This is a genomic window from Pseudomonas sp. TWP3-1 (assembly GCF_049896625.1).
Classification (GTDB): domain Bacteria; phylum Pseudomonadota; class Gammaproteobacteria; order Pseudomonadales; family Pseudomonadaceae; genus Aquipseudomonas.
The window spans coordinates 57,350-113,945 of record NZ_JAFCUQ010000019.1 but is presented as its reverse complement, the minus strand read 5'-3'; the positions used below and the strand labels follow the sequence as shown (position 1 = coordinate 113,945).

Annotated in this window: 57 protein-coding genes (1 of these 57 only partly in view); 5 read left to right on the top strand and 52 right to left on the bottom strand. The window is 58.9% G+C overall.

Features of this window, described 5'->3' with window-relative positions; all coding sequences use genetic code 11:
- The 23 genes from ACP7BN_RS22900 to ACP7BN_RS22790 form a co-directional block, all read right to left on the bottom strand.
- Positions 1-1,457 carry the 5' portion of a phage tail protein gene (locus ACP7BN_RS22900; RefSeq protein WP_426206209.1) on the bottom strand. Its footprint begins 319 nt before the window's first position, so the window shows 1,457 of its 1,776 coding nt (coding positions 1-1,457); it begins with the start codon at positions 1,455-1,457; the stop codon falls past the left edge of the window.
- Between the two features lie 130 nt (positions 1,458-1,587).
- Complete coding sequence (locus ACP7BN_RS22895; protein ID WP_426206208.1) at positions 1,588-1,884, bottom strand: phage tail assembly protein; 297 nt, start codon at positions 1,882-1,884, stop codon at positions 1,588-1,590.
- Entirely contained in the window at positions 1,881-2,228 is a 348-nt protein-coding gene (locus ACP7BN_RS22890) for a phage tail tube protein (protein ID WP_420648287.1), read from the bottom strand. The genes ACP7BN_RS22895 and ACP7BN_RS22890 overlap by 4 nt, the downstream gene beginning before the upstream one ends.
- 67 nt (positions 2,229-2,295) lie before the next feature.
- Positions 2,296-3,792: a phage tail sheath subtilisin-like domain-containing protein gene (locus tag ACP7BN_RS22885; protein WP_426206207.1), complete on the bottom strand. Its 1,497-nt coding sequence runs from the start codon at positions 3,790-3,792 to the stop codon at positions 2,296-2,298.
- The gene (locus ACP7BN_RS22880) at positions 3,792-3,971 is read right to left on the bottom strand and encodes a DUF2635 domain-containing protein (protein ID WP_420648289.1); all 180 of its coding nucleotides are present in this window, start codon (positions 3,969-3,971) and stop codon (positions 3,792-3,794) included. Before ACP7BN_RS22880 ends, ACP7BN_RS22885 begins: the two co-directional genes overlap by 1 nt.
- On the bottom strand, positions 3,968-4,552 hold the full coding sequence (locus ACP7BN_RS22875) for a phage tail terminator protein (RefSeq protein ID WP_426206206.1): 585 nt from the start codon (positions 4,550-4,552) through the stop codon (positions 3,968-3,970). The genes ACP7BN_RS22880 and ACP7BN_RS22875 overlap by 4 nt, the downstream gene beginning before the upstream one ends.
- A gap of 42 nt (positions 4,553-4,594) precedes the next feature.
- A complete protein-coding gene (locus tag ACP7BN_RS22870) occupies positions 4,595-5,611 on the bottom strand; it encodes a phage late control D family protein (protein WP_426206205.1) in 1,017 nt (338 codons plus the stop codon).
- Between the two features lie 9 nt (positions 5,612-5,620).
- Positions 5,621-5,833, bottom strand: coding sequence for a tail protein X (locus ACP7BN_RS22865; protein ID WP_426206203.1), 213 nt, complete (start codon positions 5,831-5,833; stop codon positions 5,621-5,623).
- Positions 5,826-6,209 carry a phage tail protein gene (locus tag ACP7BN_RS22860; RefSeq protein ID WP_426206202.1) on the bottom strand — a complete coding sequence of 128 codons (384 nt, stop codon included), beginning with the start codon at positions 6,207-6,209 and terminating at the stop codon, positions 5,826-5,828. The genes ACP7BN_RS22865 and ACP7BN_RS22860 overlap by 8 nt, the downstream gene beginning before the upstream one ends.
- Complete coding sequence (locus ACP7BN_RS22855; protein WP_426206201.1) at positions 6,209-8,236, bottom strand: phage tail tape measure protein; 2,028 nt, start codon at positions 8,234-8,236, stop codon at positions 6,209-6,211. The genes ACP7BN_RS22860 and ACP7BN_RS22855 overlap by 1 nt, the downstream gene beginning before the upstream one ends.
- A gap of 129 nt (positions 8,237-8,365) precedes the next feature.
- Positions 8,366-8,947 carry a phage tail assembly protein gene (locus ACP7BN_RS22850; protein ID WP_426206200.1) on the bottom strand — a complete coding sequence of 194 codons (582 nt, stop codon included), beginning with the start codon at positions 8,945-8,947 and terminating at the stop codon, positions 8,366-8,368.
- Between the two features lie 77 nt (positions 8,948-9,024).
- Positions 9,025-9,531 (bottom strand): phage major tail tube protein, encoded by a 507-nt coding sequence (locus ACP7BN_RS22845; RefSeq protein WP_426206199.1) that lies wholly within the window; start codon positions 9,529-9,531, stop codon positions 9,025-9,027.
- Positions 9,531-10,697: a phage tail protein gene (locus ACP7BN_RS22840; RefSeq protein WP_426206198.1), complete on the bottom strand. Its 1,167-nt coding sequence runs from the start codon at positions 10,695-10,697 to the stop codon at positions 9,531-9,533. The genes ACP7BN_RS22845 and ACP7BN_RS22840 overlap by 1 nt, the downstream gene beginning before the upstream one ends.
- Positions 10,698-10,699: 2 nt before the next feature.
- The gene (locus ACP7BN_RS22835; protein ID WP_426206197.1) at positions 10,700-10,885 is read right to left on the bottom strand and encodes a hypothetical protein; all 186 of its coding nucleotides are present in this window, start codon (positions 10,883-10,885) and stop codon (positions 10,700-10,702) included.
- A gap of 99 nt (positions 10,886-10,984) precedes the next feature.
- Positions 10,985-11,407, bottom strand: a complete 423-nt coding sequence (locus ACP7BN_RS22830) for a phage tail protein (RefSeq protein ID WP_426206195.1) — start codon at positions 11,405-11,407, stop codon at positions 10,985-10,987.
- Positions 11,408-11,703: 296 nt separating this feature from the next.
- Positions 11,704-14,451, bottom strand: coding sequence for a phage tail protein (locus ACP7BN_RS22825; protein ID WP_426206193.1), 2,748 nt, complete (start codon positions 14,449-14,451; stop codon positions 11,704-11,706).
- Positions 14,452-15,087, bottom strand: coding sequence for a phage tail protein I (locus ACP7BN_RS22820; protein WP_426206192.1), 636 nt, complete (start codon positions 15,085-15,087; stop codon positions 14,452-14,454). It lies immediately after the preceding gene.
- Positions 15,084-16,079 (bottom strand): baseplate J/gp47 family protein, encoded by a 996-nt coding sequence (locus tag ACP7BN_RS22815; RefSeq protein WP_426206191.1) that lies wholly within the window; start codon positions 16,077-16,079, stop codon positions 15,084-15,086. Before ACP7BN_RS22815 ends, ACP7BN_RS22820 begins: the two co-directional genes overlap by 4 nt.
- Positions 16,076-16,408, bottom strand: a complete 333-nt coding sequence (locus ACP7BN_RS22810; protein WP_426206190.1) for a phage baseplate protein — start codon at positions 16,406-16,408, stop codon at positions 16,076-16,078. The genes ACP7BN_RS22815 and ACP7BN_RS22810 overlap by 4 nt, the downstream gene beginning before the upstream one ends.
- A gap of 9 nt (positions 16,409-16,417) precedes the next feature.
- Positions 16,418-17,029, bottom strand: a complete 612-nt coding sequence (locus ACP7BN_RS22805) for a phage baseplate assembly protein V (protein WP_426206189.1) — start codon at positions 17,027-17,029, stop codon at positions 16,418-16,420.
- A 3-nt stretch (positions 17,030-17,032) separates the two neighbouring features.
- Positions 17,033-17,554: a hypothetical protein gene (locus tag ACP7BN_RS22800; RefSeq protein WP_426206188.1), complete on the bottom strand. Its 522-nt coding sequence runs from the start codon at positions 17,552-17,554 to the stop codon at positions 17,033-17,035.
- 71 nt (positions 17,555-17,625) lie between these two features.
- Positions 17,626-17,964, bottom strand: coding sequence for a phage holin family protein (locus ACP7BN_RS22795; RefSeq protein ID WP_426206186.1), 339 nt, complete (start codon positions 17,962-17,964; stop codon positions 17,626-17,628).
- 526 nt (positions 17,965-18,490) lie between these two features.
- Positions 18,491-19,225 carry an XRE family transcriptional regulator gene (locus ACP7BN_RS22790; RefSeq protein ID WP_420648307.1) on the bottom strand — a complete coding sequence of 245 codons (735 nt, stop codon included), beginning with the start codon at positions 19,223-19,225 and terminating at the stop codon, positions 18,491-18,493.
- A gap of 199 nt (positions 19,226-19,424) precedes the next feature.
- Here ACP7BN_RS22790 and ACP7BN_RS22785 point away from each other — a divergent pair, with 199 nt between their 5' ends.
- The 4 genes from ACP7BN_RS22785 to fdxA all read left to right on the top strand — a co-directional run bounded on the left by ACP7BN_RS22785 (position 19,425) and on the right by fdxA (position 23,600).
- Positions 19,425-20,150 (top strand): zeta toxin family protein, encoded by a 726-nt coding sequence (locus ACP7BN_RS22785; protein WP_426206223.1) that lies wholly within the window; start codon positions 19,425-19,427, stop codon positions 20,148-20,150.
- Entirely contained in the window at positions 20,147-20,314 is a 168-nt protein-coding gene (locus ACP7BN_RS22780) for a hypothetical protein (protein WP_426206185.1), read from the top strand. The genes ACP7BN_RS22785 and ACP7BN_RS22780 overlap by 4 nt, the downstream gene beginning before the upstream one ends.
- A 225-nt stretch (positions 20,315-20,539) precedes the next feature.
- On the top strand, positions 20,540-23,119 hold the full coding sequence (mutS, locus tag ACP7BN_RS22775) for a DNA mismatch repair protein MutS (protein WP_426206183.1): 2,580 nt from the start codon (positions 20,540-20,542) through the stop codon (positions 23,117-23,119).
- 142 nt (positions 23,120-23,261) lie between these two features.
- A complete protein-coding gene (gene fdxA / locus ACP7BN_RS22770; RefSeq protein WP_420648309.1) occupies positions 23,262-23,600 on the top strand; it encodes a ferredoxin FdxA in 339 nt (112 codons plus the stop codon).
- A 473-nt stretch (positions 23,601-24,073) separates the two neighbouring features.
- On the opposite strand, the gene rpoS is transcribed toward fdxA, so the two are convergent.
- From rpoS to ACP7BN_RS22730, 8 genes are all read right to left on the bottom strand, one after another.
- A complete protein-coding gene (gene rpoS / locus ACP7BN_RS22765) occupies positions 24,074-25,081 on the bottom strand; it encodes an RNA polymerase sigma factor RpoS (RefSeq protein ID WP_093214972.1) in 1,008 nt (335 codons plus the stop codon).
- A gap of 106 nt (positions 25,082-25,187) precedes the next feature.
- On the bottom strand, positions 25,188-26,069 hold the full coding sequence (locus ACP7BN_RS22760; RefSeq protein ID WP_426206182.1) for a peptidoglycan DD-metalloendopeptidase family protein: 882 nt from the start codon (positions 26,067-26,069) through the stop codon (positions 25,188-25,190).
- 212 nt (positions 26,070-26,281) lie between these two features.
- The gene (locus ACP7BN_RS22755; protein ID WP_420648384.1) at positions 26,282-26,917 is read right to left on the bottom strand and encodes a protein-L-isoaspartate(D-aspartate) O-methyltransferase; all 636 of its coding nucleotides are present in this window, start codon (positions 26,915-26,917) and stop codon (positions 26,282-26,284) included.
- Between the two features lie 41 nt (positions 26,918-26,958).
- Positions 26,959-27,708 carry a 5'/3'-nucleotidase SurE gene (gene surE / locus ACP7BN_RS22750; RefSeq protein ID WP_426206181.1) on the bottom strand — a complete coding sequence of 250 codons (750 nt, stop codon included), beginning with the start codon at positions 27,706-27,708 and terminating at the stop codon, positions 26,959-26,961.
- A complete protein-coding gene (truD, locus tag ACP7BN_RS22745) occupies positions 27,696-28,754 on the bottom strand; it encodes a tRNA pseudouridine(13) synthase TruD (protein WP_426206179.1) in 1,059 nt (352 codons plus the stop codon). Before truD ends, surE begins: the two co-directional genes overlap by 13 nt.
- On the bottom strand, positions 28,751-29,224 hold the full coding sequence (gene ispF, locus ACP7BN_RS22740) for a 2-C-methyl-D-erythritol 2,4-cyclodiphosphate synthase (RefSeq protein WP_426206178.1): 474 nt from the start codon (positions 29,222-29,224) through the stop codon (positions 28,751-28,753). The genes truD and ispF overlap by 4 nt, the downstream gene beginning before the upstream one ends.
- A 44-nt stretch (positions 29,225-29,268) precedes the next feature.
- Entirely contained in the window at positions 29,269-30,114 is an 846-nt protein-coding gene (gene fghA / locus ACP7BN_RS22735) for an S-formylglutathione hydrolase (protein ID WP_426206176.1), read from the bottom strand.
- Positions 30,115-30,173: 59 nt separating this feature from the next.
- The gene (locus ACP7BN_RS22730; RefSeq protein WP_420648315.1) at positions 30,174-31,286 is read right to left on the bottom strand and encodes an S-(hydroxymethyl)glutathione dehydrogenase/class III alcohol dehydrogenase; all 1,113 of its coding nucleotides are present in this window, start codon (positions 31,284-31,286) and stop codon (positions 30,174-30,176) included.
- A 116-nt stretch (positions 31,287-31,402) separates the two neighbouring features.
- On the opposite strand from ACP7BN_RS22730, the gene ACP7BN_RS22725 reads away from it, so the two are divergent.
- A complete protein-coding gene (locus ACP7BN_RS22725; protein ID WP_426206175.1) occupies positions 31,403-32,299 on the top strand; it encodes a LysR substrate-binding domain-containing protein in 897 nt (298 codons plus the stop codon).
- On the opposite strand, the gene ispD is transcribed toward ACP7BN_RS22725, so the two are convergent.
- The 21 genes from ispD to pyrH all read right to left on the bottom strand — a co-directional run bounded on the left by ispD (position 32,296) and on the right by pyrH (position 56,405).
- Complete coding sequence (gene ispD / locus ACP7BN_RS22720) at positions 32,296-33,003, bottom strand: 2-C-methyl-D-erythritol 4-phosphate cytidylyltransferase (RefSeq protein ID WP_426206173.1); 708 nt, start codon at positions 33,001-33,003, stop codon at positions 32,296-32,298. The two genes, ACP7BN_RS22725 and ispD, sit on opposite strands and share 4 nt — an antisense overlap.
- Positions 33,000-33,278 (bottom strand): cell division protein FtsB, encoded by a 279-nt coding sequence (ftsB, locus tag ACP7BN_RS22715; RefSeq protein ID WP_007908838.1) that lies wholly within the window; start codon positions 33,276-33,278, stop codon positions 33,000-33,002. The genes ispD and ftsB overlap by 4 nt, the downstream gene beginning before the upstream one ends.
- Positions 33,279-33,447: 169 nt before the next feature.
- Positions 33,448-34,737: a phosphopyruvate hydratase gene (eno, locus tag ACP7BN_RS22710; RefSeq protein ID WP_042557893.1), complete on the bottom strand. Its 1,290-nt coding sequence runs from the start codon at positions 34,735-34,737 to the stop codon at positions 33,448-33,450.
- A 156-nt stretch (positions 34,738-34,893) separates the two neighbouring features.
- A complete protein-coding gene (gene kdsA, locus ACP7BN_RS22705; RefSeq protein ID WP_420648318.1) occupies positions 34,894-35,739 on the bottom strand; it encodes a 3-deoxy-8-phosphooctulonate synthase in 846 nt (281 codons plus the stop codon).
- 5 nt (positions 35,740-35,744) lie between these two features.
- A complete protein-coding gene (locus tag ACP7BN_RS22700; RefSeq protein ID WP_420648319.1) occupies positions 35,745-37,376 on the bottom strand; it encodes a CTP synthase in 1,632 nt (543 codons plus the stop codon).
- 274 nt (positions 37,377-37,650) lie between these two features.
- Positions 37,651-38,979, bottom strand: coding sequence for a tRNA lysidine(34) synthetase TilS (gene tilS / locus ACP7BN_RS22695; RefSeq protein WP_426206171.1), 1,329 nt, complete (start codon positions 38,977-38,979; stop codon positions 37,651-37,653).
- A 125-nt stretch (positions 38,980-39,104) separates the two neighbouring features.
- Positions 39,105-40,052: an acetyl-CoA carboxylase carboxyltransferase subunit alpha gene (locus ACP7BN_RS22690; RefSeq protein WP_420648321.1), complete on the bottom strand. Its 948-nt coding sequence runs from the start codon at positions 40,050-40,052 to the stop codon at positions 39,105-39,107.
- A gap of 140 nt (positions 40,053-40,192) precedes the next feature.
- Entirely contained in the window at positions 40,193-43,714 is a 3,522-nt protein-coding gene (gene dnaE / locus ACP7BN_RS22685) for a DNA polymerase III subunit alpha (RefSeq protein ID WP_426206170.1), read from the bottom strand.
- A 76-nt stretch (positions 43,715-43,790) separates the two neighbouring features.
- Positions 43,791-44,417, bottom strand: coding sequence for a ribonuclease HII (gene rnhB, locus ACP7BN_RS22680; RefSeq protein WP_426206222.1), 627 nt, complete (start codon positions 44,415-44,417; stop codon positions 43,791-43,793).
- Positions 44,418-44,428: 11 nt separating this feature from the next.
- Complete coding sequence (lpxB, locus tag ACP7BN_RS22675) at positions 44,429-45,559, bottom strand: lipid-A-disaccharide synthase (RefSeq protein ID WP_426206168.1); 1,131 nt, start codon at positions 45,557-45,559, stop codon at positions 44,429-44,431.
- Between the two features lie 2 nt (positions 45,560-45,561).
- Positions 45,562-46,338, bottom strand: a complete 777-nt coding sequence (lpxA, locus tag ACP7BN_RS22670; protein WP_420648324.1) for an acyl-ACP--UDP-N-acetylglucosamine O-acyltransferase — start codon at positions 46,336-46,338, stop codon at positions 45,562-45,564.
- Positions 46,335-46,775, bottom strand: a complete 441-nt coding sequence (gene fabZ, locus ACP7BN_RS22665; protein WP_008028982.1) for a 3-hydroxyacyl-ACP dehydratase FabZ — start codon at positions 46,773-46,775, stop codon at positions 46,335-46,337. The genes lpxA and fabZ overlap by 4 nt, the downstream gene beginning before the upstream one ends.
- 108 nt (positions 46,776-46,883) lie before the next feature.
- A complete protein-coding gene (gene lpxD / locus ACP7BN_RS22660) occupies positions 46,884-47,939 on the bottom strand; it encodes a UDP-3-O-(3-hydroxymyristoyl)glucosamine N-acyltransferase (RefSeq protein ID WP_426206166.1) in 1,056 nt (351 codons plus the stop codon).
- Between the two features lie 3 nt (positions 47,940-47,942).
- The gene (locus ACP7BN_RS22655) at positions 47,943-48,446 is read right to left on the bottom strand and encodes an OmpH family outer membrane protein (RefSeq protein ID WP_420648326.1); all 504 of its coding nucleotides are present in this window, start codon (positions 48,444-48,446) and stop codon (positions 47,943-47,945) included.
- Between the two features lie 45 nt (positions 48,447-48,491).
- Entirely contained in the window at positions 48,492-50,864 is a 2,373-nt protein-coding gene (gene bamA, locus ACP7BN_RS22650; protein WP_420648327.1) for an outer membrane protein assembly factor BamA, read from the bottom strand.
- Positions 50,865-50,938: 74 nt separating this feature from the next.
- Positions 50,939-52,291 carry a sigma E protease regulator RseP gene (gene rseP / locus ACP7BN_RS22645; RefSeq protein ID WP_426206164.1) on the bottom strand — a complete coding sequence of 451 codons (1,353 nt, stop codon included), beginning with the start codon at positions 52,289-52,291 and terminating at the stop codon, positions 50,939-50,941.
- A gap of 53 nt (positions 52,292-52,344) precedes the next feature.
- Positions 52,345-53,535 carry a 1-deoxy-D-xylulose-5-phosphate reductoisomerase gene (gene ispC / locus ACP7BN_RS22640; RefSeq protein WP_420648329.1) on the bottom strand — a complete coding sequence of 397 codons (1,191 nt, stop codon included), beginning with the start codon at positions 53,533-53,535 and terminating at the stop codon, positions 52,345-52,347.
- Positions 53,532-54,338, bottom strand: coding sequence for a phosphatidate cytidylyltransferase (locus ACP7BN_RS22635; RefSeq protein ID WP_426206163.1), 807 nt, complete (start codon positions 54,336-54,338; stop codon positions 53,532-53,534). The genes ispC and ACP7BN_RS22635 overlap by 4 nt, the downstream gene beginning before the upstream one ends.
- Entirely contained in the window at positions 54,338-55,093 is a 756-nt protein-coding gene (gene uppS, locus ACP7BN_RS22630) for a polyprenyl diphosphate synthase (protein ID WP_426206162.1), read from the bottom strand. The genes ACP7BN_RS22635 and uppS overlap by 1 nt, the downstream gene beginning before the upstream one ends.
- A gap of 14 nt (positions 55,094-55,107) precedes the next feature.
- Positions 55,108-55,665 carry a ribosome recycling factor gene (gene frr / locus ACP7BN_RS22625; protein WP_042557876.1) on the bottom strand — a complete coding sequence of 186 codons (558 nt, stop codon included), beginning with the start codon at positions 55,663-55,665 and terminating at the stop codon, positions 55,108-55,110.
- Positions 55,662-56,405, bottom strand: coding sequence for a UMP kinase (pyrH, locus tag ACP7BN_RS22620; protein WP_003172271.1), 744 nt, complete (start codon positions 56,403-56,405; stop codon positions 55,662-55,664). The genes frr and pyrH overlap by 4 nt, the downstream gene beginning before the upstream one ends.
- Positions 56,406-56,596 lie beyond the last annotated feature (191 nt).

Below are 56,596 nucleotides of genomic sequence, written 5' to 3'. Positions count from 1 at the left end.
TCGACCTTGCCGGTGACTTTCGCCACCAGTCCGGCGAAGCCACCGTCGAACAGTTCCTTGATTGGCGCGATCACGGTTTGCAGCTTTTGCCACAACTCGCCGAACCACTCGGTAATCGGCGCCCAGTTCTTGATGATCTGCCCCAACGGTGTCCACTCGAACATGTTGTGCAGAAACTCCAGCACCGGCGTGGCCAATGCTTGCACCACACCCCACAGCGCCGAAAACACTTCGCTGATCGGTTGCCAGTACGTCGCAATCTGCTCCAGCGGCGACCATTCGAACAGCCCGGCGAAGAAGCTCTTCACCTGCTGCGCCGAGACTTGCAGCGCCGCCCAGATCGGCTCGAAAAAACTGACGATGCTGCCCCAGTTATTGACGATCATCCCCAGCGGGGAATAGTCGAACAGCGTGGCGAAGAAGTCCTTGATGACTTGCGCCGCCGGTTGCAAGGCCGTCCAGATCGATGCAAAAAATCCGCTGATCGCGCCCCAGTTGTTGATGATCATGCCCAACGGTGTCCAGTCGAACAGACCTTTGAGGAACGCCATGACTGGCACACTCAAGGCCTTGAGCAATTCCCAGATCGCCGAGAACAGGCCGGTCAACGGCCCCCAGTTTTCCACGATCATGCCCGCTGGCGACCACGAGAAAACCGACTTGAAGAAGTCGATTACCGGCGCAGTCAGCGCTTTGACCTTGTCCCAGATTGCCGAGAAGAAACCCGTAATCGGTTCCCACAGCGCCGCCAATGCAGCCATCGGTCGCCAGTTGAGGATCGAGCGCAGCGTCGCCATGGCATTCGCCCCGGCGTTTTTCACCCCGTCCCACAATCCAGTGAAGAAAGCCGAAATCGGCGTCCAGTTGGCCACAATCAACCCGGCCGCCACCGCAATGCCCATCGCAATCAGCATGATCGGATTGGTCTTGAGCACCATGCTCATCACGTCGAACACCTGAGTCGCGCCGGTCACCGCGGTTTGCATCGCCGAGAACGCGATGGCGCCCGCCGCGAGGCCTTCGACCAGTTTCGGATTGTCGGCGAGCAAACTGCTAAAACCGGTCAACATTGGCTCAAGCCCGACCACCACGGCACCGACCGCCGGCACCAGTGCGGCATTCACAGCCGTCGAAACCTTCTCCATCGACGCACTGAACACATCCATGTTCTGCGTTGCGGCTTTCGGCGCCGCAGGCATGTCCACGGTTTTCGCCGTCTCGCTGACTTCGGCCAACTTGCCCTGAAACGCCGCTGCCGACTTTATGCCGTCCACGAACGGCGTGATCACGCTGCCACCCTTGAACAGACCACTGATGTCCAGTTTGCCGAGGCCGGTCTGTTCGAGGTTTTTCTTGAAACCCTCGACTTTTGCCCGCAGGGCGCCGAGTTTGGGTGACAGCTCATCGATGCCCGTGAGCAGCACCGAGGTTTTCGCTTTGGTATCTGTGTCTGCCATCACTGCACCTGCTGCATCGCATTGATCCGTTGCGCGTGCTCCAGCGATTCGCGGAGCACATCCAGTGGCCTGGCCATCATCTGTTCGGGGTCAACCTTCCAGAACCAGGCCAGGTCATAGGCGACTGCGATCAGGTCGGTGATGGCGCCGACGCCGCACTCATGAAAAAACTTGCGACGGCCCAGCTCAACGCGTTGAGGTCAGCCAGATCCAACTGGTTGACCGACGACGGTGGAATGCCGGCGCACACCGCGATGTATTTCGCGGCGACGTCCATGTCGAGGCTGACCTCTTCGTTCTTGTCGATCTTGTACGGCAGCGCCTTGATCGCTCGCACTTCCTGCACCGTCGGACGGCGCAGGACGAGTTCGGTCAAAGGCTCGCCGTGCGCTTCGATCGCAACCTGAAGCTGCACGGCGCCACTCATTGCCAGGTCCCCTTGATGCCTTCGAACTTCAGTTCGATGGTAGCGTCATCACCTTTGGAAACCGGCTCTTCAACCAGGTAAGCGCCGGCCAGTACATAGACTTTGCCGTTGCTGAATTCGCAGGTGACGGTGATATCAGTGCCTTCGATCAGCTTCTTCAGCGGGAAGTCGGCGGTGTGCAGCGCGGTCACTTTGAACGACGGCGCGATGTCGGTTTCCTTGTAGAAACCCGGCACTACGGTTTCCCGTTTGACCGCCAGCAACGGCGCTTCGCAGCCGCCATTGATAGTCAGTTGTGCGCCGTCGACCTTGACGTAGCAGGTGCCTGCAATCAGTTGACCCATGGTGTTACTCCCTTCAAATAAAAAGCCCACGCGAGGTGGGCTGAATTCACAGATTCAAACGTGCCGATCAGGCAGCGTCGTCGTACTGCAGACGGAACTGGTTGAGCAGTGCGAACACGCGCAGACCGTTGATGTAATCCGGCGGGAACAATACGTTCACGCGGCTCGGATCCTGCACGTCGCGCTCGACCACCAGGTGCTCGGCGAACAGCTCGGCGTTTTCCACGTGGCCTTCCAGTTCGAGCTTGGCGTACTGCGCGATCAGCTCACCGCGAATGGTGCTCGGGGTGACGATGGGCTGGCCGGCGCCGAAACGCGTGCCGTCGGAAGCCAGTTTGTGGCGACCGTATTTGCTGGTAATCACGCTTTGCAGACGACGCACGATGTACGCCGACTGGTGCATGGTTTCGCTGTCCAGATACGAGTTGTCAGCCTGGCCGTAAGCGTTTTTCTGGTAGGTGGTGATCGAACGCTGGATGCGCACGTAGCCGCCTTCGTAGTACGCAGTGGCGATGCCGTAGTTGAGCAGCGACTGACGCTCGGTCAGGGTGAAACGCTCGCTGGCCGGGGCAGGATCAACGCCCGGCAGACTGCCGCTTTGCGTCGGACGGCTGGCGTCGGCGGAGATGAACACCGCAGTGCGCGCAGCCAGTGCAGCAGCCTGCACCCAGAACGGTTGCGGCACGCCCGGCTCCAGCGCCTGAATGGTCATGTGCTGATCGTTGCGTGCCTGACCGGCCGCCACCAGCGTGCCGACGGTGCCGCGCTTGGCGCTGTAGACGTGACCGAACAGTTGCTTGGCCCACGACCAGCGACCGGTACTGTCATCCATGACCGCTTGCCAGGTGTTGAGGGTCGACAGATCCGACCACGGCAGCGTGATGAACTCAAACGGTTCGTCGCCCAGTGCCGCGACCGCAGCGATCTGGTCCGGCACACCGGCGCCACCGGTCATGGCGGTGATTGCGCTGGTCAGGCCGGCCGGGGTTTCCTCGCCGTTGCTTTTGCCCAGGCGATTGAACTGCAGGCTGATGTCGTTGCCGCTGTCGCCAGTCCATTTGGCGGTCAGAGTAACGACACCTTCCGCGGCGGCTGCGCTCACTGGCAGATCGGCGCTGGCGTTGATTTTCTGCGCCAGTGCGGTGGCCGCTTGCGCAGCGGTGGCACCGTTGACCACGGTGGCTTGAACGCGAACGCCGCCAACATACAGATTGAGCAGGCCAGCCTGAGTCGCGGTGCCGGTCAGGGTCAGCACGCCTTTGGCGATGGCGCCTTCGGTGTTGTGCAGCGGCAGGCACCAGATCTCGCCGATCGGGTCAGCCTTGCGGAAGGTCTCGTACATCGAAGCGAGCATCGAGCCTTGGCCGCCGATGCTCTTGGCCAGCGCCACGCTGGACACCAGCACCAGTTTGCCGACTTCGGTCGGGGCGATGTTGTCGTTGACCTGAGCCACGATCAGCCGGCGCATGGCCGAGGTCGCGCTATTGGCGGCCGAGTTGTCCATTTCGGCATAGAACAGCGGTACACGAATGTCCGCGGGGATGTTGCTGAATCCGATCGCCATTATTTGGCTCCCTGTGGTTTAGCTTTTACGGTTTTGAGGGTGATATCGCCGTCGGCCAGACGTCGGCGCCACCAGGCGCTGTCCAGCACTTCACGGCCCTCGAGGGGCAGCAAGTCGCCCGCTTCCGGGTCAGGCACGGCACGGCCAGCGGCCGGCACTACGGTGATGCGATTGCTCATGGGGTTACGTCTCCAGAGAAAGTCAGTTCCACGCGCCCATCAGGGCCCGGGCGTTTCAGGTTGGGGTCGGCCGGGTCGATCGCATCGACCCGCACGGTGGCCCCGGTAAAGGACGCCAAGTCGTCCAGTTCACGTTCGTGCCAGCTCTGCGCAGGCTGATCGGGCAGGTTGCGCCCGAGCTGGAACTCGGCAAAAAAGCGCAGCCGGTAAAAGGCGCGGCTGCTGTTGAGCGACACCAACTCGCCGCCGTCATAGACGATGGCGCTGTAGTCGTTGCCAGGCTTGAAACCCACCAGTGCGCGCCACAGTTCGGCGCGCAGGTCATGCAACAGATCCAGCGCTTTTGTAGCGTCCGCTGCGTCAAGCACGAGGACGATGTCGAAGCGGTCGCGGATCGGTTGCAGGATCAGGTTTTGTGCGCTGCTGGCGCTGGCCACATCGGCAAGTGGTGTGACGTGAGCCGACGGTGTCGGCAGATTCGGGTTGTCGTGCAGGAGCGCCAGATCGACACCGACTGCGATGTGATCGGCCAAGCCAGGGCATTGCTCACGCAGCTGCGTGAGGATCGGGGAGATCTTCATGTGGGCAATCCAGAATGATGAGACTTGTGTGTGCCTGAGAAATCAGGCCTTGGGATCGAGACCGTTTGCCTCGATCAAGCAGCGATAGCTTTCCTCGCGCTTGCCGCTGGCGGTGACTTTTTCGATCGACCAGCGACCGCGCATGAAGTCAGGCCAAGTGTCATCGAGCACCAACAGGCCTTCGGCCGCCAGCAGCGGATTGCCCGGGCAGGTGACCTTCAGCTTGTATTTCTCGCGCAGCATCTTGCGCACTTCGGCTTCGCCGATGGCTTTGGCTTCTTCTTCACTGGGCTGTTTCTGGCGAATCACCTTGTAGGGCTCGGAACCGGTTATCACCTCGCGCAGCTTGCCGGCAGCGATGTCCCAGAAGCAGGTCTTGCAACCCTGATTCTGGGTACGAGCGGTCTCTTCCAGCATGGCGCTGATGAAGGCGTGATCGCCCGGTCGATTGTTGCTGGTCACTGACAGTCTGACGTCAGGTATCACCTGGCCCGAGAGGTTTTTCAGCTGCGCCGGTTTCGCCAGTACGTAGAGGTCGTTGAAAGGTTTGGCCACCGCGTCGTACTTGCGCGCCAATCGCGTGATGAAGCTCATGTCGGTTTCGTTCGACTGATCAACATGAGCAATCCGGATCAGCGCCAACTCGGGATCGACGCGTGGCGAAAAACCGTGCGGCAAGACCAGCTGGCGAAACAGTGCGCCAAGGGTGGTGGGGCCATGGCTGGCCGTGCGCCGTTCCTTGAATCGGGTCTCATCCTTGCCGCTGAAAGGCGCTGCGGTAGCCACCAACGTCAAGCGTAACGGGAACAGCGTCGGTGTCAGTCGAGTCACCTTGAACTGGCCCTTTTCGACCAGCCCGGACTCCAGATAACCGACCCGCAGGCCGATTTTTCCGCCCAGCGTCGGCAAGCCTTCAAGGCCTTCCAGGTCGATCACCAGTGTCAGTTGATCGGACTCCATCCCGGCGGCATCAATGTGCTCCCAACTGATCAGACGCTGGTTCAGCAGGGCCTGGTTGGCGCCGTAGATTTCGATCGCCGGTGTAAATCCCTGTGCCATGCAACCTCCTTAGTCCCAGGCCAAAACCGGCTTGATCGCGGCGGGCCGACTGTCGAGTTCCGGCAGCGTCACCCAGATGCCCGCCGGCAAAACGGGGCCGTGTTCGGCCAGGGTCGAATTGAGTTTCCACAACGCTGCCTCGGCCTGATCGTCTGAGCGACCCGACTCGCGGTACAGCAGCAGATTGACCGAATCACCGGCCACGCTTCGAACCTTACGCATTGTTGAACTCCGCTAATTCGAGTACCCACTTGATCACCATCGCGGTACCGTCATCGATGACCTCGCTCTGGTTTTCCTGAACGCTCATGATTCGCCACAAACCCCAGTTGCGACCGATGCCGTCGATCAACGGCAGCGGTGCTCTCAAGGCTTGCAGCGCACGGAGTTCATCGAGCCGTTCCATGGCCACGGCGTACATCGAGGTGCCGCCGATGGTCAGGCTTTCCGGCTTCTGTCCGGTCTGATGGGACTTGGGTTTGCTGGTGAGGATCGGCAATTCAGTCCAGCCACCGTCGGATTTGCGCGCCAGCGTGCTGTAGGCAAACTCGCGGGACAGACCGAAGATGAAACTGCCGAGTGCCATTTGTTGTTTCATCAGGCGACTCCATCGGTAAGGGCTGCGTCACGGCGGGTGCCGAGGGGATTGGTGTTCATCAATGGTGTGAACTGGCTGTCGAATTGGCTTTGCAGGTGTTGAGTGACAAGCAGGCCGATGCTTTCCGAGCTGCCGGGATCGCTGCAGTACACCTGAACCGAAGGTGCGTAGGTGACTTGCTGGTTCGAGGCTTGGGCGATCGCCAGATCGGTGCTGACCTGGCCGGGGGCGGCGAGTGTGTCTGGCGCGGCGACCGCGAGTCGGTCCCCCAAAGATCCCGCCGCGCCAACATCCTGCCAGCCATCGACCAGGCCACCCTGCGCAACTGCAAACGCAGCCTTTTCAGAGGCTGGCGCAGCAGGCGAGAGAGGCTGCATTGAAGCTATCGACGGTTCCAGTGGTGGAGCATTTACCACAGAAGTCTGTTCGAGAATATTTGTCGGGCCAGTGGCGGAGGAACGTTGACTGGCAACGCTCATAGCCGGCTCGTCGGTCGGCAACCTGGCTGCAGGATCTGCGGAAAGTGCCAAGTCTGGCGGGCCTCCAGAGCGGCTTTTGAAGATTCCTTTGCCGACCTTCTCCTTCAACTCCTCGGCCCCCGCCTCGAGCACGAAACCAATCAGTATTTTGAGCGCCGCCGCCACCGGCAACAGAATCTCAGCAGTTTTCGGATTGGCCTCCGCCCAGTCACTGAGGTTATCCAGGCCAGCGCCGGCCGCGCCAAGCGTATTACGCGAAGGCGACAATGCATTGGCGTTGATCGTTGCCCATCGCTCCTGACGAGCATTGTGAATGTTCCACTGCCCTTGCTGCGTATTGGACAGCGCCAGCGCAGACTGGCGGACCGAGCCTTGGTCGCCGAGCTTCGAAGTTGCGTATTGATCTTTGTCCTTCACTAGCGCGAAGGCTTGGTTCACGTCCCCGAGGTTCTGCGCCAGTAACTGCGCGGCATCACCGCTGTCGGCAAATATTGTCCGCGCCAACGCGGCGCGTTGCTCTACCGGTTTGGCGTTCAGCGCAGCAAATACCGAGATCAGCGCACCCTGTGCATTTTGCTTGTCCGGGTCGCGCATCGCCGTGGCCACGGCAGCGGGATCCAGTCCCAACTGCTTCCAGGCGCCACGCTCAGCGACTGTGGCCTTGTCACCTTTGCCCAGCCCAATGGAAATGCTCTTCAACGCAGCGCCGGCATCGTCTTTGTTCGTCCCGCTGCCGAGTAGTGCAGCCGACAACGCGGCGGCCTGCTCTGGCTGCATGCCCGCGGCAATCGCCGCGCTGCCCGACTCCTTGAGAACTGCACCGATGTCTGCCGCTTTGACGTCCCCGGGCATTTTCCCGAGTTGGTTGGTCGCATCCGCGAGGTCAAACGCCTGATCGCGAGTCAGCTTCATCGACGTGCGCCACACCGCCATCATCTCGGCGACTTCCATGGCCGGGACTTTGAATGCTGACGCAACCACCGCAGCGTCACCGGCGAAGTTGAGCAGCTCGAACGGTTTGTCCGCCGCGTTGGTCAGATCATTGCCGATCCCTGCGTCAGCGGCAAACGTTGCGACCTTGAGCAACTCGCTACCGCTGGTTCCTCCCGCCGCCACCATTGGCGCGGTGGCGGTCCTCTGGCTTGTCTGCGCCATCTCTTTGCTTTGTCTGGAGGTCAGGTGCGCGGCATCCTTTAACTCAGCTTCTGCCAGGTCCAACGCGATGGCCGGTTGTAACATCTCAGGCGGCTCGATCCGGTCAATGCTCTCGACCGAAGTCTTTGGTTCGCTGGCGGTCTCTCTTTTGGCAGTGGCGCTGGCGGATAGCGAGTTCAGGTTCGAAAGCGCCAACTTCAAGGCGTTGATCGCGGTTGTCAGCAAACCAATACTGGCACTCGTCTTGAGCAGCGCCTGACTCAATCCGGAGAGTTGATCTGTGGCTATTTGTCCGCCACCTGTATTCGCGGTGGCCGGGGTCAGATTGAGATTTCCAGACGCCGCTGCACCGCGTTCAGCGGCATTCATCGGCGCATATTTGCTTTCTGCCATTGCCGCTCTACTCCTGTTTCACGCCAAGGCGAGTGATCGCGATGTCGTAGCGGCGCAAGGCCTTTTCGGCGTCCCACTCCAGAATTTCCGCTTCACTTACCGGGTAAATGAGCGGCACGATATCGAGGATTACTTCGATGTCGCGCTCTGAAAGAAGGCCGCCGGCTGGTTTAAAAAATCGTCTATGCGCACCTGCAACTGAGTCCAGTCCGGGACGCTCAACAACGCCAGATCGGGGATCATCAAACCGGTGCAATGGGCGGTGATGAACTCGGCGCGTTCCTTGGCCGTTTTCAGTTTCTTCATCACTTTGGTGGCACGCAGAACCGGCATTTCCAGACTCAGCGAGGTCACGGTGCGGCCGGTGATGGCGAGCGGTTGCAGCAGTTGCACTTGATCGGGATCGTCGGACTTTTCCGCGTCTTCGATCTGCTGGAGAAAGTACGACGCCGGACGGGTCGACATTTCGTGCACGTATTGCGCGATGGTCACGTAGTCCGGGCGTTTGAGCTGATCGAGTTCCTTGACCGACAGCCCGGTGGCGAGCAGCGCCAGCTCGAAGAACTGATCGTCTTCGTCATCGCCGGCACGGGCCAGCGCGTCTTTTTGTGCGGCGTAGAACAGTGGTTTGAGCTGGATCTGGTTGATCTGCGAGCCGTCGTCACCGGTGATCGGCGACAGCAAGTCATGCTTGGGTGGCATCCACGACATGAATGAATTCCTTGAAATTGCTGTGACCCTGTGGGAATTGCCCCCCACAGGGTTGGTGCTGGATCTGCCGAAACGACTTACGGCATCAGCACCGCGCGACGTGCATCGCCGAGGATGTCGACACCGTTGAGCACGAACTTCTGGGTACGCACGTCGATGTCGATCACCGGTACGCCGTTTTCCAGACGGTTGTAGGTGCGGCAGGACAGCTCGAAATTGGTCTTGGGTTTTTCACCCATTTTCACCGCGGTTTCCTCGAGGGATTTCAGCTTGCCGCCGACCGTGTGGTAGGTGAACCAAGTGTTGCCATCCTGATCCTGACCGGCTTCACGCACGTTCAGCAGGATGTCGTCGCCCAGTTTCACGCCCAGCGCCAGCATCACTTCGGTGCCCATGCCTTGCAGGGTCAACTTGGCGGCGAGCGCTTTGCCGCCCTTGGCCATTTCTTCGACGATGAAGCGCCCGCCGCGCATTTCTTCCATGTCGAATTCAATTTTCGGCGGAGTGAATTCCTCGACGGTCGCCGACAACGGCAAGCCTTGCAGAGTGGCCGCGATGGCCTGGCGATTACGGTTGGTAAACATTAGAGAACGTCCTCCAGGAACTGCTCGATGATTTCATCGCGGGCGTTGAGTTGATAAACCATGTGTTCGTTCGGCGCGTAGCGGCCGTAGTCGATGACCACGAACCAGGTGCCGTTCTTGTACTTCTCGACGCTGTTGAGTTCCGGGTGCAGGTACACGCTGCCGCCGGGAATGGTTTCGTCGGCGACCAGGGTTTGCAGCCAGTCGTTGATGCGCTTGACCTCTTGATCCATGAAGGATTTGGTCAGGTTCTTGGCCATGGCTTTCTGCCCGGCCTTGACCAGCTTGCGGCTGATCGCATCTTCGAGGCCGACGTAGCTGATGAACTTGCCGGTGATCGAGCGGTTACCCAGCAGCGAGAAACCGCCGAGCACGGTGCGGGCGTAGTAGCTGATGCCGTAGCGGTTGAGCAGGTCGCCTTCGGTGGAGGTGTCGAGGATGTTGTATTCCACCACCCGCGACACGTCTTCGGCGTAGGTCACCTGGTTGCCCGGGCTTTCCCACTGCTTGACCTTGGCCAGCGCGGCAATCGCCAGGCTGGAAGGCGACAGGAATACGTTTTTCTTCGCCGCTTTCGAGTACACGGCGGGCATGTTGTGCACCACCAGGCAACGGTCGAAACCGAGGTCGGCGCCACCCAGTTCCTGGCTGTACAGAACCTGGTCAGCGACCGCAGCGTCCTTGCCGTCAAGCACTACACGGGCCTTGATGCGCTTGCCGAACGAGGCGAACTCGCTGGCCACCGCTTTGGTGCCGGTGAAACCCGGCGCGCCGATGATGGTCAGGTCTTCCGGGACACTGCCCAGCGCGGCCAGACCGAGCTTGCGGCCGGTCAGCGGCTCGACGCCACCGATCACCGCGTTGACGGTGTCGGCCGGGGTTGCGCCCGCTTCGACGATCACCACATACACCGGCACCTTGACCACTTTGAGGATCTGGTAGACCGCGTGGTACAGCGTGCCCTCTTCCGAACCGGTCGGGTCAAGCAGCGCATGGGTGGTGAAGCTGTTGATGCGAAACGGTGCGTTACGCGGAATCAGCGGATCAGCTTTCGGCGCGGTGCCGACCAGACCGATCACGTTGTCACCCAGGCCACCCATGGCCTCGGGGGATTCGGTGGCATTTACGGTAATGCCGTTGTGCTCGAAGTTCAGAACCTCAGCCATATTCAGTCAGCCTTCTTGGCAGCGGCCTTCACGGCCTTGGTGGTTGTGGTTTTCAGTTCCAGTCGACCGGCGAAGTGCAAGGCACTGGCCTCGACGTCGAGCAGATCGAGTTCTTGACCGATGCTCGACCAATGCCCACCGCCGGTGGGGAATGGAACGAGCACGGTGTAGGTTTGGCGAGTTGCCATTCGAGTTTCTCCAAAGACGAAAAAGCCCCTTGGTTTCAAGAAGGGGCTATCAGTTACTGATCAGCGGATAAGAAAACGCCCCGTCAGTGCGGGGCGTTTTTATTCAGGCAGGCTAGCGAGCCATTCCGGCGCAGCTGGGCGGTTTTCGCTCAAAGGCAACTCGCCGCCGACCGGCCAGATGCGCAGCACGTGGCGATAGGTCTGCAACTCGATGTATTGCGCCGGGGTCAGCAGGGTTGGCCAACGGTCCACCTCGTCACGGTGACGGTTGACCACGGGATCAGTGAGCGCGATCTGCTGTTTGCGCCAGTAGCGTTCAATGCTCTCAAGTTCCGCAGGCGTTGGCCCCGGCCGATCAACCAGCACCGGATAGTTATTTTCATTCATGACAATCATCTTGCCGGTAGACAGCCCGTTCAATAACTCGAGCCAGTACTCCCGAGAGATTTCAACTGCATCGCTTGGAATTTCGGAATGAATGGCGGGATCGTAAAAACCGCCCGTGGAGGGTGCATAAAACATAGGTTCTTCCTTGTTTGATAAGTAACGACTCTAAAACCACCCGCCTGGGTGGCCAGATATGAAAACGCCCCACGGTGTGGGGCGTTTATTGAAGCGCTGTAATCGGTGCTGGGGGCGTCGAAACCGGCCAGCCTACAGCGAGCATTTCATCTTTATAGGTTCCTGCCTCAAGGGCCCGGAGCAAATCCAGTTCGCGATCAAAGCAGGCCTGGACGTGAGCGCGGACAGCCTTGGCAATGGCTAGAATCTGCTCGGCGGACGTTTATGCATGATTTATCTTCCACTCGGTTCACCCTTCAAAATCTGTAACTATTCGTCGTGATCGCAAAAGCACTAAAGGTTCCGGCGCTGCTCAGGCGATAAAACAGCGTTTGCGGCGACAACAGGGGAACATCCAGAAACGAACCACCGCCTACCCCTGTAAAGTTCACGATAAAGGTCTGAAGACCTATGGCGGCGGCTGACCCGGCAAGCGCCATGCTGTATCCACTGGCCGACACCGTGCCTTGAAAGTTTCCAGAAACCGACTTGGCATTCAATGGCACAGCTGCAGAAATCGATAACCCTGTGAGCGTCAGAACCGGGACAGTTGTCGACAACACTTGCGCGCCATAGAACACCTGGCGATCAACTTGTTCAGCGACAGCAAATTGAGCACTGGCATTCGTCGGCAAAATGCTGAGGAGCGCGGAAAACGTATATCCATCAGGAGCAACGCCCGCCAACAGCTTCGGAGCGATTGCTGCAGTGGTATTTACGGCGATAATGCCGGTGGATCTGGAGGCAGGATTGTAAAGCGCGTACATCGCGACAAACCCATTGACCGGTGCCGCGCCCACATCCATCGTCCCCAGGCCCTTGACCGAAGCCGACAGGTTGATGCTCTGGTTGAAGTTGGAGATCACGACCCTTTTCCCGTTCACATCTCCCAGCACCATCTCGGAAGCTGTAAACGTGGCGGTCGAAGCAGCGACCGGAATTGAGACTCGAGCGTTTCGAATGTCCCCAGCAATGGGCCCATTCAACGAAAGCTGTTGCAGCTGTTCAGAGAGCACAGCGATGTCGATGCTCCCCTGGTTGATCGGTGCGTTCCAGGCTTTGATGCACCACATGACGGCGAGGTTGCGTGGGCGGGTTACACCTAACGCACCATCGCTAACAGGCCCGGCACCAGTGGTAAAAACTGAGTTACTGATCGGGTAATCCGACTGCGAATGAGCATCGAGGCCATGCGCCTGCGCGATGCCCGCATTGGACGCAGTGTTATGCCATAGACCGGATACGGCCAAGCTCTCGTTGGATGGATCAAAGGACTGCAAACTGCCTTTTTGCCAACTCCCCAGAGTCCGCCCCGAATCCACGCCACGTCCATGATCCCAGCCCCGCAGGAACTCACCTCGTGAATCCGCTAGCCGGAAGTTACCCGCGCCCTCATTCCCTTTGTTGTAAGTGGTGCCGAGATAGGCCGCCAAGTCCGGATAGGTTGCAATGCTCTGCACACTGCCATCCAGCTCAAGAAATCCGGGAGGTACGATTCCGCTCGGAAATGCCAGAACGGCACCCACCGGGACAGCAGATCCAAGCCGTGAGACTTCCTTGACCAGTGCCGCTACATCGATGTTTCCTTGATTGATCGGGGCGTTCCAGGCTTTGATGCACCACATGACGGCGATGTTGCGTGGGCGAGCTTCTGCTCCGCCCGATGCTTTCGTTACAACATCATCCGTGCCGTTGTACTGCTGAAGGTAATTTCTCCTTACATCCCCAGCCATGAAAATATCAGCGATTACATCGTAAGTAGTGCCATGAATATGGGACTTGTTGTCATCGGCTTGCCAGCTACCCACGCCACGTCCTGCATCGACCCCACGCCCATGATCCCAACCGCGCAAGAATTCACCGCGCGTCTCAGGCAGTCGGAAGTTCCCAACCCCCTCATCCCCCTTGTTGAACTTGCCGCCCAGATAGGCGCTCAAGTCCGGGTAAATAGCGCTGCTCTTGACGCTGTTATCCAGCTCCAGAAATCCCGGTGGCGGCGAATCGACAGGGAAAGCAACAATCGATCCCACCGGCAACGCCGACGCCTTGGCGATCAACGCATCCACTTCTGCCTTGGTGTACGAATCCTTGATGCCAAACCCGGCCAGCGATTCAGGATTGGAACCCGCCGTCGCTCGACCATATTTGTCCACAGTCAGACTTTTATAAGTCCCCGCCAGAATCCCGGTGCGTCCCGCCAACATCTCGAATGTCAGCGCCGTAGTGCCGAGGGTGATCGGCGCATTGGTGGTGAGGTGCCAAAGCGAATCACCGTTCGCCGTGCCCTCTTCCACCATCACCGTCAGACCCGGCGTGACCTTGGCGCTGACGTTGGCATCGTTGGCCCGAACCCAGTCGCCGTTGGCCACGATCCACAGACCGTTATCCTTGGCCAGCGTCTGATTCGGCAGCAACACACGATCACCGGCGATCACCGCCACACCATCGATCTGCTGCGCGCCCTTCAGCACCACGTTGCCAGTCGCGGCAACACGCACCGATTGCTTGCCATCCAGCTTGCCAAGCTCTTCAGCCAGATAACTCATGACCCACGCACGGGTAGCCTTGACCACCGTGTCATCGATCAACAACGTCACCAGCGACGCATTGCTCGTCTCGAAAATCGAGCGGATGTAGAACTCTTTGCCCGAGCCTGACGTGGCCAGAACCGGTTTGAACGACTCAGGGTATTTGACGATTGCGTAGAGCACGCCAGTGTCGGTCCACAGCCCTGCTTCACGCACATACCAGCCGCCAACGTCCGGCGGGATGGTGACTTCGGCGAGCAGCCAGCTCGGGTTTTTCTCGTCCTGGAACAGTGCATTCAGCGGCCCGCGCCAGACTTCGCGTCTGAGCTCGGTGGCGGTGGCGGCCGGGTTGTAGACCCCGCCCTCGCCGCCGTCGCCGACGGAAATCTGCGTCAACTTGATCGGCGTGCCCGCTGCCTTGCAGGCAGTTTCGTAGGCAATCCCTGCGTTGGTGAGCAGGGTGTAATAGTCAGCCATTCAGGCCCCCTGAGGATAAATAGTGGATGTTTCGACGGTGTACAAAGCAGCGGCCATGAAGGCCTCGCCCGACGCCTCAAGCCCTTCGATGAATACCGGATAAATCGTGGTCAGCTCGCCGCAGACAGTGGCGGCGCCGATGTAATGGCTGCCGAAAGCGCTCAAGCCGACCGAGACCGACAGAATGTCGCGTTCGCTTTTGGCATCGGCCAGGCGCCGGTCGAGACGGGCGTCGATGGCTGCGCTGTAGGGTTGATCGCTGAAGGCGCGCACGGAAAAACTGTAGGGCGCACCAGGTGGCGTCTGCTCGTACCAGGCGCGGATTTGCGGGCGCAGTTGCAAACCCTTGGCAGCGTTTTCCAGTGCCTTGCGGGTGCCGGCCTGGCGCGCGGTAGGCCAGGCCAGTTCGACGGTCAGGCGTTTTTCCGCTTCGGGGGCGTCAGTGCTCCATTCGGCGACGCCGCGATCTGCCGCGAGATACGGCAGGAATGCGACCGGGGTTTGCTGCGGGTTCATCAGGTCGGGAAACGGCGGCGCGATGCGATCGAGCAAAGCGCCGAAGCCGATATCGAGCGCGCGTTCCAGCGCCGAACTGTTGGCCGGCAGTAACGTCGGGCGTGGCGATTGATCACTCATATCGTCAACACCTCGACCTCGACCGCCGTGCAATACGGCGCCTGAAACGCGCTGGCGATGACCGGCTCCAGAGGTTCAAGAATCTGCAATCGCACGGCGCCGGCGCTGTGCAGGGTGTAGTCGATCCAGCTCGGATCCACCCGGCCTTCGAGGCGATGACAACTGTCGGCATACGCCTGCAACTGTTGCTGCGCAGCGACTTTGGTCAGGCCCGAATCCGGACCCGAATTGATCTTCGCCACGACGCGGATTTTGTAGCGCTTGATCTCGGCGCCTTGCACGGTGACGAGGTCGGTTTCCGGTCGCACGTCAGGGCGGGCAAAGTGTTGGCGCACGCCGTTGAGTAAGGCTTCGGGCGCGCTGCCGTCGCCATCGCGAGAGAGCACCGTGACGCGCACTTGGCCAGGCGCAGTGCGGCGACCATTGCCGTCCTTGACCTGAGCCGCGAGACCGTCCGGGTCGAAGGTGTAAGTAACGTTGACCACCCCCGCTTCGGTGGATTCGACCTTCACCGTTGGCCGTTCGCCAAGGGTGAAAATTTCGCGGCGATACTGCATGCGTGAGCCCGCTGCCGGAGCATGCGGCGCCAGGTAATAACGCAACCGGGCGTCGTCGTCGCTTTCGTAAATCGGGGCAATCGGCGGGAAGGCCGCCGGGTCGCCCGGATCGAGCAATTGCCGCTCCAGGCCCATGTCCGCCAGCCGCGCATCGAGGTTGCTGCCAATCGCCCACCACGCCAGCATCTGCTTGATCCGGGCGTTGTATTTGCGTTCGTGGGTTTGCAGTCGGAGGCAGAAAGCTTCGAGCGCCAAGGTCAGCAATTCGCTTTCGTTTTCCAGGCTGGTCTTGAGTTTTACCGCGCTGTCTGGCGAACGTGCGCCGACGTATTCGACGACGAAAGTCTTGAACTCGGTGAGCAAGTCTTCAAACGCCTCGACGGTGATCAGCGCCGGTTCGGCCAACTGGTTCTGGCCGGGGATCAACATGCTCATGTCACTACCTCGAAGGTCTGTTGGCGGTTTTTCCAGGTGCCGGCGAACCGCAACAACAGACCGGCGCCCTGACGTGTGGCGACGATCACTTGCGGCTGAAAATCGCTGATGCCGTTTTGTGCGTTGTAGAACGCTTGCGCTGCGTGGCTCTGCGCCAGAAGCAGCACATCGTCGCCGAGGTTCTGCCCGAGCAACGTCGGGATCAGCGAGCCATATAGCGGGCGCTTTTGCCGAGTGCCGAGCGGCGTGGTCAGGGCACGGGTCGCGCGCTGCACAAATTGCAGCCAGTCGTCGACCGTGGCCCCGCTGTCTCTATCGATTCCGATCATGGAAGGCTCTTATGCGGTGCTGATGACGCGTCCCTGGTGATCCACCAACGGGCCGCTGAAGTGCACGCCGGCGTTGTTGATCGACAGGCCGACGGCGCCGAGTTGCAGGTCAATCGACTGTGGCGTCATGGCCAATCGCGCCGGGCCGATACTCAGCTCCAGCGTTTCGCGAGAGCCTTTGAACGTAGCCGGGCCGTTTTGCCAGTGCAGGACGTGAGTCGCATCGTCGTAAGCGCTTTCACTGCCGTCCTGATGGATGCGCCGGGTCAGCGTGGGCACGGTTGAGGTCGGTGGAAAACGCTCGCTGTTGAGACCGAACAAGGCCACGGCCTGCGCGCCGCTTTCGCCGCTGCCGTAGTTGAGTAGCAGACACTGCTCGCCCAGCGACGGAATGCGCGATTCGCTCTGGGCACCGGCGCTCGGGTTGAAGAACTTGATCAACGGCGTGAGCAATCCACCGTGACTGACCTTGCAGGTGTTGCTCGCGGCGTCGACTTCCTGACAGATGCCGATGCGGCAAAAGCTCTCGGCACGCCGGTGCAGGTCTTCGATTTCCGCTTCCATTTCGGCCAGCCGTTCGATGATCGGGCCGAGCTGCATGCGCAGTAGTGCGTCGAACATCGGTCAGGCCTCCAGCGTGGTGTAGTTGTCCGGATTGTCGGTGTCGCTGACTTCCCAGGTGCGAGCAAATTTCGGCGTGCCCAATGGGTCATCAAGCAGAGTTGGTCCGAGGTACAGGGTCTGGCTGAATGAGAGTGTCCAGGCCTTGTATTGGCGGTCTGCAACGATGAGCAGTGAAGGCAATCCATCGAGATTGATCGGCAGATCGCATTGATCGCCAGGCAGGCCCCAGCGGTTGTCGGTGGCCAGGTTCTTCAGTGCCGCGATCAGATCGCAGGCGGCGAATGCTGTGGCAGAAACCACCGGTATGACTTGCAGAGACAACGTCAGCACATGAGCGATGCGCCCATCAGCGGCACGTTCGCCCGGCCCGTTGCGTTCGATGTCGATCAACACCCAAGGCTGAGCGCCGGGCGCATCAAAATCCTGATGATCGCCGACCTGCAGATTGAAACCGGCGGTATTGCGCAGGGTTGTCGCGATAGCCGCGAACAGTTGCGACGGCTGCTGGATCGGTGTGGGCATACATGACCTCCTTTTCTATCGTCCACACGCACCCCTGCCGCCAAAAAATGGCGGCACGGAGAAATCAGTGCTTAAGGTTGATCGCGCGGGGGAACTTCGCAGACGCCGATGCGTTTGGCGGCCCAGCGTTCATAGAGGCCGATGGCGACGTCGGCGCCGGCCATGGCGGTCAGGCAACCGAACGCGCCGGCAGCCCAGATCGACAGACCTGCGGCGTACAGCAGCATGATTGCCGAGACGCCGCAGATCATGCAGGCGCCGGAGCGCAGGGCCAGACGCCGCAGCAGTGACCAGCCGCGAGCGCCCTCCTTGTCGGCGCGCCACATTTCGCCGGACACCCCGCCGATGACGGCGAGGAAAATGACCAGCCAGACCGGCATGTCCGCCAACGCTTGTTGCTCGTTTGTCATGTCACGCCTCCGGGGGGTGATGGGTGAGTGGTGTGTGGTGGGTTCAAACGTTTTCTCTTGAGGTAGGCATTCCAAAAAGCCCGGCTTTTTACGCCGGGCCTTTCAGTAATGCGCTCCTTCGCCTTCCTTCAATCCTGTGTACGAGAAGGAAGCTGACTTTTCGGCGCTACTGGCGCGGTACGAGTCCATTCAGATTGTTTTTCCGACCGCGGTCCCTGCCCGCCGGATAACTGCTTTTGGTGCTTTACGCTGCACACCCGGGTCAGTTGCCAACCCTCTGAATCGTTGAGGCCGATTCATCGCTGCCTGTTCTTGTGGAACTAAAGAGCTTTCGTTTCCAGCCGCTTTGTCGAGCGGCTTGGTGGTCATGATATGCATGGATGCATATACAGTCAATGCGTAAATGCATTTATTTATGCATCAAGCATGCACTGATGCATGAAGGCCGCGCAGGTCGGGGGGTTGGCCATTTTTCGGGGCGAAAAAAAACCCGCCGGGTGGCGGGTTTCATTTGGAAAAGGTGAGGTTAGCGGGCGTACATGCCCCACCAGAAGACGTGGCCAATGATGACGATCTGCTCTTCCTGGATTTCCTGGAAGCTGTAATCCTCATCCGGATGTTCATCACGATTGAAGCTGCGCAAGCGGATGCCGGTAGGCAGACGATAGAGCTGCTTCACCCGCAGCTGACCATTGTGATTGATCGCATACAGGTCGCCATCGATGATGTCGCCGATGCCGCACTTGCCTGCGTTGACGCCGACCGTTGCGCCATCGCGCAGCACCGGCAACATACTATTGCCGCGCACGGTCACGCATTTGGCCTGGTCGAATTGCACACCGTTATGACGCAAGCTTCGTTTGCCGAAGCGCAGACTAGAGCGCTCGCTCTCTTCCACGACGAATCTTCCTGATCCAGCAGCCAATTCAACCTCGCGCAAAAAGGGTACAGACACCTCGTCATCATCGACCGGCGTGTCGTCGTCCCACAGGCTTATGTCCTTGAGTTCAAAATGCACCTCATCGCGCCCGGCTGCCGCGCTCGGCGCAACATCCGCGCGCCCGCGCAACTGATCGGTGCTCACGGCGAAGTACTCGGCGATCTTCGAGATGTGTTTATCCGAAGGATCGACAATCTTCCCGCTGAGAATCCGCGAGAGCGTGGATTGAGGCACGCCGGTACGCCGGTGAAGCTCCGTAGGGGAGATCCCGTGCTGGTCGAGCAGTGCTCTTAATACGGTAGATACGTTGCGTTTTTGCATAACGCGCATAGTGCTTGAAGTTTTTCGGGATGACAAATGCTGATTTGCATAAATTGTGCATTAATCAGGTTACATTCAAATCTTGTTTCATCTTCGTCGATTGATTGGCTGAGTAACAGCACAGAGGGAGCTAGCCTGAAGGCAAGAATTCCAATAGGTGATCAACACAGTGAATGAAACTGATCCAGACAAACAATTCATGACGCCGGCCGAGCAAAAGATCGTCGACCAAGCAATCAGCTTCGCTCGATCAAACAAGAAAAGCATTGCGAGGCGGTTTACCGACAACGCGATTTTTCTCCCAGAGCAAGCGCCAGTATCTGTGTTTATGGCAGGTTCGCCGGGAGCAGGCCAAACCGAAGCGTCGGTAGCTCTGGTAAATCTTTTCGTTGATGCCAAAATTCTGAGGATTGACCCGGATGAGCTACGTAATGAATTCGTTGAATACTCGGGAAGAAATTCTTGGCTTTTTCAAGGAGGGGTTTCAATTCTGGTTGAAAAAATCCTCGACTTCGCAATTCATCAAAGGCAGTCATTCTTGTTGGATGGCACGCTTTCCAACCTGAAAGTGGCCAAGAGAAACGTGGAACGCTCCTTGAAAAAAGGCAGGTTCGTCCAAATTCTGTATGTGTATCAGAACCCGTTCCTTGCCTGGGACTTTGTCAAAGCTCGTGAGGAAGCAGAGGGCAGGAGGATCCGCAAGCAGCACTTCATCGAACAGTATTTTGCGGCGCGTGACGTAGTGAACTCACTTAAGCTAGAGTTTGGTGGGGATGTTCATGTCGACCTACTGCTCAAGCACATCGACAATTCGGGACGACTGTACAAAGCTGGCGTCGATAAAATTGACTACCATATCCCTGAGCGATATACGCGGGCCGATCTAGAGGCCAAACTTGGGCTACCTTCAGGAGAGCATTCATGATTTTTACAAAGCAAAGCTCTGAAAAAGGAGCCACAAACCCATTCGCCGATTTCATTCGTAATGCGAAGGCAGAGCAGAAAAAGCGTGTCTACGGTGAGGTTTTGACTGAGGCAACCAAGCAGCAGAATCTGGTGATGATGCAAGCCGAGACGAAGCGCGCCTGAAAGTTCACTCTGAGTTCCAAGCGAAGCCCGGCCAAATGCCGGGCTTTTTCATTTCAAGGCTCGACCTGCTGGCGCCCCCTGATCCCAACACCACCGAGGACGGCTATTCAACCGTCATCCCTGCGCCCACCAGACCGCCCATGGTAATCTTGCGCCCATCGCGCAAAAGCCGCGCCTGTGCCCCGCTCTTGCCCTACACCTTCGAACGAGTTTTCTGACAATCCGATGAATAAAGCCGTCTCCGACCTGTCCTCCCACACTCCGATGATGCAGCAATACTGGCGCCTGAAAAATCAGCACCCGGATCAGCTGATGTTCTATCGCATGGGCGATTTCTACGAGATCTTCTATGAAGATGCGAAGAAAGCGGCCAAGTTGCTGGACATCACCCTGACTGCTCGTGGGCAGTCGGCGGGTCAGGCGATTCCGATGTGTGGGATTCCTTACCACGCGGCGGAAGGCTACTTGGCGAAACTGGTCAAGCTCGGCGAGTCGGTGGTGATTTGCGAGCAAGTCGGTGATCCGGCTACCAGTAAAGGCCCGGTAGACCGCCAAGTGGTACGGATCATCACGCCGGGTACGGTCAGTGACGAGGCGCTGCTGGATGAGCGTCGCGACAACCTGATCGCGGCGGTATTGGGCGACGAGCGTCTGTTTGGTCTGGCGGTGTTGGACATCACCAGCGGCAACTTCAGCGTGCTGGAGATCAAAGGTTGGGAAAACCTGCTGGCAGAGCTGGAGCGGGTCAACCCGGTGGAGTTGTTGATCCCGGACGACTGGCCGAAGGATCTGCCGGCAGAGAAACGTCGTGGCGTACGTCGTCGTGCGCCGTGGGATTTCGAGCGTGATACGGCGCTGAAAAGTCTTTGCCAGCAGTTTTCCACCCAAGACTTGAAAGGCTTCGGTTGCGAGAATCTGACTCTGGCCATCGGCGCTGCCGGTTGCCTGCTGGCCTACGCCAAGGAAACCCAGCGCACCGCCCTGCCCCACTTGCGCAGCCTGCGTCACGAGCGGCTTGACGACACTGTGGTGCTGGACGGCGCCAGCCGTCGCAATCTGGAACTGGATACCAACCTCGCTGGCGGTCGCGACAACACGCTGCAATCTGTAGTGGATCGCTGCCAGACTGCGATGGGCAGTCGTTTGCTGACGCGCTGGCTGAACCGTCCGTTGCGCGATTTGAAGGTATTGCTCGCACGCCAGACGTCGATCACTTGCCTGCTCGACCGCTATCGCTTCGAAAACCTGCAACCGCAGCTCAAGGAAATCGGCGACATCGAGCGGATTCTCGCGCGGATCGGTCTGCGTAACGCGCGTCCGCGTGACCTCGCGCGCCTGCGTGACGCCCTCGGCGCGTTGCCTGAGCTGCAAGTGGCGATGGCCGATCTGGAAGCGCCGCACCTGAATCAACTGGCGACCATCACCAGCACCTACCCGGAGCTGGCAGCACTGCTGGCCAAAGCCATTATCGATAACCCGCCCGCCGTCATCCGTGACGGTGGTGTGCTGAAAACCGGTTACGACAGCGAACTCGACGAGCTGCAATCGCTGAGCGAGAACGCCGGCCAGTTCCTGATCGATCTGGAAGCGCGGGAAAAGGCGCGCACCGGGCTGTCCCATCTGAAAGTCGGCTACAACCGCATTCACGGTTACTTCATCGAGTTGCCGAGCAAGCAGGCCGAATCGGCTCCGGCGGACTACATTCGCCGTCAGACCCTCAAGGGAGCCGAGCGCTTCATCACGCCGGAACTCAAAGAGTTCGAAGACAAGGCACTGTCGGCCAAGAGCCGCGCCCTCGCTCGCGAGAAGATGCTCTATGAGGCGCTGCTGGAAGACCTGATCAGCCAGTTGCCGCCATTGCAGGACACCGCTGCAGCACTGGCCGAACTCGACGTGCTGAGCAACCTCGCCGAGCGTGCGCTGAATCTGGACCTGAACTGCCCGCAGTTCGTCAGCGAACCGTGCATGCGCATCACCCAGGGTCGCCATCCGGTGGTCGAGCAAGTGTTGACCACGCCGTTCGTGGCCAACGACCTGAGCCTGGACGACAGTACGCGCATGCTGGTGATCACCGGCCCGAACATGGGCGGTAAATCCACTTATATGCGTCAGACCGCACTGATCGTGTTACTCGCGCATATCGGCAGCTTCGTGCCGGCGGCCAGTTGCGAACTGTCGCTGGTGGACCGGATCTTCACCCGGATCGGCTCCAGCGATGACCTCGCCGGCGGGCGTTCGACCTTCATGGTGGAAATGAGCGAGACCGCCAACATCCTGCACAACGCCACCGAGCGCAGTCTGGTGTTGATGGACGAAGTCGGTCGCGGCACCAGCACCTTTGACGGCCTGTCGCTGGCCTGGGCTGCGGCTGAACGCCTGGCGGAGCTGCGCGCCTACACGCTGTTCGCCACGCACTACTTTGAACTGACAGTGCTGCCGGAAGCCCAGCCGCTGGTGGCCAACGTGCACCTCAACGCCACCGAGCACAACGAGCGCATCGTATTCCTGCACCACGTGCTGCCCGGGCCTGCGAGTCAGAGCTACGGCCTGGCCGTGGCGCAACTGGCGGGCGTGCCAAATGAAGTGATCCTGCGTGCTCGCGAACACCTGAGCCGCCTGGAAGATACCGCTCTGCCGCACGAGCAACCGGCGCCCGTCAAAGGCAAACCGGCGGCGCCGATGCAAAGCGACATGTTTGCCGCGCTGCCACACCCGGTGCTGGATGAGCTGGCTAAACTGGACCTCGACGACCTGACCCCCCGTCGTGCTCTCGAAATGCTCTATGCACTGAAGAACCGGATATAACGCAAACGGCTTCAAGCTGTTAGAATCTCGCGCGGTTTGGGATGCTGCTGGTTAATAGCCTGGCCAGCAGGCATCGCTCCCGAACCTGGCGACCCCAACCGTGAAGGGGCAACGCTGCCGCCGCCTGAGGAGAAAATTAGAAATGACCTTCGTCGTCACCGACAACTGCATCAAGTGCAAGTACACCGACTGCGTAGAAGTGTGTCCGGTGGACTGCTTTTACGAAGGCCCGAACTTCCTGGTGATTCACCCGGATGAGTGCATCGACTGCGCCCTGTGCGAACCAGAATGCCCGGCCGTTGCGATTTTCTCCGAGGATGAAGTCCCGGAAGACATGCAAGAGTTCATTCAGTTGAACGTCGAGTTGGCGGAGATCTGGCCGAACATCACCGAGAAGAAAGACTCGATGCCGAATGCCGAGGAGTTCGATCGCGTGATCAACAAGTCTGTAGGCAGCAAGCTGAAAGACCTCGAACGCTGATTCACCGAGCGCTCCGCAAAAAGGCCCCATGCGGGCCTTTTCGCTTTTCTGCAGGCAAAAAAAGGGGCGGTTTGACCCGCCCACATTTTTTCCCTATTCCCTGTATTCCTTTTCATCGTCCTGATGAATCGCGTCCTGCGATGTCCATTCCCCTCGTCCTTGAAGGGCGTGTCTGTCCGTCGACACAGTTCAGATACTAGAGAATTCGCCGTCAGGAGCAACCGCACCTGAATGCTGGAAATTGTTGTAATAAGCTGTTCATTTAAAATAATAACGATCTAAATCAAAGTGTTAGACATATTCATTTGAAGCGATCGACGTCTACCCCGGTGTAAAAATAACGAACACTTACGGGACAGTCAGCAAAGGCTTACAACGAGAGACTACAAATCCCGCCAAGTGCCCTGCTTCTCTTTGGCCAACAAAAAGCCCCGAAACAGTCGGGGCTTTTTGCGGGCGATCAGGCGATACGCTTACTGAAACAGCGACTCGCTCGACAGGCCATTTTTCTCCAGGATCTCGCGCAAGCGTTTGAGGCCTTCCACCTGGATCTGCCGCACCCGTTCCCGGGTCAGGCCGATCTCCAGGCCAACATCTTCCAGCGTGCTGCTCTCGTGCCCGCGCAGGCCGAAGCGGCGAATCACCACCTCGCGCTGCTTGTCGGTCAGCTCAGAGAGCCACTGATCGATGCTCTGCGACAGATCGTCATCCTGCAGCAGTTCGCATGGGTCGGTTGGGCGATCATCCGTGAGGGTGTCCAGCAGGGTTTTATCCGAATCCGGACCCAGCGAGACGTCGACCGAAGAAACCCGCTCGTTCAGGCCAAGCATGCGCTTGACCTCACCCACCGGTTTTTCCAGCAGGTTGGCGATCTCTTCGGGTGAGGGTTCGTGATCGAGCTTTTGTGTCAGCTCGCGTGCAGCTCGCAGGTACACGTTGAGTTCCTTGACCACATGAATCGGCAACCGGATGGTCCGGGTCTGATTCATGATCGCGCGCTCGATGGTTTGACGAATCCACCAGGTTGCGTAGGTCGAGAAGCGGAAGCCGCGCTCGGGATCGAACTTTTCTACCGCGCGGATCAATCCGAGGTTGCCCTCTTCAATCAGATCCAGCAGCGACAGCCCCCGATTGACGTAACGCCGGGCGATTTTCACCACCAGCCGCAGGTTACTTTCAATCATGCGCTTACGCCCGGCAGGGTCGCCACTTTGCGACAAACGCGCAAAATGAACTTCTTCTTCCGGTGAGAGCAATGGGGAAAAGCCGATTTCGTTGAGATACAACTGCGTGGCATCAAGTGCCCGCGTGTAGTCGATGTACTTATGTTGTTTAAGTGAAGCGGAGTGTTTGGATTTGGCGCGAACAGAAGGTGGAGCAGCCCCTTCATCATTCGACATCGAATCCGAATCGATGCCGGTCTCCATCAGGAGAACCTCATCGTCGATGTCAAACTCCGGCACTTCTTTACTGAGAGCCATTGTTATAGTCCTTTGGTGAGTTCGACCCCAAGCTCAAGCGACGCCTCTATCCTTGGCAACGCTGGAGCCTGTCCCCTCTACGTGAAGAAACAGGCTGGTCTACAAATCAACGTCTTGGCAGGAACTGCAGCGGATCTACAGGTTTACCTTGTCGGCGAATCTCAAAATGCAGTTTCACCCGGTCTGTACCCGTTGACCCCATTTCGGCAATTGTCTGTCCGACCTTGACCTGCTGCCCCTCCCGTACCAACAGCCGACGGTTGTGTCCGTAAGCACTGACGTAGGTTTCACTGTGTTTGATGATGACTAATTCGCCGTAGCCCCTTAAGCCACTCCCGGCGTATACCACCGTCCCATCAGACGCAGCTAAAACAGGCTGTCCCAAATCTCCGGCGATATCAATTCCTTTATTCAAACTACCGTTTGAGGAGAATTTGCCAATGAGAATGCCATTAGATGGCCATCCCCAGCCGGTCGGGGCCGGGCCTGCCGGAGGCAGTGGAGGGGGTGCGGACTTGTTGCCGACGGACGGTACGGCCACCGCAGAACCAGCCGCAGTACCGGTGGTTGTGGTGGTGGTCGTGCCATTCGCCTGACGCCGGATTACCGTGGTTTTGCTCGACGAGGACGGTGAAGAACTGGAGTTGCTGACCACCGCTGTCGGTGTTGAACCGGTGCGTCCGTCGAAGCGAATTGTCTGACCCGGATGGATCGTATACGGCGTAGGAATATTGTTCCGGGCAGCGAGGGCTTTGTAGTCCCAGCCGTAGCGAAACGCGATCGAGAACATCGTATCGCCCGGACGGACTACATACTGTCCGGTCGTCACTGTAGGACGCTGAGCCGCCGAATTGTTGCGATCGACTACCCGCACGTTGCTCGATTTGGTGCTGGAGCAACCGACCAGCAAGGTGCTCAAGACAAGGCCAGTCACCAGGCGCTGAAAGCTCGTGTTACCCATACGCTGCGCAATGACAGTGAGACTCACCCGCCGCTCCCTTTGTGGTGGCTGAAAAATATGGAATGCCGAATTCCGGCATGTAGCGTCGCAAGTATAACGGGCCGAACGGCCTTCACCTTTAATGTAGCGATAACGCTCGGCGCACACGTTTGCCTGCCGACAATCGATCCTGTTTAAGCGATCACTGCCGCTGTAAGACAGGGGCGCGGCGAAGGAATTCAGCGCCGTTGAACAAATGCTCAGGCCAGCGGCCCATTGAGCAATGGCACAAAACGCACAGAGCCGAGAATGCGTCGGGAAAAACCGTGTTCTTCACGCACGATCAGCATCAGTTGCTGCACTTCTCCAGAGCCGACCGGAATCACCAACCGCCCGCCCGGTGCCAATTGATCGAGCAACGCCTGCGGCACATCAGTGGCCACAGCGGTGACGATAATGCCGTTATACGGCGCCAGTGCCGGCCAGCCTTCCCAACCATCGCCCCAACGGAATACCACGTTGCGCAGGTTCAGTTCGACCAGACGCTCCTTGGCGCGGTCCTGCAAGACCTTGATGCGTTCAACCGAAAACACCCGCTCGACCAGTTGCGACAGTACAGCGGTCTGATAACCCGAACCGGTGCCGATCTCCATGACCTTGTCCAGCGGCCCGGCCTCAAGCAGCAGCTCGCTCATGCGCGCCACCATATAAGGCTGGGAGATGGTCTGGTTGTGGCCGATTGGCAGCGCGGTGTCTTCATAAGCGCGGTGCGCCAGCGCTTCATCGACAAACAGATGACGCGGCGTGCGGCGGATGACTTCCAGCACCTTGGCGTTCGATACGCCTTCTTCATACAGACGCTGGATCAGCCGTTCGCGAGTGCGCTGGGAGGTCATGCCGATGCCGCTGCGCAGTCTGTCGTCCTGTTCACGAGCCATTAGCCGAGTCCCTCCAGCCAGCCGTCGAGACTTCTGAAGGCATCATTGAAAGTGCGATCAAGCTGCAACGGCGTGATCGAAACATAGCCTTGCATCACAGCATGAAAATCGGTGCCCGGGCCGCCATCCTCAGCATCACCAGCCGCCGCAATCCAGTAGCCAGCCTTGCCGCGCGGGTCGACCACTTTCATCGGGGCCGCTGCTCGTGCGCGGTGCCCGAGACGGGTCAACTGAATGCCGCGAATATGGTCGATGGGCAAATTGGGAATATTCACGTTCAACACCGTACGCGGTGGCAGATCGAGAGCGGCATGGGCCTCGACCAGTTTGCGCGCAAAGTGGGCGGCTGTGGCGAGGTTGTCGACCTGGCGCGACACCAGCGAGAAGGCGAAAGACGGACGCTCAAGGAAACGCCCCTCAAGAGCGGCCGCCACGGTGCCGGAATACAGCACGTCATCGCCCAGGTTGGCGCCGAGATTGATGCCCGAAACCACCATGTCCGGTTGGCGCTCCAGCAAGCCGTTAAGCCCCAGGTGCACGCAATCGGTCGGTGTGCCATTGAGGCTGATAAAGCCGTTGGCCAGATATTGCGGATGCAACGGACGGTCGAGCGTCAGCGAACTGCTGGCGCCACTCTTGTCCTGCTCAGGGGCGATAACCACGCACTCGGTGTAATCCGCCAGCGCAGCATAAAGCGCGGCGAGACCGGGTGCGGTTACCCCATCGTCGTTCGAAATCAGAATACGCATGGGCTGTCCGTCTGCCCCACCGGCACCAGATCAACGAGCTCGCGCACCAATACGGTGGCAAAGCATCCGGCCGGGAGGACGAATTCCAGTTGCAGAATGTCAGGCTCGGGATAATGCCACGTCAACCCGCCAATGGGCAGTCGAAGGATGCGACGTTCGTGGCTCATACCGGCGTTAATCAACCAATCGCGCAGGTCCGCCTCACGGGCGGCAATTTTCTGCTCCAGTTCATGGACAGCACCCGTGGTCGGCGAGTCACCTTCGCCCCACTGCGGGCCGGTCGGATGCAAATCCAGAATCGCCAGACGCGGATCACTGCACTCGGCCTCGCCAGCCGGGAAAAAGCTGCGGCTGTCGGTAAACGCCAGCAGATCACCGACCAGAGCACGTTGCCAGGTGCCATCGGCAACCCGCGCCGCCAACACCTGATTGAACAGAAAACTGCGCGCGGTCGAGAGCAGGCGCGAGCGCACGTTGCGCTGCTCCGGCAAGGCCTTGCGCGCTGCCCAGTCTCGAGCATCGACCACATTGCCGCCATCAAAGCCGAAACGCTGAGCGCCGAAATAATTCGGAACACCTTGTTTAAGGATCAGTTGCAGCCGTTCTTCGATCGCAGCCTTGTCGCCAGTGAACTGGGTCAGGCGCAGAGTGAAACCGTTAGCCGAGTGCGCCCCGCGTTGCAGCTTGCGCTTGTGGCGCGTGGTCTTGAGGATCTTCAGCGTGTCATTTTCCGCCGCCGACAGATCCGGATCAGCCTTGCCCGACAACTGCACGCTGAACCACTGTCGGGTCAGCGCCTGACGATCTTTCAGCCCGGCGTAGCTGACCGTGCGCAATGGTACGCCGGCAGCCTTGGCGATCCGCCGCGCGGCTTCTTCGGTGTTCAAACCGCGTTTTTCCACCCAGATCCACAAGTGCTCGCCATCGCCGCTGAACGGGATGTCGAGCACTTCATCGACCTGAAAATCTTCGGCGATGGCTTTCAGTACCGCGGTGCCGAGGGCGTCACCATAGGCGCGAGGGCCGAGCAATTGCAGTTCGTTCATGCGCGCAGCAACAGGGCAACGGAATGCACGGCAATGCCTTCTTCGCGACCGACGAAGCCGAGTTGTTCAGTGGTGGTGGCTTTCACGTTGACTTGATCCAGTTCTACTTGAAGATCCGCGGCAATCAGCGCGCGCATCGATTCGATATGCGGGGCCATTTTTGGCGTCTGGGCAACGATGGTGTTGTCAACGTTGCCGACTTTCCAGCCTTTGGCGTGGATCAACGCGACCACATGCCGCAGCAGAACACGGCTGTCGGCGCCCTTGAATTGCGGGTCGGTATCCGGGAAGTGTTTGCCGATATCACCCAGCGCCGCAGCACCGAGCAAGGCATCGCTCAAGGCGTGCAGCAGGACGTCACCGTCGGAATGAGCGAGCAGCCCGAAGCTGTGTGCAATGCGCACGCCGCCCAGAGTAATGAAATCGCCTTCAGCGAAACGGTGCACATCATAGCCGTGGCCAATACGCATAAAAAAAACGCCCCGATTTTTGTCAGGGCGTGATTCTACCTGCATTAGCCCTTGAGGGCGCGTGCATGATGCTGCAAGTGGTCGTCTATGAAGCTGGCGATGAAGAAATAGCTGTGGTCGTAGCCCGGTTGCAGGCGCAACGTCAGCGGATGACCCGCTTGTTTTGCCGCTTGTTGCAGGGCTTCGGGCTTGAGCTGATTCTCGAGGAAGTCATCGCGATCACCTTGATCGACCAGCAACGGCAGCTTTTCGTCAGCCTCGGCGATCAGTGCGCAGGCGTCCCACTCCTTCCACTTCGAACGGTCTTCGCCCAAGTAGCGAGAGAACGCTTTCTGCCCCCACGGGCAATCCATCGGGTTGTTGATTGGCGAAAACGCCGACACCGACTGATAGCGCCCCGGATTACGCAACGCGCAAACCAGCGCACCGTGCCCGCCCATGGAGTGGCCGCTGATGCTGCGTTTGCCCGACGCCGGGAAATGCGCTTCAACCAGTGAAGGCAATTCCTGCACGACGTAGTCATGCATCCGATAGTGCCGCGACCAGGGTTCCTGCGTGGCATTCAGATAAAACCCGGCACCAAGGCCAAAATCCCACGCGCCATCCGGATCACCCGGCACATCCGGGCCGCGCGGACTGGTGTCCGGCGCAACGATGATCAGCCCGAGCTCGGCGGCCATGCGCAGCGCGCCGGCCTTGTGCATGAAGTTTTCGTCGGTGCAGGTCAGGCCCGACAGCCAGTACAGCACCGGCAACTTGCCGCCCTGCTCTGCCTGCGGCGGCAGGTACACAGCGAAGATCATGTCGCAACCCAGCACATCCGAGCGATGCCGATAGCGCTTGTGCCAGCCGCCGAAACTCTTCTGACAGGAGATGTTTTCCAGGCTCATGTAAAGACTCCTACGCAGCTACGGATGCATGCCTACGCAACCGTAGCTGTCGCGAATGATCAGAAATGAATGACGGTACGGATGCTCTTGCCTTCGTGCATCAGGTCGAATGCCTTGTTGATATCTTCCAGACCCATGGTGTGGGTGATGAAAGTATCCAGCGGGATTTCACCGCTCTGGGCCATCTCGACGTAGCTTGGCAGTTCGGTACGGCCACGTACGCCGCCGAACGCCGAACCGCGCCAGACGCGACCGGTGACCAACTGGAATGGACGAGTGGAAATTTCCTGACCGGCACCGGCCACGCCGATGATCACCGATTCGCCCCAGCCTTTGTGGCAGCACTCAAGCGCTGCGCGCATCAGCTGCACGTTGCCGATGCACTCGAAGGAGAAGTCGACGCCGCCGTCAGTCATGTCGACGATCACTTCCTGAATCGGGCGATCAAAGTCCTTCGGGTTGACGCAGTCGGTCGCGCCCAATTGTTTGGCAATTTCGAACTTGGCCGGATTGATGTCGATGGCAATGATGCGTGCTGCCTTGGCTTTCACTGCGCCGATGACTGCCGAAAGGCCGATGCCACCGAGACCGAAAATGGCTACGGTGTCACCAGGCTTGACCTTGGCGGTGTTGAGCACGGCGCCGATGCCGGTGGTCACGCCGCAACCGAGCAGGCAGACCTTCTCCAGCGGCGCGTCCTTGGCGATTTTGGCCACGGAGATTTCCGGCAGCACGGTGTATTCGGAAAACGTCGAAGTACCCATGTAGTGGAAAATCGTTTGACCCTTGTAGGAAAAACGCGAAGTGCCGTCCGGCATCAAGCCTTTGCCCTGAGTCGCGCGAATCGCCTGACACAGGTTGGTCTTGCCCGACTTACAGAATTTGCACTGGCCGCATTCCGGGGTGTACAGCGGAATCACATGGTCGCCGACGGCAACCGAGGTCACGCCCTCGCCGATTGCCTCAACGATCGCACCACCTTCGTGGCCGAGGATCGACGGGAAGATGCCTTCCGGATCGGCGCCGGACAAAGTGTAGGCGTCAGTGTGGCAAACCCCGGAAGCCACCACGCGCAGCAACACTTCACCGGCCTTGGGCATGGCGACATCGACTTCTACGATTTCCAGCGGTTTCTTGGCCTCGAAGGCAACGGCGGCGCGCGACTTAATCATGCTGACTCTCCAGTGAATCCATTAAATAAAAAAGCAGACAGAGAGTGTAATACACAGCTCTACGATGAATAATCCGGACAAAAGCAAAACATTATTGCCACACAGGGATAATCCTGATGTCCGAAAACCGCTGGGAAGGCATTGACGAGTTTGTTGCCGTTGCCGAATGCAGCCAGTTCACCGCTGCCGCTGAACGGCTGGGGGTTTCTTCCTCACACGTCAGTCGACAAATCGTACGACTGGAAGAGCGTTTACAGACGCGCCTGCTGTATCGCAGTACCCGCCGCGTGACGCTGACCGAGGCCGGACAGACCTTTCTGCAACATTGCCAACGCCTGCAGGATGGACGCGAAGAGGCTTTGCGCGCGGTTGGTGATCTGACCAGCGAACCCAAAGGCATGCTGCGCATGACCTGCGCCGTGGCTTACGGCGAACGATTCATCGTGCCGCTGGTGACGCGGTTCATGGGTCTGTATCCGCAATTGCGCATCGACATCGAGTTGAGCAACCGCCAACTCGACCTCGTGCATGAAGGCCTCGATCTGGCGATCCGGCTCGGCCGTTTGCAGGATTCGCGGCTGGTGGCGACACGCTTGGCGCCGCGCCGCATGTATCTCTGCGCGTCACCTTCCTACGTCGAACGCTATGGTCGCCCACACAGTTTGTCGGAACTCAGTCGGCACAATTGCCTGATCGGCAGCTCGGATATGTGGCAGTTAGAGCAAAACGGGCGGGAATTTTCCCAACGGGTGCAGGGAAACTGGCGCTGCAACAGTGGGCAAGCGGTGCTCGATGCAGCGCTGCAAGGGGTGGGGTTGTGTCAGTTGCCGGATTATTACGTGCTGGAGCATCTGCACAGCGGCGCATTGATTTCCCTGCTGGAGGCGCATCAACCGCCGAACACAGCCGTGTGGGCGTTGTATCCGCAACAGCGACACTTGTCGCCGAAGGTGCGCAAACTGGTGGATTTTCTCAAGGAAGGCTTGGCCGAACGGCCGGAGTATCGGCTCTAGCGGCGGTTGGCCCAGCGCTGGCGCAGCGATTCGAGATCTTCGGGGCGGGTGACTTTGAGGTTGTCTGCGCGACCTTCGATCAGACGCGGGGCCAGACCGGCCCACTCCATCGCCGAGGCTTCGTCGGTAATCACCGCGTCGGCGACCAGACTGTCTGCCAGCGCACGATGCAAAGCGCCGAGGCGGAACATCTGCGGCGTATACGCCTGCCAGATCACACTGCGATCCACGGTTTCAACCACGCGACCGTGCTTGTCGACCCGCTTCAGCGTGTCTTTCGCAGGCACCGCCAGCAGACCGCCGACTGGATCGTCAGCCAGTTCACTCAGCAGTTTGTCGAGGTCATCGCGGCTCAGATTGGGCCGTGCCGCATCGTGCACCAGTACCCAATCCTCATCGTCGGCACCTTGCGCATGCAGGTACAGCAACGCATTGAGCACTGAACCGGAACGCTCGCTGCCACCCTCGACACGCTGAATACGCGAGTCGCTGGCGCAGGCCAGGTTCGGCCAATAAGGATCATCAGAAGCAAGACTGACCACCAGGCCTTTGAGGCTCGGGTGATCGAGGAAACAGCCGAGGCTGTGTTCAAGAATTGTGCGCCCGCCCAGTTGCAAATATTGCTTGGGACGGTCCGCGGCCATTCGGGCACCGACGCCCGCGGCAGGAATCACGGCCCAGAAGGCCGGCAGGGAATCGATCATTGGGCCAACTGGTAAAGGGTTTCGCCGTCCTTGACCATGCCCAGTTCATGGCGAGCGCGTTCTTCAACGGTCTCCATGCCTTTCTTCAGCTCACTGACTTCGGCGTCCATCACCCGGTTGCGTTCCAGCAAGCCTTCGTTCTCGGCGTGTTGATCGGCAATCTGCTGATTCAATTCGGCCACTTGCGCGAGGCTGCCATTGCCCACCCACAGGCGGTACTGCAAACCGGCCAGGAGCAAGAGCAAGACGAGAAACAACCAATAGGGACTGCGCATCGAATATCAGGTATCCAGTGAAAAAAGACAGCCATGCAAAACTTGAAGCATCTGATAGCACGAAGCCTGGAAAATCCAGGCTTGTGCATATAAGGCATCAGATTAGTGGCAAATTCATCGCTGCTGCGAGTTTTTCGACACAATCCGCTGTCTTTTTACCAGCAATCGCTTAACCGCGGAACTCGGAGCGACCGTTGTACTTGGCTTTGCCATTCAACTGCTCTTCGATACGCAGCAGTTGGTTGTACTTGGAAACGCGGTCGGAACGGCACAGCGAACCGGTCTTGATCTGGCCAGCCGAGGTGCCCACAGCCAAGTCGGCAATGGTCGAATCTTCGGTTTCGCCCGAGCGGTGCGAGATCACGGCGGTGTAACCGGCAGCCTTGGCCATCTGGATGGCTTCCAGAGTTTCGGTCAGGGTGCCGATCTGGTTGAACTTGATCAGGATCGAGTTGGCGATCTTTTTATCGATGCCTTCTTTCAGGATCTTGGTGTTGGTCACGAACAAGTCGTCGCCAACCAGCTGCACTTTCTCGCCGATTTTGTCGGTGAGGATCTTCCAGCCAGCCCAGTCGGACTCGTCCAGACCGTCTTCGATGGAGATGATCGGGTAACGCTCGGTCAGACCTTTGAGGTAGTCGGCGAAACCTTCAGCAGTGAACACCTGACCTTCGCCGGACAGGTTGTACTTGCCGTCTTCATAAAATTCGCTGGCCGCGCAGTCCAGTGCCAGGGTCACGTCGGTGCCCAGCTTGTAACCGGCGTTGGCCACAGCTTCGGAGATCACTTTCAGCGCATCTTCGTTGGACGCCAGGTTCGGTGCGAAACCACCTTCATCACCAACAGCGGTGCTCAGGCCACGGGCCTTCAACACAGCTTTGAGGTGATGGAAAATTTCGGTGCCCATGCGCAGACCTTCCGAGAACGACTTGGCGCCAACCGGCTGCACCATGAATTCCTGGATGTCGACGTTGTTATCGGCGTGCTCGCCACCGTTGATGATGTTCATCATCGGCACCGGCATCGAGTAAACACCCGGCGTGCCGTTCAGATTGGCAATGTGTGCGTACAGCGGCAGATCCTGATCCTGTGCAGCAGCCTTGGCCGCAGCCAGAGACACCGCGAGGATGGCGTTGGCGCCCAGGGTTGCTTTGTTTTCGGTACCGTCGAGCTTGATCATCGCGTGATCCAGCGCTTTCTGGTCGCTTGGGTCAGTACCCAGCAGCAGATCGCGGATCGGACCGTTGATGTTGGCTACTGCCTTGAGCACGCCCTTGCCCAGGTAACGGCTCTTGTCGCCATCACGCAGCTCGAGTGCTTCACGCGAGCCAGTGGATGCACCGGACGGCGCGCAAGCGCTGCCGATGATGCCGTTGTCGAGAAGCACGTCCGCTTCCACGGTGGGATTGCCACGGGAGTCGAGAACTTCACGACCTTTGATGTCGACGATTTTTGCCATTGTTGTAAACACTCCAAAGTTGACGAAAACGACGCAGCTAGAGGAAATCTTCAATCGTCGGCAAGCGAGGTACAGCGGGCAGACTTGCAGACGACAACGCTCATGCCCGAGGGCATGAGCGACAAATCGTGCGGTACTTTACCGGAGATTCGAGTGTTACGCGGTTTCTACCGTCGGAAAACTCTTCACCAGTTCGTCCAGAGCTTTGAGCTGGGCCAGGAATGGCTCCAGTTTGTCCAGGCGCAAGGCACAAGGGCCGTCGCATTTGGCGTTGTCCGGATCCGGGTGAGCTTCGAGGAACAGACCGGCCAGCGACTGGCTGATGCCAGCCTTGGCGAGGTCAGTGACCTGGGCGCGACGGCCGCCAGCGGAGTCGGAACGACCGCCAGGCATTTGCAGCGAGTGGGTCACATCGAAGAACACCGGGTACTCGAACTGCTTCATGATGCCGAAGCCGAGCATGTCGACCACGAGGTTGTTGTAGCCGAAGCTCGAACCACGCTCGCAGAGGATCAACTGATCGTTACCCGCTTCCACGCACTTGCTGAGGATGTGTTTCATCTCGTGCGGTGCAAGGAACTGGGCTTTTTTGATGTTGATTACGGCGCCGGTCTTGGCCATTGCAACCACAAGGTCGGTCTGGCGCGACAGGAAGGCCGGCAACTGAATGATGTCGCAGACCTCGGCGACCACTGCAGCCTGTTCAGGCTCGTGGACGTCGGTGATGATCGGCACGCCGAAGGCTTCCTTGATGTCCTGGAAGATGCGCATGCCTTCTTCCAGGCCAGGACCGCGATAGGAGGTCACAGAAGACCGGTTGGCCTTGTCGAAGCTGGCCTTGAACACGTAAGGGATACCGAGTTTTTCAGTAACCTTCACGTACTCTTCGCAAACCTGCATGGCCATGTCGCGGCTTTCCAGCACGTTCATGCCGCCGAACAGCACCATGGGTTTGTCGTTGGCAATCTCGATGTCGCCGACGCGGATGATCTTCTGTGCCATCGGGGTTACGCCTTCTTCTGGTGTTGAGCCAATGCTGCCTTGACGAAGCCACTGAACAGCGGATGACCGTCACGTGGTGTCGAGGTGAACTCCGGGTGGAACTGGCAAGCGACAAACCATGGGTGATCCGCAGCTTCGACCACTTCAACCAGCGCCGCATCAGCGGAACGGCCGGAAATTTTCAGGCCGGCTTCCATCATCTGTGGCAGCAGGTTGTTGTTCACTTCGTAGCGATGACGGTGACGCTCGACAATCACATCCTTGGCGTAGCAATCGTGCACTTTGGAGCCGGCTTCAAGCAGGCATTCCTGAGCGCCGAGACGCATGGTGCCGCCCAGATCGGACGCTTCGGTACGGGTTTCGACCGCGCCGGTAGCGTCTTCCCACTCGGTGATCAGACCCACGACCGGGTGACCGCTCTTGCTGTCGAACTCGGTGGAGTTGGCGTCTTTCCAGCCCATCACGTTACGTGCGAACTCGATGACCGCCACTTGCATGCCCAGGCAAATGCCGAGGTATGGAATCTTGTTTTCGCGAGCGAACTGAACGGCAGTGATCTTGCCTTCCACGCCGCGCAGACCGAAGCCGCCCGGTACGAGGATCGCGTCAACACCTTCGAGCAAGGCAGTGCCCTGGTTCTCGATGTCTTCGGAATCGATGTAGCGCAGGTTGACCTTGGTGCGGTTGCTGATGCCGGCGTGACTCATCGCTTCAATCAGCGACTTGTAGGCATCCAGCAGCTCCATGTACTTGCCGACCATCGCGATGGTCACTTCGTGTTCCGGGTTCAGCTTGGCGTCAACCACTGCTTCCCACTCGGACAGGTCAGCGCTGCCGCATTGCAGGCCAAAACGCTCAACCACGAAATCATCCAGACCCTGCGAGTGCAGAATGCCCGGGATCTTGTAGATAGTGTCGGCGTCTTCCAGCGCAATCACCGCACGTTCTTCAACGTTGGTGAACTGGGCGATCTTGCGACGCGACGAAATGTCGATCGGGTGATCGGAACGGCACACCAGTACGTCTGGCTGCAGGCCGATCGAACGCAGTTCCTTGACGGAATGCTGAGTCGGCTTGGTTTTGGTCTCGCCAGCGGTGGCGATGTACGGCACCAGCGTCAGGTGCATCAGCATCGCGCGCTTGGCGCCGACTTCGAAGCGCAATTGACGGATGGCTTCGAGGAACGGTTGCGACTCGATGTCACCCACGGTGCCACCGATCTCGACCATTGCCACGTCAGCATCGCCCGCGCCTTTGATGATGCGGCGCTTGATCTCGTCGGTAATGTGCGGAATTACCTGGATGGTTGCACCCAGGTAGTCGCCACGACGCTCTTTGCGCAGCACGTGCTCGTAGACACGGCCGGTGGTGAAGTTGTTGTTCTGGGTCATGGTCGTGCGGATGAACCGCTCGTAGTGGCCCAGGTCCAGGTCAGTCTCGGCGCCGTCGTGGGTGACGAACACCTCACCGTGCTGGAACGGGCTCATGGTGCCCGGATCGACGTTGATGTACGGATCCAGTTTGAGCATGGTGACCTTAAGCCCCCGCGCCTCCAGGATCGCCGCCAATGATGCCGATGCAATGCCTTTCCCCAAAGAAGAAACAACACCGCCCGTGACGAATATGTAGCGCGTCATGAAAAACCCTAGAAGTCTGCGTTAAAGCGGTACGAGCCGCCGGGGAAAGCGAAGGAAGGCCGAAGCCCCCGATCACCTGCATTAATCACAGTGCACCTTTCAAAAAAACCGCCGCGTTGGGACAGACCGGCAGGTGAAACACCGGTACGTTGCTCGCTACACATTTTTTGGAATCGCCCAGCAAAGACTGCTTGGTAATCGGCAACTCCTGCAATTCAGGCGAATCCACAGAAGTTGTATCAAGAAGGGAGCGTAGTCTACCGGAATGCCCCCTTCATCTCAAACCTTGATCTTCTTCCGCGTGACCCCAATGCAATCGCCAGCCTTGCTGCGGATTGCCGTCGAGCCCCGGCAGGTTCGCCACCGCGAGCAATTCTTCGCCACGAAACAGCAGCGGCAATCTGCCACGCACGAAGCCCGGCACCGCGCGCTCATTAAGCAGGCGTTTGAGGTCGCGATGGCCACGCTCGGCCAGATGCAGCACCTCACCGCCCTGCCGATAGCGAATGTGCAGCGGGCCTGCGGGAGCCGGACCGCGGAACATCACATGACCGTTATCGCCCAAGCGTAGTGGCTGCGCAGGGTCGTGCCAAAGGTTGCTGACCACCGGTGTGCGCAGCCATTGATTACTCAGCCACCACACACGGCCGGCGCTTCTGTGCAGTTCGCCGTCAGCCAGCCGCCAGATCGGCGAGGCGTCGCCGGCGGCGTCGCACAGATCCGTCCAACCCGACCAATGGTCAGTGTCTGGCAGTCGCGTCAGCGCTTGCAGCCAATGGCTGAGCGCATTGCGTTGACGCGCGGGTGACAGCGTCGTCAGTGCGGTCATTTGCAAAGAAGGAATTCGCAGCCATTCGAATTCATGTGAAGTGTTCGCGTCAGCCAGATCGATCTGCGCCAGCTCGTCGAGCAATCCCTGCGCCTCCCTCAGATGCGTGGCACTGCGCGCCATGTTCGCCTGTGCCTGCGGCCAGCGCGCGGTAAGCACCGGCATTGCCTGATGACGCAGGTAATTGCGTGAGAACTGGTGATCTTGATTGGACGGGTCTTCGATCCAGCTCAGTTGGTTGGCTTGCGCGTAGGCCTCCAGCTCGGCACGGGTCACGTCGAGCAACGGCCGCACCAGCCTACCCTGCCCCAACGGCCGCTCGGCCGGCATGCCGGACAAACCACGCACACCGGCGCCACGCAGCAGCCGAAACAGCAGAGTTTCCGCCTGATCGTCACGGTGCTGCGCGGTCAGCAGGACATCATCGGCTTGCGTCACGGAACTGAACGCCACGTAGCGAGCATCCCGCGCGGCGCGCTCCAGGCTTGCACCCGTTTGCACCTGCACGCGAACCACCTGTAATGGGACGCCCAGCGCTTCACAAAATTCTTGGCAATGCTTAGGCCACGCGTCAGCCACAGGCTGCAGGCCATGATGGACATGGATGGCGCTGAGTGCCGGCATGGGACCGAATTTTGCGAGATGGGCGAGGATGTGCAGCAGGACGGTGGAGTCGAGACCACCGGAGAAGGCGATGCGCCAGTGGGCGGCATTGCGCCAAGGCTCGAGATTCAGCAGAAGCCGGGAGAGCAGATCACTTTTCGAAGGATTCATGGAGATTGATCACTTCTCATAAAAACCTGTAGGAGCTGCCGCAGGCTGCGATCTTTTGATCTTAAAACAAACAAGGTCAAAAGATCGCAGCCTGCGGCAGCTCCTACAGGGTTACTACGGTCGACTTAGAGACCGTAGCTCATCAGTCGATCATAACGGCGCTTGAGCAGCGCTTCGTTATCGAACTTCTGCAGCATCGCCAGTTGCGAGCTCAGCTCGGCACGGATCGATGCAGCAGCCGCAGCCGGATCACGGTGGGCGCCGCCCAGAGGCTCGCCAATCACCTTGTCCACAATGCCCAGACCTTTCAGGCGCTCGGCAGTGATGCCCATTGCTTCTGCGGCATCCGGTGCTTTTTCGGCGGTTTTCCACAGAATCGAAGCGCAACCTTCCGGTGAGATCACCGCGTAGGTCGAATATTGCAGCATGTTCAGTTGGTCGCAGACGCCAATCGCCAGTGCGCCGCCAGAACCACCTTCACCGATAACGGTGGCGATGATCGGGGTTTTCAGGCGGGCCATGACGCGCAGGTTCCAGGCGATTGCTTCGCTCTGGTTACGCTCTTCGGCGTCGATCCCAGGGTAAGCACCCGGGGTGTCGATGAAGGTCAGGATCGGCATTTTGAAACGCTCGGCCATTTCCATCAGACGGCAGGCCTTGCGGTAGCCTTCCGGACGCGGCATGCCGAAGTTGCGACGAACTTTCTCGCGCACTTCGCGGCCTTTCTGGTGACCGATGATCATCACCGGCTGCTCGTCGAGGCGAGCGATACCGCCAACGATTGCCGCGTCATCGGAGAAGTGACGGTCGCCGTGCAGTTCGTCGAACTCGGTGAAGATGTGCTCGATATAGTCCAGGGTGTACGGGCGCTTCGGGTGACGCGCCAGACGTGCGATCTGCCAGCTGGTCAGTTTGCCGAAGATGTCTTCGGTGAGCGTTTTGCTCTTGTCCTGCAGGCGGGAGATCTCATCGCCGATATTCAGCGAATTGTCATTACCGACCAAGCGCAACTCTTCGATCTTGGCTTGCAGGTCGGCGATCGGCTGTTCGAAATCTAGAAAATTCGGGTTCATAGGCGTCCGTCTTGGGTCGTGTCCCAAATGAGCTTGGGCCGGCCGGTTGTCTATTCGCGCCCTACCTTAAGGAAAAGGCGCGCTAAGGTCGAGATTAAAAATTCAGGTCGCGGGCAAGGCGCTTGGTGGCACCCTGCCGGTCAACGGTATTGGAGGAAGACGTTGTCTCGCCCGAACTGGTCACGCAGGGCTTGAATCAACGCATCCGCCGGATCGATTCGCCAGGTCTCGCCGAACGTCAGCAAGGTCTTCGCGTCGGGGCTGGTGTACTCCATGGTGATCGGGCACGCGCCGCGATGACGCTTGAGCAGGTCACCCAACCAGCGTAGCTGATCGCCCTTCAGATCCTGAGTCTGCAGCTTCAGACGCAAGCTTTCAGCCAGATTGGTACGCGCATCTTCCATGCTCATCACGCGCTTGACCCGCAGGCGCAGGCCACCGGAGAAGTCGTCGTTGCTGACTTCACCCTCGACCACCACCATCGCGTCGGTCTGCAACAGCGATTGCGCGGAATGGAACGCTTCGGCAAACAGCGACGCCTCGATCCGTCCGGAGCGGTCGTCGAGGGTGATGAAGCCCATCTTGTCGCCCTTTTTGTTCTTCATCACCCGCAGGGCGATGATCATCCCCGCCACGGTCTGCGTATCCCGGGCCGGTTTCAGGTCGATGATGCGCTGGCGGGCGAAACGGCGGATTTCGCCTTCGTATTCGTCGATCGGGTGACCGGTCAGGTACAGACCCAAGGTGTCTTTCTCACCTTTGAGCCGCTCCTTTAGCGTCAGCTCCTTGGCCTTGCGATGGGTCGCGTAAACATCGGCATCGGCCTCGACGAACAGCCCGCCAAACAGGTCGGCGTGACCGCTGTCATGGGTGCGCGCGGTTTGCTCGGCAGCCTTGATCGCCCCTTCCATCGCCGCCAGCAGTACCGCGCGATTGCGATCGATGTTGGCCTGATACGCCTTTTGCTCTTCATGGAAGTACGGACCGAGACGATCCAGCGCGCCGCTGCGGATCAATCCGTCGAGGGTGCGCTTGTTGATGCGTTTGAGGTCGACCCGGGCGCAGAAATCGAACAAATCCTTGAACGGCCCGTCCTGGCGCGCCTCGGTGATTGCCTCGACCGGCCCCTCGCCCACACCCTTGATTGCGCCAAGGCCATAAATGATCCGGCCTTCGTCATTTACCGTGAACTTGAATTCCGAAGTGTTCACATCCGGCGCGTCGAGACGCAGCTTCATGGTGCGAATTTCTTCGATCAAGGTCACGACCTTGTCGGTGTTATGCATGTCCGCCGACAGTACCGCAGCCATGAACGGCGCCGGGTAATGGGTTTTCAGCCAGGCAGTCTGGTAAGACACCAGACCATAGGCGGCGGAGTGAGACTTGTTGAAGCCGTAACCGGCGAATTTTTCCACCAGGTCGAAAATGTTACCGGCAAGATCAGCTTCGATGTTGTTGGTCTTGCAGCCTTCAATGAAACCGCCGCGCTGCTTGGCCATTTCTTCGGGCTTTTTCTTACCCATGGCCCGACGCAGCATGTCGGCACCGCCGAGGGTGTAACCGGCCATGACCTGGGCAATCTGCATCACCTGTTCCTGATACAGGATGATGCCGTAAGTCGGCGCCAATACCGGCTTGAGGCCTTCGTACTGGTAGTCCGAGTGCGGGTACGCCAGCTCGGCGCGACCGTGCTTACGGTTGATGAAGTCGTCAACCATGCCCGATTGCAGCGGGCCAGGACGGAACAGCGCCACCAGTGCGATCAAGTCTTCCAGGCAGTCGGGCTTGAGCTTTTTGATCAGCTCTTTCATGCCGCGCGACTCGAGCTGGAACACTGCAGTGGTTTCAGCTTTTTGCAGCAGTTGATAAGTCGGCTTGTCGTCCAGCGGGATGAAGGCGATGTCCAGCGGCGGCTGATCGACCTTGGCGCGGTCGCGGTTGATGGTCTTCAGCGCCCAGTCGATAACCGTCAGGGTGCGCAGGCCGAGGAAGTCGAACTTCACCAGACCGGCAGCCTCCACGTCGTCTTTGTCGAACTGGGTTACCAGACCGTCGCCCGCTTCGTCGCAATAGATCGGCGAGAAGTCGGTCAGCTTGGTTGGCGCGATAACCACACCACCGGCGTGTTTACCGACGTTACGCACCACACCTTCGAGCTTGCGCGCCATCTCCCAGATTTCAGCCGCTTCTTCATCGACCTTGATGAAGTCGCGCAGGATCTCTTCCTGCTCGTAGGCTTTCTCGAGAGTCATGCCGACTTCGAACGGAATCATCTTCGACAGACGATCCGCCAGACCGTAGGACTTGCCCTGCACCCGCGCCACGTCACGCACCACAGCCTTGGCGGCCATGGAACCGAAGGTGATGATCTGGCTTACTGCGTTGCGACCGTATTTCTCGGCCACGTAGTCGATTACCCGGTCCCGCCCGTCCATGCAGAAGTCGACGTCGAAGTCGGGCATGGATACCCGTTCCGGGTTGAGGAAACGTTCGAACAGCAGGTCATATTCCAGCGGATCGAGGTCGGTGATCTTCTGCACATAGGCCACCAGCGAACCGGCACCCGATCCACGACCCGGGCCGACCGGCACGCCGTTGCTCTTGGCCCACTGGATGAAGTCCATAACGATCAGGAAGTAACCGGGGAAGCCCATCTGGATGATGATATCCAGCTCGAAATTCAACCGGTCAACGTAGACCTGACGCCTGGCCTCGTAGTCCTCGGTGGTGTCCTTGGGCAGCAGGACCGACAAGCGATCTTCCAGACCTTCGAACGATACCTTGCGGAAATATTCATCGATGGTCATGCCATCGGGAATCGGGAAGTTGGGCAGAAAGTGCGTACCCAGCTTCACTTCGATGTTGCAGCGTTTGGCGATCTCGACGGTGTTTTCCAGCGCCTCGGGAATATCGCTGAACAGCTCAGCCATTTCTTCCGCGCTTTTCAGGTACTGCTGATCGCTGTAATTCTTCGATCGCCGCGGATCGTCGAGGGCGCGGCCCTCACCGATGCAAACGCGGGTTTCGTGGGCAGCAAAATCTTCCTGCTTGATGAAGCGCACATCGTTGCTCGCCACCAGCGGCGCGCCGAGCTTGTCGGCCAGGGCCACGGCGCCGTGCAGTTGTTCTTCATCGTTGGGGCGATTGGTGCGCTGGATTTCCAGATAGAAACGATCCGGGAAGACACTCATCCATTCGCGCGTCAGGGCCTCGGCTTCAGCGATGTTGCCGCTGATCAGGGCCATGCCGATTTCGCCCTCTTTCGCCGCCGAGAGCATGATCAACCCGGCGCTGGCCTCGGCCACCCACTCGCGCTCGATGATCACCGAGCCGTTGCGCTGGCCGTCGATGAAACCACGGGAAATCAGTTCGGTCAGGTTGCGATAGCCCTGAGCGTCCATCGCCAGCAGGCTGATCCGGCTCAGCGGCGCGTCCGGATCCTTGTTCGACAGCCACAGGTCGGCGCCGCAGATCGGCTTGATCCCGGCACCCATGGCGTTTTTATAGAATTTGACCAAGGAACACATGTTGTTCTGGTCAGTGACCGCAACGGCCGGCATGCCCATGCCGGTCAGGGCCTTGACCAGCGGCTTGATCCGCACCAGCCCGTCGACCAGGGAGTATTCAGTGTGCAGGCGTAGATGAACGAATGAAGCCGGCATAGTGATCCTGCGTATAGTCATGAAAACAACAAGGCCCGGATTGTACCGGGCCTTGGCGAAAACATCAGCCTTGCGCTTAAACCTGTGTCAGGCCTTCCAGCGCCTCGTACGCCAGACGCACCGGGGCGAACGAGCGACGGTGAATGGGCGTCGGCCCAAGCCGTGCGAGGGCTTCCAGATGAACGGGCGTCGGATAGCCTTTGTGCCCGCCGATGCCATAACCCGGATAGATCAGCTCGAACGCCGACATCTCGCGATCACGACTGACTTTGGCCAGAATCGACGCCGCCGCGATGGCCGGCACCTTGCTGTCGCCCTTGACCACGGCCTCAGCTCGCATCGGCAAATGCGGGCAGCGGTTGCCGTCGATCATCGCCAGTTTAGGCTGAATATGCAGCCCGGCGATCGCGCGCTGCATGGCCAGCATGGTGGCGTGGAGGATGTTCAGCTTGTCGATTTCTTCGACTTCGGCGCGCGCGATGCACCAGCTCAGCGCTTTCTCGCAGATTTCGTCGTAGAGCTTTTCGCGCCTGGCTTCGGTGAGCTTCTTCGAATCGTTGAGGCCGAGGATCGGCCGGTTCGGATCAAGGATCACCGCAGCGGTAACCACCGCGCCGCACAACGGACCGCGTCCGACTTCATCGACACCGGCCACCAGCTCTTCGACTTCGGCGACCAAGGTGAAATCGAGGCCCATCTGCATGGTTGTCTTGCTCATCGTGTTTGACCGATCAGGTTCAGCACGGCTTGCGCCGCCTGGTTGGAAGCGTCGAGACGCAGGGTGCGGTGAATCTCGTCAAAACCGCGCGTCTGCTCTTCCCCGCCTTCGATCAGTGGCGAAAGAGTCTGCGCCAGCGCTTCGACCGTCGCGTCGTCTTGCAACAATTCCGGGACCAGCAGGCGCTGGGCCAGCAGGTTTGGCAAAGACACGTACGGACTCTTGACCATGCGCTTGAGGATCCAGAACGTCAGCGGTGCGAGGCGGTAGGCAACCACCATCGGGCGCTTGTACAGCAACGCTTCAAGCGTGGCGGTGCCGGAGGCGATCAACACCGCGTTGCACGCCGCCAGTGCCAGATGCGACTTGCCATCGAGCAGGGTTACCGGCAGATCACGCCCGGCGAGCAATTCTTCAAGTTGCACCCGACGCTGCGGGCTGGCGCAAGGCATGACGAAACGCACACCGGGGCGCATCGCGCGCAGACGTTCGGCGGTATCGAGGAACAACGCGCCGAGACGACCAACTTCGCCGCCACGGCTGCCGGGCATCAATGCCACCAGCGGCCCGTCAGGCAAGCCCAACTCGGCACGCGCGGCTTCGCGATCGGCCTGCAGGGGAATGGCATCGGCCAGCGAATGGCCGACGAACCGTACCGGTACGCCCTTCTCTTCGTAGAATTTGGCTTCAAACGGGAACAGCGTGAGCATCAGATCGCAACCTTCGCGAATCTTCAGCACGCGTTTCTGGCGCCATGCCCACACCGACGGGCTGACGTAATGCACGGTCTTGATCCCGGCCTGACGCAGCTTGAGTTCGATATTGAGGTTGAAATCCGGGGCATCGATACCGATGAACACGTCCGGTTTCTGCGCGATCAGCATCGCGATCAAGTCCTTGCGGCGCTTGAGCAACTCACGCAAGCGCCCGAGAACTTCCACCAGGCCCATCACCGACAGACGTTCCATTGGAAAATGCGAGGTCATGCCTTCGGCTTCCATCAGCGGGCCGCCGACGCCGATGAACTCGACCGTCGGGTGCTGAGCCTTGAGAGCACGCATCAGACCGGCGCCGAGAATGTCACCGGAAGCCTCACCCGCTACCAGCGCAATACGCAAATTGGCCATGATCAGCGAGTGATGCCGCGAGTCGACGACTGGATCGAGTCACGAAAAATGGCGACTTCCGGGAACTGCGCAGCAGGCTCGGCCAGTTCGCCCAGCGCTTGCTCAACGGTCAAGCCTTGGCGGTAAACCGTTTTGTAGGCGCGGCGCAAAGCGTGGATCGCGTCTTCGCTGAAACCGCGACGGCGCATGCCTTCGAAGTTCATGCTGCGCGCTTCGGCCGGGTTGCCGAACACGGTAACGAACGCTGGCACATCCTTGCCGATCGCCGTACCCATGCCGGAAAAGCTGTGGGCGCCGATATGGCAATACTGATGCACGAGGGTGAAACCGGAGAGGATCGCCCAGTCATCGACGTGAACGTGCCCGGCCAACGCGGTGTTGTTGACCAGAATGCAGTGGTTACCGATAACGCTGTCATGACCGATGTGCGCGTAGGCCATGATCAGGTTGTGATCGCCCAGCGTCGTTTCGGAACGATCCTGCACGGTGCCACGGTGAATCGTCACGCCTTCACGGATGACGTTATGGTCACCGATCACCAAACGGGTTTCTTCACCCTTGTACTTCAAGTCAGGCGTGTCTTCGCCTACCGAGGAAAACTGGTAGATGCGATTGTGTTTGCCGATGCGGGTCGGACCCTTGAGGATCACGTGTGGCCCGATCACTGTACCCTCGCCGATTTCCACACCTGCGCCGACGATCGACCACGGGCCGACCTCGACGCCGTCAGCCAGAACGGCCGACGGATCGATGATTGCGCGAGGGTCAATCAAACTCATACTTTTTGTTCCGCGCAGATGATTTCGGCGGAGCAGACCGGCTTGCCATCGACCGAAGCCTGGCATTCAAACTTCCAGATCTTGCGCTTGCAGCTGATGAACGTTGCCTCGAGGATCAACTGATCGCCTGGCTTGACCGGCTGGCGGAAGCGCAGCTTGTCGGAGCCGACGAAGTAGTACAGGGTGCCATCAGCCGGCTTCACGTCCAGCATCTTGAAGCCCAGAATCCCCGCAGCCTGAGCCATGGCTTCGATGATCAGTACGCCGGGCATGATTGGATGCGCCGGGAAGTGACCATTGAAGAACGGTTCGTTGATGCTGACATTCTTGTAGGCGCGAATGCGCTTGCCTTCCACATCCAGATCCACGACCCGGTCCACCAGCAGGAACGGGTAACGGTGAGGCAGGTATTCGCGAATCTCGTTGATGTCCATCATTTCGGGAGGAAGCCTATGTAAAGATTGGGAACGCGCGACTGACGCGCGCTCCTCTAGCAAATCAAGGAGGCAGTCCAGAGGCTGTGCACTCTTGATATGGAAATGGTATCAGCCTTCAGATGAAGCATTACCGTCAGGGGTCACTTCCCCGGAGCGCTTTTCCAGCTGGCGCAATCGTCGCGCGATGTCGTCCAGCTGACGAATGCGGGCCGCGCTTTTGCGCCACTCGGCCGCCGGTTGCATGGCTGTACCGGATGAATAAGCGCCCGGCTCGGTAATCGAGTGGGTCACCATGGTCATCCCGGTCAGGAAAACGTTGTCGCAAATATCGATGTGTCCGACCAGGCCGACACCACCGGCGAGCATGCAATGCTTGCCGATTTTGGTGCTGCCGGAGATCCCCACGCAAGCGGCCATGGCGGTGTGATCACCGACCTGAACGTTGTGGGCGATCTGAATCTGGTTGTCGAGCTTCACGCCATTACCGATCACGGTATCGGCCAACGCACCACGGTCGATGGCGGTATTCACGCCAATCTCCACATCGTCACCGATGGTCACGCCACCAATCTGGGCGATTTTCTGCCAGATGCCTTTCTCGTTGGCAAAGCCGAAGCCTTCACCGCCGAGCACGGCGCCGGACTGAATGACCACACGTTTGCCGATGCGCACGTCGTGGTACAGCGTCACCCGCGGAGCCAGCCAGCCACCTTCACCGATCTCGCTGCGAGCGCCAATGAAACAATGCGCACCGAGTGTCACGCCCGCAGCAATCCGCGCGCCGGCTTCAATCACCACAAAGGGACCGATGCTGGCGGCAGGATCAACTACCGCGTCCGCCGCGATCACTGCCGTGGAATGGATACCCGCAGCGGCTTTCGGTTTTGGATCGAACAGATGGGAGATACGTGCGTAAGCCAGATAAGGATCCGGCACCACCAACGCATCACCGGCATAACCTTCGGCATCAGCAGCTTTGAGCAACAGTGCTGCAGCCTGTGAGTCAGCCAGGTATTTACGGTATTGGGGATTTGCCAGAAAGCTCAACTGAGCTGGGCCAGCCTCTTGCAAAGTGGCTAGCCCAGTAATTTGCTTTTCCGCGTCGCCACGCAGGGTGGCCCCGAGGAACTCGGCCAACCGGCCGAGTTTGATAGTCACGGTCATGGGTTACTTCAGCTGATTCATACGCTCGATAACCTGGCGCGTGATGTCGTACTGAGGTTTGACATCGATGACTGCACCACGCTCGAAGACCAGGTCGAAAGCACCTTTCTTGATGACTTCTTCCACTGCGCCATCCAGTTTCGGCTTCAGTTGCTTGAGCATTTCACGGTCAGCAACGGCTTTGGCTTCGTTCAGTTCCTTGGACTGGAACTGGAAATCACGGGCCTTTTGCTTGAATTCAAGCTCCAGACGCTCACGCTCGCCTTGCTGCATCTTGTCGCCGCCGGCCATCAGACGATCCTGAATGCCTTTGGCGCTGCTTTCCAGAGTCTTCAGTTTGGTCAGTTGCGGACCAAACTTCTTCTCGGCGTCCACGGCATATTTCTTGGCCGCGTCGGATTCCAGCAGAGCCATCTGATAGTTCAGAACGGCGATTTTCATGTCGGCAAATGCCGGGCCTGCCACCAGTACGGAGGCCAGGAGAACCAATTGAGTCAACTTACGCACGATGCACTCCTACAAAATCCATTGTCGTTATCTTGGGTCAGACGCTTAGAACGTCTGGCCGAGGGAGAATTGGAACACTTGAGTTTCAGCGTCATCCGGTTTCTTGATCGGCATCGCCAGTGCGAAACTCAGAGGACCCAGTGCGGTGACCCAGGTCACGCCTACACCGACAGAGCTGGCCATGTTGCTGAGGCTGATGTCGTTGCACTGCGTGTTGGATTTCGAGCCATCGGTATTTTTGGTGTCTTTGCACTGGGAATCGAACACGTTACCGACGTCCCAGAATACCGAGGTACGCAGGGAACGCTGATCCTTCACAAACGGCAGCGGGAACAGCACTTCAACACCGCCCTGGATCAAAACGTTACCACCGAATGGCAGCGGATCCTGATCCGGGTCTCGCAAAGTACCATTGGCACCGGTACTCGGGGTACTGCGAGGACCCAGAGTGCTGTCCTTGAAGCCACGAACCGAGTTGAAACCACCAGCATAGTAGTTTTCATAGAACGGCAAGCCTTCGGTCGAACCATAACCATCGCCGTAACCCAGCTCGGTGTGCAGGCGCATGGTGTAGTTTTCGCTCAGCGGCTGGAACAACTGGCCACGATAGTCGAGTTTGAAGAACGACAGATCGCTGCCTGGAATCGTGCTTTCCAGCGTCAGGCTCTGGGAACGGCCACGAGTCGGCAGAACGCCCTTGTTCAGCGTCGACTCGGACCAGCCGGCGGACGCCTTGAAGTTCAGGTAGTTGTCGCCTTCGCGGTTAACGAAGTCGAAAATCTCGTCGACGGTGTACTGACCGGTCTTGATCTTGTCCTGTTGCACCGACGCACCGAAGGTCAGGCGCGACGTCTCGCTGATCGGGTAGCCGACGTTGACGCCAGCGCCCAGGCTGTCCACCGCGTAGCTTGCTACGTCGACATCGAGGTCATCGTAGTCAGTGGTGCGATAGAAAGCGTTGTAACCCAGGCTCACGCCATCAGCAGTCCAGTACGGATCAACATAGCCGAAGTTGTAGCGGCTCTGGTATTCACTGCGGGTCAGGCCGACGCTTACGCGGTTACCGGTACCGAGGAAGTTGTTCTGGGTGATCGAACCACCGAGGATCAGACCGGCACTCTGGGCGAAACCGACGCTGGCGGTAATCGAACCGGAAGCCTGCTCTTCTACGCTGTAGTTGACGTCAACCTGGTCGTCGACACCTGGAACGGCCGGGGTTTCAACGTTGACTTCTTTGAAGAAGCCCAGACGCTCAAGACGGGTCTTGGATTGGTCGATCAGGTAAGTCGAAGCCCAGCCACCTTCCATCTGACGCATTTCACGACGCAGCACTTCGTCTTCCGACTTGGTGTTGCCACGGAAGTTGATGCGGTTGACGTAAGCGCGCTTGCCCGGATCGACGGCAAACAGGATATCTACAGTGTGATCATCGTCATGCGGTTGAGGAACGCCGTTGACGTTGGCGAAGGTGTAACCCTCGTTACCCAGACGACGGGTGATCAGTTCGGAGGTGGTGGTCATCAGCTTGCGCGAGAACACCTGGCCTTTCTGCACCAGCAGCAGGGATTTGACCTGGTCTTCAGGTACTTTCAGGTCACCGCTGAGTTTGACGTCACGAACGGTGTACTTCTCGCCTTCAGTCACGTTGACGGTGATGTAGACGTGCTTCTTGTCCGGGGTGATCGACACCTGGGTCGAAGCGATATCCATGTTGATATAGCCACGATCCAGATAGTAGGAACGCAGACGCTCCAGGTCACCGGAAAGTTTTTCACGGGCGTACTTGTCGTCGTTCTTGAAGAACGACAGCCAGTTGGTGGTCTTCAGTTCGAACAGGTCGGTCAGGTCTTCTTCAGGGAAGACCGTGTTGCCCACCACGTTGATGTGCTGAATGGCAGCGACGGTGCCTTCGTTGATCTTCACTTTCAGACCAACACGGTTGCGCGGCTGCGATACCACTTCGGTATCAACGGTCGCCGAGTAACGGCCTTGAGCAACGTATTGACGTTGCAGCTCGTTACGCACACCTTCAAGGGTGGCGCGCTGGAAGATTTCACCTTCGGACAGACCGGATTGCTTCAGGCCTTTCATCAGGTCTTCAGTCGAGATCGCCTTGTTGCCTTCGATCTCGATACTGGCAACCGACGGACGTTCAACGACCGTGATTACCAGTACGTTGCCTTCGCGGCCCAGCTGGATATCTTGAAAGAAACCGGTTTTGAACAACGCACGAGTGGATTCCACCAGGCGACGATCGTCCGCCTGCTCGCCGACGTTCAACGGCAAGGCACCAAAGACGCTACCCGCAGAGACCCGCTGGAGGCCATTGACGCGGATATCAGAGATAGTGAAGGACTCGGCGTGAACTTCGGCGATCATCAATACGGTGAGAACCGCAGTTAGCAGCAGACGTTTCATGAAGTCCTTTCTTATTCCAACTGGCAATAAACAAACTGCCGCAAAATGCGGCAGATTCGCAATTCAGCGAAGCGTTACAGTCGACCCAGATCGTTGACCAGAGCAAGCAACATCACTCCAACCACCAAACTGATACCGATCTGTATCCCCCAACCCTGCACCCGATCTGACAAGGGGCGACCACGCACCCACTCGATCAGATAAAACAACAAATGCCCCCCATCCAGTACCGGAATGGGCAGCAAATTCAGAACGCCCAGGCTAATACTCAGATAAGCAAGGAAATTCAGGAAATCAGCGACGCCCGACTGGGCAGAAGCGCCCGCCACTTTAGCAATGGTTATCGGTCCACTCAAGTTTTTTACCGAGAGCTCGCCGAACAGCATTTTCTTGAGTGAATCGAGAGTCAGTACACTCATGGTCCAGGTGCGCTTGGCGCCCTCGCCAATTGCCGCCAAAGGACCGTAACTGACCTCGCGGATCATCTCCGGTGGCCAGTCGACAGCCTTCACACCAGCGCCCAGATAACCGCTCGGTGCTTTGCTTTCGCCGCGAGCGGCCAGCGTCACCGGGACGTCGATTTGAGCACCATCGCGCTCGATCCGCAGCATGATTTTGGTATCAGGACGCGTACGAACGGTATCTACAACTTGCTGCCAGTCGCCCAGCGCCTGGCCATCAAGTGTCAGCAGACGGTCACCGGTTTTCAGACCGGCCGCCTGGGCCGGGCCTTTTGGATCAAGCTCAGCCAGTACCGGCGGCAACGCCGGTCGCCATGGACGAATGCCGAGAGAGCGAATTGGGTCGGGCTCGTCAGCGCCTTTAAGCCATTGATCCAGCGCCAGTTCGTGCGGCGTGTCAGCAGTCGAGCCTTGCTCGCGGACCAGCAACTGCAGAGCACCACTTTCACCCAACCGGCGAACCAACTGAAGATTGACCGCAGCCCAACCGGAAACCGGCTCGCCGTCGATCGCGATAATTTCCTGACCGGCATTCAAACCGGCCTTGGCCGCGATGCTGCCGGACTCGACCGCACCGATGACCGGACGGATCTGCTCGCTGCCGAGCATCGCCAGGACCCAGAAGAACACCAAGGCCAGCAGAAAGTTGGCAATCGGGCCGGCAGCGACAATCGCAATGCGCTGACGAACGGATTTGCGATTGAACGATTGGTCGAGCTGATCAACGGGCACTTCGCCTTCGCGTTCATCGAGCATCTTGACGTAGCCGCCCAGCGGGATCGCAGCGACAACGAACTCGGTGCCTTGCTTGTCGTGCCAGCGCAGCAGCGGCATGCCGAAGCCTACGGAAAAACGCAGAACCTTGACGCCACAGCGACGCGCGACCCAGAAGTGGCCGAATTCGTGAAAGGTGACCAGCACACCCAAAGCGATCAGGGTGCCGGCAATCATATAGAGCGCGCTCATCTACTTTCTCCGCAATCCCGTTCAGTGCCGCGTGAAGCCATGTATTTCAAAATCTATCGAGCGTGACGATTCAGCCATTGTCCAGCGAGGTTTCGCGCTGCCGCGTCCGCCGTGAACACCGCATCGAGATCATCCAGTGCAACCACCGGCTCAAGGTTCAAGACCTCCTCGATGATACTCGCGATTTCCGGGTAGCGAACCCGCCCGTCGAGAAACGCTGCCACCGCTACTTCATTCGCCGCATTGAGCATCGCCGGCGCACTGTTGCCAGCCTCGGCAGCCTGTCGCGCCAGTCGCAGACACGGGAAACGCTCTTCGTCGGGCGCCTCAAAATCCAGGCGCGCAATTGCGAACAAATCCAGCGGCGCTACACCCGAATCGATACGTTCAGGCCAGGCCAGCGCATTGGCAATCGGCGTACGCATGTCGGGGTTACCCAACTGCGCCAGCACCGAGCCGTCGACATAATCGACCAGCGAATGAATCACGCTCTGTGGATGGATTACCACTTCGACCTGCGCAGGCTTGGCGTCGAACAGCCAGCAGGCCTCGATCAACTCAAGGCCCTTGTTCATCATGCTGGCCGAATCCACCGAAATCTTGCGACCCATCGACCAGTTCGGATGCGCACAGGCCTGATCCGGTGAAACATGCATCAGTTCAGCCATCGGCGTCTGCCGGAAGGGGCCGCCAGAAGCTGTAAGTAAAATCCGACGTACACCGACATTACCCAAGCCACGGGCGAAATCCGTTGGCATGCACTGAAAAATCGCGTTGTGCTCGCTGTCGATCGGCAGCAGCACCGAGCCACTTTTACGCACCGCCTGCATGAACAGTGCGCCGGACATCACCAGCGCTTCTTTGTTGGCCAAGAGGATTTTCTTGCCAGCCTCGACGGCTGCCAGGGTCGGACGCAACCCGGCAGCGCCAACGATAGCCGCCATCACCGCATCGACTTCAGGCGCGGAGGCCACTTCGCACAAGCCCTCCTCCCCCACCAATACGCGAGTTGGCAGGCCAGCGGCACGCAAGTCATCCTGCAGACCGCGCGCGACGCCCACCTCGGGCACCACGGCAAACTGTGGCACATGGCGCACGCATAGAGCGAGCAACTCACTCAAGCGAGTGAAACCGCTCAAGGCAAAAACCTGATAGCGCTCGGGATGGCGAGCAATGACATCGAGAGTGCTCAGACCAATCGAACCGGTCGCTCCCAGAACGGTAATCTGTTGTGGACGGCTCACGCTGCAGCCATCCACAGCAACACCGCAAATACCGGGATTGCCGCTGTCAGACTGTCAATGCGATCCAGCACGCCACCATGCCCAGGCAACAGATTGCTGCTGTCCTTGATGCCGGACTGGCGCTTGAACATGCTTTCGGTGAGGTCGCCCACTACCGAAATGAACACAATCACCGCAGCACCGATCAGACCTTTGAGCAACTCGACTACCGTCCAGTCGCGCACCAGGCCTACCACCGCAGTGATTACCAGACTCAGTGCCAGACCGCCGTACACGCCCTCCCAGCTTTTGCCAGGACTGACCTGCGGCGCAAGTTTGCGCTTGCCGAAAGCACGACCGGAAAAGTACGCGCCGATGTCGGCGCCCCAGACCAGCACCATGACCGCCATGATCAGCCAGTTACCCAGCGGGTACTGCTTGATCAGCACCAGACCTTGCCAGGCCGGGAGCAGGATCAACAACCCGATCACCAGCTTGCAGGCAGCACTGGACCAGTGGGCGGCTGAGCGCGGATAGGTCAGCACCAGCCAGGTCGCCACCGCCCACCAGAGCACGGCAGCGCCGAGCACCCAAGGCGCAAGCCCGGGCAGGATGTACATGACGAACAGCATCAATGCGACGACTGCGGCAAAGCCCACGCGAAACGACTGCGCAGTGAAGCCAGCCAAACGCGCCCATTCCCAGGCACCCAGGCTGACAACCAGGCCGATGAACAACGCAAAATTTGCGCCTTCGAGCAGGAAAAAACCGCACAGGGCGATCGGCAACAGGATCAGCGCAGTGATGATTCGTTGTTTAAGCATTAAACCCGGGCTCCCGCTTCGATCTGTTCGCTCGTTTTACCGAAGCGACGCTGACGCGAAGCGTAATCAGCCAGCGCATTACGCATGGCATCGTGTTTGAAGTCCGGCCAGAACAGGTCGGAGAAGTACAACTCGGCGTAAGCCAGTTGCCACAGCAGGAAGTTGCTGATGCGGTGCTCGCCACCGGTACGGATGCACAAATCCGGCAACGGCAGATCGCCGGTCGCCAGACAGGTTTGCAACAGATCCGGAGTAATGTCTTCCGGGCGCAGATGACCGGCCTGAACTTCACGAGCCAGACGCTGCGCAGCTTGCGCGATATCCCATTGACCGCCGTAGTTGGCGGCGATCTGCAGGACAAAGCGATTGGCACCGACAGTCATGGCTTCCGCTTCGCGCATCGCGGCTTGCAGTTCCGGATGAAACCGCGAGCGATCACCGATGATGCGCAGGCTGATGTTGTTGTCGTTGAGGCGCTTGGCCTCACGACGCAACGCCTTGAAGAACAGATCCATCAACGCACTGACTTCATCCGCCGGACGCTGCCAGTTCTCGCTGGAGAAGGCAAACAGTGTGAGCACCTCGACCTTGGCCTCGGCGCACACTTCGATTACCGCACGCACCGCATCCACACCCGCTTTATGCCCGGCGACACCCGGCATAAAGCGTTTTTTCGCCCAGCGATTGTTGCCATCCATGATGATCGCGACATGGCGCGGCACCGCGGACGGCGTAGTCTGCTTGGTCTTGTCCATTAAAAACTCGACCCTTATACGGCCATCAGATCCGCTTCTTTCTGCTTGGTAGCCGCGTCGATATCGGCTTCAGCCTTGTCGGTGAGCTTCTGGATATCGGCAGCAGCACGACGCTCTTCGTCTTCGCTGATTTCTTTGTCTTTAACCAGTTTCTTCAGATCGCCCAAGGCGTCACGACGAATGTTGCGCACGGCAACACGAGCGTCTTCAGCGGCACTGCGCGCCTGCTTGGTGAAGCCCTTGCGGGTTTCTTCAGTCAGGGCAGGCATGGAGATCAGCAACAACTCACCGAGGTTGGTCGGGTTGAGGTTCAGGCCAGCGCTCTGGATTGCCTTGTCGACAGCGGCGAGCATGTTGCGCTCGAAAGCCACGACTTGCAGGGTGCGCGAGTCTTTTACAGTGATGTTCGCCACTTGAGTGATGGAGGTGTCTGCGCCGTAGTACGGCACCATCACGCTGCCCAGAATGCTTGGGTGAGCCTTGCCGGTACGAATCTGACCAAATGCATGGGCCAGAGAGTCCAGGGATTTCTGCATACGCTCTTGAGCGTCTTTCTTGATTTCGTTGATCATTGTTGACCTTCCTCGATCAGAGTGCCTTCAGCGCCGCCATGCACGATGTTCAGCAGGGCGCCGGGCTTGTTCATGTTAAATACGCGCAGCGGCATCTTGTGGTCGCGGCACAGGCAGATAGCCGTCAGGTCCATTACACCCAGCTTGCGATCCAGTACTTCATCGTAGGTCAGATGATCGAACTTCTCGGCATGCGGGTCTTTGAACGGGTCAGCGGTGTACACGCCGTCCACCTTGGTTGCCTTGAGCACGACGTCAGCGTCGATTTCAATGGCACGCAGGCAGGCTGCCGAATCCGTGGTGAAGAACGGGTTGCCGGTACCGGCGGCGAAAATCACCACTTCCTTGGCATTCAGGTGACGCATGGCTTTGCGACGATCGTAGTGATCAGTCACACCGACCATGGAAATCGCCGACATCACGATGGCCGAGATATTGGCACGTTCCAGCGCGTCGCGCATGGCCAGGGCGTTCATCACAGTGGCCAGCATGCCCATGTGGTCGCCGGTAACCCGATCCATGCCAGCTGCGCTGAGCGCTGCGCCGCGGAAAAGGTTGCCGCCACCGATCACCAGACCGACCTGAACACCGATGCCAACCAGTTGGCCGACTTCCAGCGCCATGCGATCCAGAACTTTCGGATCAATCCCGAACTCTTCCGAGCCCATCAGGGCCTCGCCGCTAAGCTTGAGTAGAATGCGTTTATAGCGAGCCTGATAACCACTGCCCTGCTGAGCCATTGCGAATCTCTCCTGCGGCGTATTTTAAAAATTCTTTGCGAGCTGTTTACAGCTGGCGTTCACTCTAGCTTGGCGCTGCTTCAGCGCCATCGGAACATGGCTTTGTAAGTCAGTTCCAAGCGCAAACCAATTAAAAATTGGTAAGCGTATCTGAAAAGAGGCTGCGCGCGTGAGCGGGCAGCCTCTTCAGG

Bases quoted from the DNA above. Each gene is read 5' to 3' on its own strand.
- ACP7BN_RS22850 (WP_426206200.1), bottom strand. From the start codon at position 8,947: ATGTCGTGGATGCCACCCAAGCATGACTTGCTGTCGCCGATCACCGGT.
- tilS (WP_426206171.1), bottom strand. From the start codon at position 38,979: ATGAATCCTTCGAAAAGTGATCTGCTCTCCCGGCTTCTGCTGAATCTC.
- ACP7BN_RS22725 (WP_426206175.1), top strand. From the start codon at position 31,403: ATGTCCGAAAACCGCTGGGAAGGCATTGACGAGTTTGTTGCCGTTGCC.
- ACP7BN_RS22690 (WP_420648321.1), bottom strand. From the start codon at position 40,052: ATGAACCCGAATTTTCTAGATTTCGAACAGCCGATCGCCGACCTGCAA.
- ACP7BN_RS22805 (WP_426206189.1), bottom strand. From the start codon at position 17,029: ATGTTCGACGCACTACTGCGCATGCAGCTCGGCCCGATCATCGAACGG.
- ispD (WP_426206173.1), bottom strand. From the start codon at position 33,003: ATGATCGATTCCCTGCCGGCCTTCTGGGCCGTGATTCCTGCCGCGGGC.
- ACP7BN_RS22865 (WP_426206203.1), bottom strand. From the start codon at position 5,833: ATGCGTAAGGTTCGAAGCGTGGCCGGTGATTCGGTCAATCTGCTGCTG.
- kdsA (WP_420648318.1), bottom strand. From the start codon at position 35,739: ATGGCACAGAAGATCATCCGCGTCGGCGACATCGAGATTGCCAACGAC.
- ftsB (WP_007908838.1), bottom strand. From the start codon at position 33,278: ATGCGCAGTCCCTATTGGTTGTTTCTCGTCTTGCTCTTGCTCCTGGCC.
- ACP7BN_RS22700 (WP_420648319.1), bottom strand. From the start codon at position 37,376: ATGACGCGCTACATATTCGTCACGGGCGGTGTTGTTTCTTCTTTGGGG.
- lpxD (WP_426206166.1), bottom strand. From the start codon at position 47,939: ATGACCGTGACTATCAAACTCGGCCGGTTGGCCGAGTTCCTCGGGGCC.
- mutS (WP_426206183.1), top strand. From the start codon at position 20,540: ATGAATAAAGCCGTCTCCGACCTGTCCTCCCACACTCCGATGATGCAG.
- ACP7BN_RS22880 (WP_420648289.1), bottom strand. From the start codon at position 3,971: ATGAGCAATCGCATCACCGTAGTGCCGGCCGCTGGCCGTGCCGTGCCT.
- rseP (WP_426206164.1), bottom strand. From the start codon at position 52,291: ATGAGCGCGCTCTATATGATTGCCGGCACCCTGATCGCTTTGGGTGTG.
- ACP7BN_RS22845 (WP_426206199.1), bottom strand. From the start codon at position 9,531: ATGTTTACCAACCGTAATCGCCAGGCCATCGCGGCCACTCTGCAAGGC.
- rnhB (WP_426206222.1), bottom strand. From the start codon at position 44,417: ATGCAGATGGGCCTCGATTTCACCTTGGTCGCCGAAGTCGAAGAGCTG.
- ACP7BN_RS22875 (WP_426206206.1), bottom strand. From the start codon at position 4,552: ATGAAGATCTCCCCGATCCTCACGCAGCTGCGTGAGCAATGCCCTGGC.
- ACP7BN_RS22870 (WP_426206205.1), bottom strand. From the start codon at position 5,611: ATGGCACAGGGATTTACACCGGCGATCGAAATCTACGGCGCCAACCAG.
- ACP7BN_RS22855 (WP_426206201.1), bottom strand. From the start codon at position 8,236: ATGGCAGAAAGCAAATATGCGCCGATGAATGCCGCTGAACGCGGTGCA.
- lpxA (WP_420648324.1), bottom strand. From the start codon at position 46,338: ATGAGTTTGATTGACCCTCGCGCAATCATCGATCCGTCGGCCGTTCTG.
- ACP7BN_RS22890 (WP_420648287.1), bottom strand. From the start codon at position 2,228: ATGGGTCAACTGATTGCAGGCACCTGCTACGTCAAGGTCGACGGCGCA.
- ACP7BN_RS22635 (WP_426206163.1), bottom strand. From the start codon at position 54,338: ATGCTTAAACAACGAATCATCACTGCGCTGATCCTGTTGCCGATCGCC.
- truD (WP_426206179.1), bottom strand. From the start codon at position 28,754: ATGAACGAACTGCAATTGCTCGGCCCTCGCGCCTATGGTGACGCCCTC.
- ACP7BN_RS22820 (WP_426206192.1), bottom strand. From the start codon at position 15,087: ATGAGTGATCAATCGCCACGCCCGACGTTACTGCCGGCCAACAGTTCG.
- ACP7BN_RS22835 (WP_426206197.1), bottom strand. From the start codon at position 10,885: ATGGCAACTCGCCAAACCTACACCGTGCTCGTTCCATTCCCCACCGGC.
- surE (WP_426206181.1), bottom strand. From the start codon at position 27,708: ATGCGTATTCTGATTTCGAACGACGATGGGGTAACCGCACCCGGTCTC.
- ACP7BN_RS22795 (WP_426206186.1), bottom strand. From the start codon at position 17,964: ATGACAAACGAGCAACAAGCGTTGGCGGACATGCCGGTCTGGCTGGTC.
- pyrH (WP_003172271.1), bottom strand. From the start codon at position 56,405: ATGGCTCAGCAGGGCAGTGGTTATCAGGCTCGCTATAAACGCATTCTA.
- dnaE (WP_426206170.1), bottom strand. From the start codon at position 43,714: ATGCCGGCTTCATTCGTTCATCTACGCCTGCACACTGAATACTCCCTG.
- ACP7BN_RS22860 (WP_426206202.1), bottom strand. From the start codon at position 6,209: ATGAAACAACAAATGGCACTCGGCAGTTTCATCTTCGGTCTGTCCCGC.
- rpoS (WP_093214972.1), bottom strand. From the start codon at position 25,081: ATGGCTCTCAGTAAAGAAGTGCCGGAGTTTGACATCGACGATGAGGTT.
- ACP7BN_RS22885 (WP_426206207.1), bottom strand. From the start codon at position 3,792: ATGGCGATCGGATTCAGCAACATCCCCGCGGACATTCGTGTACCGCTG.
- ACP7BN_RS22810 (WP_426206190.1), bottom strand. From the start codon at position 16,408: ATGATCGGAATCGATAGAGACAGCGGGGCCACGGTCGACGACTGGCTG.
- ispF (WP_426206178.1), bottom strand. From the start codon at position 29,224: ATGCGTATTGGCCACGGCTATGATGTGCACCGTTTCGCTGAAGGCGAT.
- ACP7BN_RS22780 (WP_426206185.1), top strand. From the start codon at position 20,147: ATGATTTTTACAAAGCAAAGCTCTGAAAAAGGAGCCACAAACCCATTC.
- ACP7BN_RS22840 (WP_426206198.1), bottom strand. From the start codon at position 10,697: ATGGCTGAGGTTCTGAACTTCGAGCACAACGGCATTACCGTAAATGCC.
- ACP7BN_RS22830 (WP_426206195.1), bottom strand. From the start codon at position 11,407: ATGTTTTATGCACCCTCCACGGGCGGTTTTTACGATCCCGCCATTCAT.
- bamA (WP_420648327.1), bottom strand. From the start codon at position 50,864: ATGAAACGTCTGCTGCTAACTGCGGTTCTCACCGTATTGATGATCGCC.
- frr (WP_042557876.1), bottom strand. From the start codon at position 55,665: ATGATCAACGAAATCAAGAAAGACGCTCAAGAGCGTATGCAGAAATCC.
- ACP7BN_RS22755 (WP_420648384.1), bottom strand. From the start codon at position 26,917: ATGACCTCCCAGCGCACTCGCGAACGGCTGATCCAGCGTCTGTATGAA.
- lpxB (WP_426206168.1), bottom strand. From the start codon at position 45,559: ATGGCCAATTTGCGTATTGCGCTGGTAGCGGGTGAGGCTTCCGGTGAC.
- ACP7BN_RS22790 (WP_420648307.1), bottom strand. From the start codon at position 19,225: ATGCAAAAACGCAACGTATCTACCGTATTAAGAGCACTGCTCGACCAG.
- ACP7BN_RS22825 (WP_426206193.1), bottom strand. From the start codon at position 14,451: ATGGCTGACTATTACACCCTGCTCACCAACGCAGGGATTGCCTACGAA.
- eno (WP_042557893.1), bottom strand. From the start codon at position 34,737: ATGGCAAAAATCGTCGACATCAAAGGTCGTGAAGTTCTCGACTCCCGT.
- ACP7BN_RS22785 (WP_426206223.1), top strand. From the start codon at position 19,425: ATGACGCCGGCCGAGCAAAAGATCGTCGACCAAGCAATCAGCTTCGCT.
- fghA (WP_426206176.1), bottom strand. From the start codon at position 30,114: ATGAGCCTGGAAAACATCTCCTGTCAGAAGAGTTTCGGCGGCTGGCAC.
- fdxA (WP_420648309.1), top strand. From the start codon at position 23,262: ATGACCTTCGTCGTCACCGACAACTGCATCAAGTGCAAGTACACCGAC.
- ACP7BN_RS22895 (WP_426206208.1), bottom strand. From the start codon at position 1,884: ATGAGTGGCGCCGTGCAGCTTCAGGTTGCGATCGAAGCGCACGGCGAG.
- ACP7BN_RS22815 (WP_426206191.1), bottom strand. From the start codon at position 16,079: ATGAGCATGTTGATCCCCGGCCAGAACCAGTTGGCCGAACCGGCGCTG.
- ACP7BN_RS22800 (WP_426206188.1), bottom strand. From the start codon at position 17,554: ATGCCCACACCGATCCAGCAGCCGTCGCAACTGTTCGCGGCTATCGCG.
- uppS (WP_426206162.1), bottom strand. From the start codon at position 55,093: ATGGACAAGACCAAGCAGACTACGCCGTCCGCGGTGCCGCGCCATGTC.
- fabZ (WP_008028982.1), bottom strand. From the start codon at position 46,775: ATGATGGACATCAACGAGATTCGCGAATACCTGCCTCACCGTTACCCG.
- ACP7BN_RS22730 (WP_420648315.1), bottom strand. From the start codon at position 31,286: ATGATTAAGTCGCGCGCCGCCGTTGCCTTCGAGGCCAAGAAACCGCTG.